Origin of the sequence: Rahnella sp. PD4, from assembly GCF_049199325.1 — a bacterium.
GTDB lineage: Bacteria > Pseudomonadota > Gammaproteobacteria > Enterobacterales > Enterobacteriaceae > Rahnella > Rahnella perminowiae.
This window is the reverse complement of sequence record NZ_JBLZQF010000002.1, coordinates 403,701-461,371: the sequence shown is the minus strand read 5'-3', so window position 1 is coordinate 461,371 and position 57,671 is coordinate 403,701. Positions and strand designations below refer to the sequence as shown.

Annotated in this window: 53 protein-coding genes (2 of these 53 cut by a window edge); 23 read left to right on the top strand and 30 right to left on the bottom strand. The window is 51.9% G+C overall.

Annotated features, from left to right (window positions below):
• From ACOZIO_RS06790 to ACOZIO_RS06755, 8 genes are all read right to left on the bottom strand, one after another.
• On the bottom strand, positions 1-992 hold the 5' portion of the coding sequence (locus tag ACOZIO_RS06790) for an ABC transporter permease (protein WP_165383709.1). It extends 58 nt beyond the left edge of the window; the window shows 992 of its 1,050 coding nt (coding positions 1-992); the start codon lies at positions 990-992; the stop codon falls past the left edge of the window.
• Positions 992-2,086 (bottom strand): microcin C ABC transporter permease YejB, encoded by a 1,095-nt coding sequence (gene yejB / locus ACOZIO_RS06785; protein WP_129952384.1) that lies wholly within the window; start codon positions 2,084-2,086, stop codon positions 992-994. The genes ACOZIO_RS06790 and yejB overlap by 1 nt, the downstream gene beginning before the upstream one ends.
• A 10-nt stretch (positions 2,087-2,096) precedes the next feature.
• On the bottom strand, positions 2,097-3,902 hold the full coding sequence (locus ACOZIO_RS06780; RefSeq protein ID WP_129952385.1) for an extracellular solute-binding protein: 1,806 nt from the start codon (positions 3,900-3,902) through the stop codon (positions 2,097-2,099).
• Positions 3,903-4,096: 194 nt separating this feature from the next.
• The gene (locus tag ACOZIO_RS06775; protein ID WP_240783458.1) at positions 4,097-5,680 is read right to left on the bottom strand and encodes a cyclic di-GMP phosphodiesterase; all 1,584 of its coding nucleotides are present in this window, start codon (positions 5,678-5,680) and stop codon (positions 4,097-4,099) included.
• Positions 5,681-5,845: 165 nt separating this feature from the next.
• Positions 5,846-6,421, bottom strand: a complete 576-nt coding sequence (gene mepS, locus ACOZIO_RS06770; protein WP_013574652.1) for a bifunctional murein DD-endopeptidase/murein LD-carboxypeptidase — start codon at positions 6,419-6,421, stop codon at positions 5,846-5,848.
• A gap of 428 nt (positions 6,422-6,849) precedes the next feature.
• Positions 6,850-7,563 carry a phosphatase PAP2 family protein gene (locus tag ACOZIO_RS06765; RefSeq protein ID WP_217139046.1) on the bottom strand — a complete coding sequence of 238 codons (714 nt, stop codon included), beginning with the start codon at positions 7,561-7,563 and terminating at the stop codon, positions 6,850-6,852.
• Positions 7,564-7,623: 60 nt separating this feature from the next.
• Positions 7,624-8,598, bottom strand: a complete 975-nt coding sequence (locus ACOZIO_RS06760; protein WP_421595120.1) for a CobW family GTP-binding protein — start codon at positions 8,596-8,598, stop codon at positions 7,624-7,626.
• A gap of 289 nt (positions 8,599-8,887) precedes the next feature.
• The gene (locus ACOZIO_RS06755; protein ID WP_255466707.1) at positions 8,888-9,022 is read right to left on the bottom strand and encodes a hypothetical protein; all 135 of its coding nucleotides are present in this window, start codon (positions 9,020-9,022) and stop codon (positions 8,888-8,890) included.
• A 351-nt stretch (positions 9,023-9,373) separates the two neighbouring features.
• Between ACOZIO_RS06755 and ACOZIO_RS06750 the strand changes: the two genes are divergently transcribed.
• Entirely contained in the window at positions 9,374-10,105 is a 732-nt protein-coding gene (locus ACOZIO_RS06750; RefSeq protein ID WP_129952389.1) for an FCD domain-containing protein, read from the top strand.
• Between the two features lie 59 nt (positions 10,106-10,164).
• Here ACOZIO_RS06750 and ACOZIO_RS06745 read toward each other — a convergent pair whose 3' ends face one another.
• A complete protein-coding gene (locus ACOZIO_RS06745) occupies positions 10,165-11,634 on the bottom strand; it encodes a mannitol dehydrogenase family protein (RefSeq protein WP_129991260.1) in 1,470 nt (489 codons plus the stop codon).
• Between the two features lie 270 nt (positions 11,635-11,904).
• The gene (gene yeiP / locus ACOZIO_RS06740; protein WP_015696520.1) at positions 11,905-12,477 is read right to left on the bottom strand and encodes an elongation factor P-like protein YeiP; all 573 of its coding nucleotides are present in this window, start codon (positions 12,475-12,477) and stop codon (positions 11,905-11,907) included.
• 244 nt (positions 12,478-12,721) lie between these two features.
• Between yeiP and ACOZIO_RS06735 the strand changes: the two genes are divergently transcribed.
• A complete protein-coding gene (locus ACOZIO_RS06735) occupies positions 12,722-12,976 on the top strand; it encodes a YkgJ family cysteine cluster protein (protein ID WP_129952391.1) in 255 nt (84 codons plus the stop codon).
• On the opposite strand, the gene ACOZIO_RS06730 is transcribed toward ACOZIO_RS06735, so the two are convergent.
• On the bottom strand, positions 12,973-14,187 hold the full coding sequence (locus ACOZIO_RS06730) for a sugar efflux transporter (protein ID WP_129952392.1): 1,215 nt from the start codon (positions 14,185-14,187) through the stop codon (positions 12,973-12,975). The genes ACOZIO_RS06735 and ACOZIO_RS06730 overlap by 4 nt on opposite strands.
• A gap of 460 nt (positions 14,188-14,647) precedes the next feature.
• Here ACOZIO_RS06730 and fruB point away from each other — a divergent pair, with 460 nt between their 5' ends.
• Genes fruB through fruA form a run of 3 tightly spaced genes read left to right on the top strand, consistent with a single transcriptional unit; the run spans position 14,648 to position 18,426 of the window.
• Positions 14,648-15,778 (top strand): fused PTS fructose transporter subunit IIA/HPr protein, encoded by a 1,131-nt coding sequence (gene fruB / locus ACOZIO_RS06725; RefSeq protein ID WP_129991259.1) that lies wholly within the window; start codon positions 14,648-14,650, stop codon positions 15,776-15,778.
• The gene (gene fruK, locus ACOZIO_RS06720; RefSeq protein ID WP_013574663.1) at positions 15,775-16,710 is read left to right on the top strand and encodes a 1-phosphofructokinase; all 936 of its coding nucleotides are present in this window, start codon (positions 15,775-15,777) and stop codon (positions 16,708-16,710) included. The genes fruB and fruK overlap by 4 nt, the downstream gene beginning before the upstream one ends.
• Before the next feature lie 15 nt (positions 16,711-16,725).
• Entirely contained in the window at positions 16,726-18,426 is a 1,701-nt protein-coding gene (gene fruA / locus ACOZIO_RS06715) for a PTS fructose transporter subunit IIBC (RefSeq protein WP_129991258.1), read from the top strand.
• A 159-nt stretch (positions 18,427-18,585) separates the two neighbouring features.
• Here fruA and nfo read toward each other — a convergent pair whose 3' ends face one another.
• Complete coding sequence (gene nfo, locus ACOZIO_RS06710; protein WP_129991257.1) at positions 18,586-19,452, bottom strand: deoxyribonuclease IV; 867 nt, start codon at positions 19,450-19,452, stop codon at positions 18,586-18,588.
• A 90-nt stretch (positions 19,453-19,542) separates the two neighbouring features.
• The gene (locus ACOZIO_RS06705; RefSeq protein WP_129991256.1) at positions 19,543-20,649 is read right to left on the bottom strand and encodes a YeiH family protein; all 1,107 of its coding nucleotides are present in this window, start codon (positions 20,647-20,649) and stop codon (positions 19,543-19,545) included.
• Positions 20,650-20,837: 188 nt separating this feature from the next.
• Between ACOZIO_RS06705 and yieE the strand changes: the two genes are divergently transcribed.
• From yieE to ACOZIO_RS06685, 4 genes are all read left to right on the top strand, one after another.
• Entirely contained in the window at positions 20,838-21,710 is an 873-nt protein-coding gene (gene yieE / locus ACOZIO_RS06700) for a DNA-binding transcriptional regulator YeiE (protein WP_129952397.1), read from the top strand.
• Positions 21,711-21,841: 131 nt separating this feature from the next.
• Positions 21,842-23,317, top strand: a complete 1,476-nt coding sequence (locus tag ACOZIO_RS06695; RefSeq protein ID WP_217139052.1) for an amino acid permease — start codon at positions 21,842-21,844, stop codon at positions 23,315-23,317.
• A gap of 233 nt (positions 23,318-23,550) precedes the next feature.
• Positions 23,551-24,633, top strand: coding sequence for a FecCD family ABC transporter permease (locus ACOZIO_RS06690; protein WP_129952399.1), 1,083 nt, complete (start codon positions 23,551-23,553; stop codon positions 24,631-24,633).
• The gene (locus ACOZIO_RS06685) at positions 24,633-25,469 is read left to right on the top strand and encodes an ABC transporter ATP-binding protein (protein WP_421595119.1); all 837 of its coding nucleotides are present in this window, start codon (positions 24,633-24,635) and stop codon (positions 25,467-25,469) included. Before ACOZIO_RS06690 ends, ACOZIO_RS06685 begins: the two co-directional genes overlap by 1 nt.
• An 89-nt stretch (positions 25,470-25,558) precedes the next feature.
• Here ACOZIO_RS06685 and ACOZIO_RS06680 read toward each other — a convergent pair whose 3' ends face one another.
• From ACOZIO_RS06680 to ACOZIO_RS06670, 3 genes are all read right to left on the bottom strand, one after another.
• The gene (locus ACOZIO_RS06680; RefSeq protein WP_129952401.1) at positions 25,559-26,365 is read right to left on the bottom strand and encodes a 5'-nucleotidase, lipoprotein e(P4) family; all 807 of its coding nucleotides are present in this window, start codon (positions 26,363-26,365) and stop codon (positions 25,559-25,561) included.
• Positions 26,366-26,568: 203 nt separating this feature from the next.
• Positions 26,569-27,678 (bottom strand): porin OmpC, encoded by a 1,110-nt coding sequence (gene ompC, locus ACOZIO_RS06675; RefSeq protein ID WP_047608711.1) that lies wholly within the window; start codon positions 27,676-27,678, stop codon positions 26,569-26,571.
• Between the two features lie 185 nt (positions 27,679-27,863).
• On the bottom strand, positions 27,864-28,004 hold the full coding sequence (locus tag ACOZIO_RS06670; protein ID WP_165383710.1) for a hypothetical protein: 141 nt from the start codon (positions 28,002-28,004) through the stop codon (positions 27,864-27,866).
• Between ACOZIO_RS06670 and dinG the strand changes: the two genes are divergently transcribed.
• The 4 genes from dinG (at position 28,003) to ACOZIO_RS06650 (ending at position 33,722) form a co-directional block, all read left to right on the top strand.
• On the top strand, positions 28,003-30,177 hold the full coding sequence (dinG, locus tag ACOZIO_RS06665) for an ATP-dependent DNA helicase DinG (RefSeq protein ID WP_217139054.1): 2,175 nt from the start codon (positions 28,003-28,005) through the stop codon (positions 30,175-30,177). The genes ACOZIO_RS06670 and dinG overlap by 2 nt on opposite strands.
• Before the next feature lie 46 nt (positions 30,178-30,223).
• Entirely contained in the window at positions 30,224-31,186 is a 963-nt protein-coding gene (gene ybiB / locus ACOZIO_RS06660; RefSeq protein WP_129991254.1) for a DNA-binding protein YbiB, read from the top strand.
• A 219-nt stretch (positions 31,187-31,405) separates the two neighbouring features.
• The gene (locus ACOZIO_RS06655; RefSeq protein ID WP_129952404.1) at positions 31,406-31,747 is read left to right on the top strand and encodes a zinc ribbon domain-containing protein YjdM; all 342 of its coding nucleotides are present in this window, start codon (positions 31,406-31,408) and stop codon (positions 31,745-31,747) included.
• A gap of 112 nt (positions 31,748-31,859) precedes the next feature.
• Positions 31,860-33,722 (top strand): M3 family metallopeptidase, encoded by a 1,863-nt coding sequence (locus ACOZIO_RS06650; RefSeq protein ID WP_217219006.1) that lies wholly within the window; start codon positions 31,860-31,862, stop codon positions 33,720-33,722.
• A gap of 83 nt (positions 33,723-33,805) precedes the next feature.
• Here the strand turns inward: ACOZIO_RS06650 and ACOZIO_RS06645 are convergent, their stop codons facing one another.
• Positions 33,806-34,435: a flavin reductase family protein gene (locus ACOZIO_RS06645; protein WP_129952406.1), complete on the bottom strand. Its 630-nt coding sequence runs from the start codon at positions 34,433-34,435 to the stop codon at positions 33,806-33,808.
• 206 nt (positions 34,436-34,641) lie between these two features.
• On the opposite strand from ACOZIO_RS06645, the gene rlmF reads away from it, so the two are divergent.
• From rlmF to ACOZIO_RS06630, 3 genes are all read left to right on the top strand, one after another.
• Complete coding sequence (gene rlmF, locus ACOZIO_RS06640) at positions 34,642-35,610, top strand: 23S rRNA (adenine(1618)-N(6))-methyltransferase RlmF (RefSeq protein ID WP_421595118.1); 969 nt, start codon at positions 34,642-34,644, stop codon at positions 35,608-35,610.
• 344 nt (positions 35,611-35,954) lie between these two features.
• Positions 35,955-37,265, top strand: a complete 1,311-nt coding sequence (locus ACOZIO_RS06635) for a methyl-accepting chemotaxis protein (protein WP_129991251.1) — start codon at positions 35,955-35,957, stop codon at positions 37,263-37,265.
• 513 nt (positions 37,266-37,778) lie between these two features.
• Entirely contained in the window at positions 37,779-38,048 is a 270-nt protein-coding gene (locus ACOZIO_RS06630) for a helix-turn-helix domain-containing protein (protein WP_129952409.1), read from the top strand.
• A 373-nt stretch (positions 38,049-38,421) separates the two neighbouring features.
• Here ACOZIO_RS06630 and glnQ read toward each other — a convergent pair whose 3' ends face one another.
• The 9 genes from glnQ to rhtA form a co-directional block, all read right to left on the bottom strand.
• Positions 38,422-39,144 (bottom strand): glutamine ABC transporter ATP-binding protein GlnQ, encoded by a 723-nt coding sequence (glnQ, locus tag ACOZIO_RS06625; RefSeq protein WP_013574681.1) that lies wholly within the window; start codon positions 39,142-39,144, stop codon positions 38,422-38,424.
• Positions 39,141-39,800, bottom strand: a complete 660-nt coding sequence (gene glnP / locus ACOZIO_RS06620; RefSeq protein ID WP_013574682.1) for a glutamine ABC transporter permease GlnP — start codon at positions 39,798-39,800, stop codon at positions 39,141-39,143. The genes glnQ and glnP overlap by 4 nt, the downstream gene beginning before the upstream one ends.
• A 107-nt stretch (positions 39,801-39,907) precedes the next feature.
• A complete protein-coding gene (gene glnH, locus ACOZIO_RS06615) occupies positions 39,908-40,651 on the bottom strand; it encodes a glutamine ABC transporter substrate-binding protein GlnH (RefSeq protein ID WP_129952410.1) in 744 nt (247 codons plus the stop codon).
• 400 nt (positions 40,652-41,051) lie between these two features.
• On the bottom strand, positions 41,052-41,318 hold the full coding sequence (locus ACOZIO_RS06610) for a DksA/TraR family C4-type zinc finger protein (protein ID WP_129991250.1): 267 nt from the start codon (positions 41,316-41,318) through the stop codon (positions 41,052-41,054).
• 126 nt (positions 41,319-41,444) lie between these two features.
• The gene (gene dps / locus ACOZIO_RS06605; RefSeq protein WP_129952412.1) at positions 41,445-41,948 is read right to left on the bottom strand and encodes a DNA starvation/stationary phase protection protein Dps; all 504 of its coding nucleotides are present in this window, start codon (positions 41,946-41,948) and stop codon (positions 41,445-41,447) included.
• A 413-nt stretch (positions 41,949-42,361) separates the two neighbouring features.
• Positions 42,362-43,039 (bottom strand): anti-sigma factor, encoded by a 678-nt coding sequence (locus ACOZIO_RS06600; protein ID WP_129952413.1) that lies wholly within the window; start codon positions 43,037-43,039, stop codon positions 42,362-42,364.
• On the bottom strand, positions 43,036-43,617 hold the full coding sequence (locus ACOZIO_RS06595; protein WP_129952414.1) for a sigma-70 family RNA polymerase sigma factor: 582 nt from the start codon (positions 43,615-43,617) through the stop codon (positions 43,036-43,038). Before ACOZIO_RS06595 ends, ACOZIO_RS06600 begins: the two co-directional genes overlap by 4 nt.
• A 65-nt stretch (positions 43,618-43,682) precedes the next feature.
• Entirely contained in the window at positions 43,683-44,246 is a 564-nt protein-coding gene (locus ACOZIO_RS06590) for a fasciclin domain-containing protein (protein ID WP_421595117.1), read from the bottom strand.
• Between the two features lie 186 nt (positions 44,247-44,432).
• The gene (gene rhtA / locus ACOZIO_RS06585) at positions 44,433-45,419 is read right to left on the bottom strand and encodes a threonine/homoserine exporter RhtA (RefSeq protein WP_129952416.1); all 987 of its coding nucleotides are present in this window, start codon (positions 45,417-45,419) and stop codon (positions 44,433-44,435) included.
• A 397-nt stretch (positions 45,420-45,816) separates the two neighbouring features.
• Between rhtA and ompX the strand changes: the two genes are divergently transcribed.
• Positions 45,817-46,350, top strand: a complete 534-nt coding sequence (ompX, locus tag ACOZIO_RS06580) for an outer membrane protein OmpX (protein ID WP_013574702.1) — start codon at positions 45,817-45,819, stop codon at positions 46,348-46,350.
• Positions 46,351-46,444: 94 nt separating this feature from the next.
• Here ompX and ACOZIO_RS06575 read toward each other — a convergent pair whose 3' ends face one another.
• Genes ACOZIO_RS06575 through ACOZIO_RS06565 form a run of 3 tightly spaced genes read right to left on the bottom strand, consistent with a single transcriptional unit; the run spans position 46,445 to position 48,493 of the window.
• Complete coding sequence (locus tag ACOZIO_RS06575; protein WP_129991248.1) at positions 46,445-47,209, bottom strand: molybdopterin-dependent oxidoreductase; 765 nt, start codon at positions 47,207-47,209, stop codon at positions 46,445-46,447.
• A complete protein-coding gene (locus ACOZIO_RS06570) occupies positions 47,202-47,843 on the bottom strand; it encodes a cytochrome b/b6 domain-containing protein (protein WP_129952418.1) in 642 nt (213 codons plus the stop codon). The genes ACOZIO_RS06575 and ACOZIO_RS06570 overlap by 8 nt, the downstream gene beginning before the upstream one ends.
• 26 nt (positions 47,844-47,869) lie before the next feature.
• Positions 47,870-48,493, bottom strand: coding sequence for a hypothetical protein (locus tag ACOZIO_RS06565; RefSeq protein ID WP_129952419.1), 624 nt, complete (start codon positions 48,491-48,493; stop codon positions 47,870-47,872).
• 213 nt (positions 48,494-48,706) lie between these two features.
• Here ACOZIO_RS06565 and ACOZIO_RS06560 point away from each other — a divergent pair, with 213 nt between their 5' ends.
• The 4 genes from ACOZIO_RS06560 (at position 48,707) to ACOZIO_RS06545 (ending at position 53,971) form a co-directional block, all read left to right on the top strand.
• Positions 48,707-49,381 carry a heavy metal response regulator transcription factor gene (locus ACOZIO_RS06560; protein ID WP_129991247.1) on the top strand — a complete coding sequence of 225 codons (675 nt, stop codon included), beginning with the start codon at positions 48,707-48,709 and terminating at the stop codon, positions 49,379-49,381.
• Positions 49,374-50,810, top strand: a complete 1,437-nt coding sequence (locus tag ACOZIO_RS06555; protein WP_129952421.1) for a heavy metal sensor histidine kinase — start codon at positions 49,374-49,376, stop codon at positions 50,808-50,810. The genes ACOZIO_RS06560 and ACOZIO_RS06555 overlap by 8 nt, the downstream gene beginning before the upstream one ends.
• 232 nt (positions 50,811-51,042) lie before the next feature.
• Positions 51,043-52,719 carry a kdo(2)-lipid A phosphoethanolamine 7''-transferase gene (gene eptB, locus ACOZIO_RS06550; protein WP_129952422.1) on the top strand — a complete coding sequence of 559 codons (1,677 nt, stop codon included), beginning with the start codon at positions 51,043-51,045 and terminating at the stop codon, positions 52,717-52,719.
• Between the two features lie 139 nt (positions 52,720-52,858).
• Positions 52,859-53,971 (top strand): endonuclease/exonuclease/phosphatase family protein, encoded by a 1,113-nt coding sequence (locus ACOZIO_RS06545; protein ID WP_129952423.1) that lies wholly within the window; start codon positions 52,859-52,861, stop codon positions 53,969-53,971.
• Positions 53,972-54,080: 109 nt separating this feature from the next.
• Here the strand turns inward: ACOZIO_RS06545 and ACOZIO_RS06540 are convergent, their stop codons facing one another.
• On the bottom strand, positions 54,081-56,135 hold the full coding sequence (locus tag ACOZIO_RS06540; protein WP_129952424.1) for a choline transporter: 2,055 nt from the start codon (positions 56,133-56,135) through the stop codon (positions 54,081-54,083).
• 235 nt (positions 56,136-56,370) lie between these two features.
• Between ACOZIO_RS06540 and betI the strand changes: the two genes are divergently transcribed.
• Together betI and betB are read left to right on the top strand one after the other, a co-directional pair.
• Entirely contained in the window at positions 56,371-56,970 is a 600-nt protein-coding gene (gene betI / locus ACOZIO_RS06535) for a transcriptional regulator BetI (protein WP_421595116.1), read from the top strand.
• A gap of 44 nt (positions 56,971-57,014) precedes the next feature.
• Positions 57,015-57,671, top strand: partial view of a betaine-aldehyde dehydrogenase gene (betB, locus tag ACOZIO_RS06530; RefSeq protein WP_129952426.1) — the 5' end (the start) only. The gene runs 813 nt beyond the window's last position; the window shows 657 of its 1,470 coding nt (coding positions 1-657); it begins with the start codon at positions 57,015-57,017; the stop codon falls past the right edge of the window.

Genomic DNA, 57,671 nt, shown 5'->3' with positions numbered 1-57,671 from the left:
ATGAAAATCAATAATGACAGCAGCGCGGCCAGCACCACGAAAGCGCTGATCCCAAGCCAGGGTGCCTGCAAGTTATTCTTACCTTCCATCAGCAATGTGCCCAAAGATGGCGAGCCCAGCGGCAGGCCGAAACCGAGGAAATCCAGTGATGTCAGCGTGGTGATCGAGCCGCAAAGAATAAACGGCAAATAAGTCAGTGTGGCGACCATCGCATTAGGCAGCATGTGACGCCACATGATGGCACGGTCGCTGACGCCCATTGCCTGGGCAGCGCGGACGTAATCATAGTTTCGGGTGCGCAGGAATTCGGCACGCACCACGCTGACCAGCATCATCCAGCCGGAAAGCACGGTGATCAACAGCAGCCACCAAAAGTTGGGTTGAATCACGCTGGCCAGAATAATAATCAGGAACAGAGTCGGAATGCTCGACCATATTTCGATAAAGCGCTGCCCGAGCAAATCGATTAATCCGCCGTAATAACCCTGCGTGGCACCGACCATAATGCCAATTACGGAGGTTATCATCGTCAATAAAATGCCAAAGAACAGCGAAATCCGCAGCCCGTAGAGAATTTGCGCCAGTACATCGTGCCCGTTACTGTCGGTGCCCAGCCAGTTCTGCGCGGATGGCGGGGAAGGGAAGGGCTGTGCAGTGGAAAAATTAATGGAGCTATAACTGCTGCGAACCGGTGCCCAAAGCGCCCAGCCGTGATCTTCGATCTGGCGCACAACAAACGGATCCTGATAATCGGCTGGCGTTTCCAGCGCGCCGCCAAATGTCGTTTCGCTGTAACTGACCATAAAGGGCACATACCAGTGCCCCTGATAGCGCGCCAGCAGGGGTTTGTCATTCGCCAGCACATTGGATAACAGCACCAGAACCAGCATCACCATGAAAATCCACAGTGACCAGAAGCCGCGACGGTTCTGACAGAAACGTGCCCAACGTGCCTGGCTGATGGTGCCCAGCTTAAAGAGTTTTATATTCATCAGTGGCGGCCCTCAAAATCAATACGCGGGTCGACCAGGGTGTAAGTGATGTCGCTGACGATATTGAGCAGCAAACCAATCAGGGTGAAAACGTACAACGTGCCGAATATGACCGGAAAATCGCGTTGCACAATGGCATCGTAGCCCAGCATTCCGAGCCCCTGTAATGAAAACATGACTTCAATCAGCAACGAACCGGTGAAAAACATACTGATAAAGGTGGCCGGGAAACCGGCGATCACCAGCAGCATCGCATTACGAAAAACGTGCCGGTATAAAATTTGCTTTTCGTTCAGCCCTTTCGCACGGGCGGTCACCACATATTGTTTTTCGATTTCATCCATAAACGCGTTTTTGGTCAGCATCGTCAGGGTTGCGAACCCGCCAATCACGGTCGCCAGCACCGGCAAGGTGATGTGCCAGAGATAATCGGTCACTTTACCGTACCAGGGTAAGGTGTCGAAATTCGGCGATGTCAGGCCACGTAGCGGGAACCAGTCGAGATAGCTGCCGCCGGTGAATAACACAATCAATAAGATTGCGAATAAAAAAGAAGGAACGGCATAACCGATGATGATGAACGAACTGCTCCAGGTATCGAATTTCGTGCCGTTGCGCACGGCTTTGCGGATACCCAGCGGGATCGACACCAGATAGATGATCAGTGTGCTCCACAGGCCGAGGCTAACGGATACGGGCAATGCACTTTTCACCAGTCCCATAACGGATGCGCCACGAAACAGACTGTCCCCGAAATTGAAGCGAACATAATTGGATAACATCTCGAAATAGCGCACATGCAGGGGTTTGTCGAAGCCGAACCGATGCGTTATTTCGGCAATGACTTCCGGGTCCAGGCCACGCGCACCACGGTACTGCCCCTCACCAAACTGCGCTAAGCCCGGTGACGCTTTGCCATTTCCGCTGCCACCGCCGGCACCCGGCAAACCGCTGGATTGACCCATCTCAATGGTGGCAATGGCCTGATCAACCGGGCCGCCGGGGGCAATCTGCACAATAAAAAAGTTAATCGTGATGATTGCCCACAACGTCGGGATCACCAGAAGCAGTCGTCTTAACAAATAGGCGGCCACAATATGCTCCTCAGCGGCGTTGCGCAGGTAAACGGGCTGCGCGGTTAACGTCGTACCACCATGTATCAAGTTCCATTCCGTTGGACGGGGTGACAGCTGGCATAGAGAACTTATCCCAGTATGCGTAGCGCTCGTGGTTGGTGTACCACATCGGGATCATGAGCATATTCCATGTCAGCACCCGGTCGAGCGCATGGCCCAGCGACAATAAAGCGTCGGGTTTTCCCTGATTGGCGGCGATGTCATCGGTCAGCTGGTCAATGGCCGGATCGCTGACGCCTGATTTGTTGTAGCTCGAATCGAGATATTGGGTGTTCCAGTAAATCTGTAAATCACTGCTCGGATAAGACGTGGCGGGGTAAACCGTCGGGATCATATCGTAATCACGCTGGCGCATACGGCGTACAAACTGTGAGTTATCCACTTCACGGATAGACATATTGATACCCAGCCGTTGTAAATTATGCTGGAACGGCAAGACGTATTGCGAGTTCCCGCCCCCCGGCAACAACAGTTCGAAAGTAAACGGCTTGCCGGTTTTGCTGTTTACCAGCACCTGGTTTTTCACTTCCCAGCCCGCTTCTTTCAGCAGTGCGGTGGCTTTGAGCAAATTCGTCCGGTCATTGCCGGAACCGTCAGAATGCGGGGGGTGATACAGCGTGGTGAAGACCTCTGCGGGGATCTTATCTTTCAGCGGCCCAAGCCAGGCCAGCTCTGCAGAGTTTGGATAATCTTTCGCCGCGTAGTCGGTATTTTGAAAATAGCTGTTCACCCGCTGGTATGCGCCGAAATACAGCGCCTTGTTCATCCAGTCAAAATCAAAAGCCAGTGTGATGGCTTCGCGAACCTTGCGGTCTGCAAATTGCGGGCGATGAATATTGAATGCCAGCCAGCGCGTATCCTGTGCCGCCTGGTTTATCACATCAGCTTTAATGATAAAGTTTTTACTGAAATTACCGCCCTGATATTGTGATGCCCATTTTTTGGGTGAAGTTTCCATACGTAAATCGAATGCACCTGACTTAAACGCCTCCAGCGCGACGTTGTCGTCGAGGTAATAGTCGTAGCGGATGGTATCGAAATTATAGCGGCCCCGGTTAACGGGCAAATTGGCAGCCCAGTAATCCGGCACGCGGGAATAGGTAATGTACTGTCCGAGTTTGTAATCGCTGATGCGGTAAGGGCCGCTGCCCGGCGGTGGTGTACTCAGCGGTTCATTGAATTTATGTTTTTCCCAGAATGCCTGCGGCAGAACAGGCAGGCCCAGCAGACCGAGCATCATGTCTTTATCCGCTTTCGGCAACACCATACGCACCGTCAGGCGCGAAATAGCTTTCACTTCCACGCCTTTATACACCACGCGAAACTGCGGAACGCCTTCGGTCATGAACTTGCGAAAGCTGAAGGCCACGTCGCTGGCGGTAATTGGCGTATTGTCGTTAAAACGTGCACGCGGATTGATATCGACTTCGACCCAGCGGTACTGACTGTCATAACGGGCTGAGTCGGCAATCAGCGGATAATAGCTACCGATTTCGTCGCTTGACGTCGTGAACAGGCTGTCGTAAAGCGATCCGCTGCGTACCGCCGGATTACCGCGTGATGCGAAGCGGTTAAAGTTGTCGTAGGTACCAATAGCCGCCAGGGTAATCTGACCGCCTTTCGGGGCGGCAGGATTGACGTAGTCAAAACTGGTGAAGTTTGAGACATACTTGGGTTCGCCTAATATGGCGAATGCGTAGCTGTCCTGTATGACTTCGGCTTGTGCGCTGAGACTCAGCAGGCACAGCACACTGGCAAAAACGCGAGAAAACATCCTGAATATGCACTCCTGTGACGACGACGGCATGATGCGGCAGTACCGCAGGCTATTTCGAGAGTAATCAATTGAAAGCTATGATTTTGTCACCCACTACTTTTCGCTTTCTTCCCTGATTTTGGCCTTTTTATCACAACCGGATGCAGACGCCTAAAAGAAAAATGGGACAAAAGATGCAGGACTGATGCAGGTCAAATCTGCCAGGTGGCTTCTTTCTCGTTGAAATCACGTATAAAGGCCACAAGTTCCGCAACACCTAACGACTTGCTGTACAGGAATCCCTGTAAATAGGTCACGCCGTGGTTACGCAGATATTCAGCCTGCATCGGGGTTTCGACACCTTCTGCCACGGTTTTGATCTTCAGTTCTTCCGTGAGCCGGAGAACGGTATCCAATACTGGCGCGATAAGGGTTTTCTGATCAATTGACATGACAAATCCGCGGTCGATTTTCAGATAATCCAGCGTAAACTTCTCAAGATAAATCAGTGCGCTATGTCCGGTACCAAAATCATCAATGGCTATTTCAATCTTGTGGCGGCGCAGCCAGTTAAATTCCCGTAATGCGCCTTGCGTATCAATCATTCCGCGTTCTGTAATCTCGAAAATCACCTGGAAAGCATTTTCAGGGAGTGCTTCAATAAAATTCATCACATCGTCATGAAAGCTGATTTTATTCATGTGGTGAGGGGAAATATTGATACTGAGTTTACCCGGAGCTGCAAACACGTGCTGCAGGGTATGAGCATCCGCCGCCACCAGTGCCATCATGTGTTGCGTCAGTTCGACGATAAGCCCCTGATTTTCAGCGTAGCTGATAAAAATATCGGGCGGAATGCGTCCCTCAATCGGATGCTGCCAGCGCAGCAGGGCTTCAACGCCGGTCACTTTCAGGCTTTTAGCGTCGATAACTGGCTGATATTCCACAAAGAATTCTTTATTTTTCAACCCGCGGAGGATCTCCCGCTCTACGTTATGGCGGTTCAGCAAGCTGTGATAAATCAGTGCACACACCAGCAGGCTAAGCAGCAGGCCGCCTGAGATCGTAAAAAGAATATTATCGCGGGTCAGTACAGGGGAATAGAGGCGAATACTGAAAGGATAATGGTCAACGTTGACTTGAGTAAAGTGGCTGCGAGGCAAATCACTGACAGGGATCAGCCCCGCCATGGAAGAAATCAATGCGCTATCTCCCACCAGGAGTGCAAAACCCCGGTAGCCGGATCCTGGCTGCGCAAAAAGCATATAAGGTGAAAGTGTCAGTTCCAGTGTGGCTATCACGCCATCATCCGCTGCCCCGGCATTACGCTGCCATATAAGGATCACCGCGCGGTTCGGAACGGCAGGCGTTCCCATCTGCAAGCTGATACTCATGTTTTTATCAAAATCGATGTCATGCAGGGCACTGTTTGCCGGAACGTGTTGATTGCCGGAAGCCGAGGAACAAAAAACTATGCCATTACGCACCAGTTGAAAATCACGAACGCCCACGCTGAATGCGGCGTCACGGTTTAATTCCCCTGCAATGGAAGGGCAGGGTTCCGCCGTAAGCAACCCGATTCTGAGCATTGTGTCGGTTAACTGGCGCAGGTAGTCAGACGTGAATGTTGCTGTTCTCTGCGCGATTTGATGTTGTTCACGCAGCGCGTTAGCTTTAATCACGGTGAGGGTGACGGCAGTAAATAAAATGAAAAACAGGGCTGAAAAAAACAGACTTCTCTTTAAATACAGATGCTTGGGCAATACGGTGTGTGCTAACGCCGTTTTTAAACCCATATGTTTTGCCCTTTTGCGCGGAAAGAATAAAAGTATAACGTTGTCAAAAAAAACAATAGATATTTAATACACTTTATTACAGGCATAAAAAAACGCCATCCAAAGATGACGTTTTTTTATTCGCTTGGCATAGGACAACAAGAACTAAATCATCAGGTAACGGCATTAACCGTTAGCTAAAACTCGTCTTGCTTCACGATAACGTGCATTCCAGTAGGACTCTTTCAGATTGGAAATCATCACACCGTTGCTGGTGGATGCATGCACAAACTGATCGTTACCTAAATAAATACCGACGTGACGGCCTGTAGAACCCGCGCGGAACAGAACCAGATCACCCGGACGCAGTTTCGTGCGCTGGATTTTCTTGCCTTTCTCTTCCTGTTCATAGGTTGAACGAGGTAAATCCATACCAAATTGTTCGCGGAATGTTACCTGTACGAACGCTGAGCAATCGATACCACGCTTGCTGTCACCGCCTAACCGATAACGAACGCCTTTCCAGCCAGCGTACTGATCCATAATTTTGGATTTAACGTTGACGTTGCGAACCATTGCTTCGAATTCATCCTGAGAGGCTTGCAGTAGAAGGCCATCATTGCCATTTACTGCACGCATATCAGTTTGTGCGTTTTCTGTGTTCGAAGAATGTGTACCACTACATGCAGAGAGAATAATTGCTGCACCAATCGCGGGAATTATCCGCGTGATATATCTCAGAAACGGTTGAGACTTGACCATTATTGTTGTTATCCCTTGGTGTCCTTAACGATTAAATCGTTATTAAAATTGCCAAACGAAGCGAGACTACCTGCCGTACATCTGTGGGACAAATGCCTTGAAGGGAAAATGTGTGTCAGAGCACGTTTTTTTCCTGAACCGGGGCGTTTTTAGCACAATTCTATGCAGGCGAATTGGAGATTACCGTAATGAACAGGTGATTGCGAGAGGTATTATGAGATTTCTTATAAGAAATTGTGATGTAAGGTGATGTAAGTAAACATGTTAAAAGTGATGGGTGATATTTATACAAATTTGGGTTAAAGCCGCATCATTAGTGCGTTCCTGGCACATAATACGAGAGAGAAGTGCTGAAAAGTTTCTTATAAAAAGGCCCGGCAGATCATAAACATCTGTCGGGCCATAATTATTATGTATGTAATTTGAAATTATGCCTGTGACTTAGGATTTTTTTTACCGGGTAACTTTTTCTCAAGCCAGTTAATCAGCATATCGCTCGCAGGCGTCATTAGCCACCAGCTGGCACCGACCAGCACGACGGACATTGAGCCGACCGCGATATCCGTAAACCAGTGTGCACCAATCATCACCCGGGGCAGGGAGAAGATGAAGGTGATGATCAAAGCGATAGCGAATGCTGACCTGCCCAGGTAGCGCAGCATGAAGCATGAGAAAATAATCAGCATCATGCCATGATCGCCCGGGAAACTGTCTCCGGAAGCATCTTTGGTAGGAATGCCAGTCAGCTCGCTCACCCGGTTTACACCCGGGAAGCTGAGCGACGGACTCTTGTGGCTGACAGGCAATAAATGCCCTATCTGGTTGAGCACCACCGCGGTCAGCAGCATCACAATACCAATAATGATGTAACGCCGACGCCCGTTGCCATCCTGCTTGAGGAAGTAGCTCAGATACAATATTCCCATCGCCAGGAGTGAAATAACATCAAAGGCACGGTTATTGGTCACGGCGACCAGGTGCAGGAACCACGCATCGGTTGCCAGATGTTGGTTAAAAAAGAAGAAAATCGATTTATCAATCGGGAACCAGAAACCATGGTTTGCTGGCAGATAGAAAGATAAAAATAAGGCAACGCCTAATACATTGAGTATCAGGATTGCCGGGATATTGCGGCGCCACATAAAGGAAAACCTATTCTTAGCAGGGTAAGGAATAACGTAGTAAGCGTTAACTTAATCCGATCAACTTAAACGAATCTTCAACAAAGATGATTGTAATGTATTCCATTGCACTTCGTTTTGCGTAATAAGCTCAATTCTGCTGTCTGAAGGCAGCGCCGGTCTGGTTTCGATATGTAAGTCATTGCCCTGCCGGTTAATCATTAAGGTGCCTTCTTTAATGCGCATAATCCCTTTGACACGTTCAACCGGTACTGCACGCGCCCAGTCGAGAATGTCCGCCGCCTCAAACTGTGTTTCGCCATCAAATATCCATCCGCAACTGGTATAACCGTCTGCCTGATTCAGTGCGCGACGCCAGCGTTGTTTCGCCGGCAGGCTCAGCGCGGCCAGCCCAGATTTTTCGGCATGAGCATGATGATGTTTAGCTTGCGGTAACTCAGCCCGATTCTGGCGCGGTAAATCCAGTAAAGCCGGGTCTATCTTACCTTGCGAAGCGGTGATCAGAAGGCGCTGGCGGCCACTGTGTTGATACCATTCGTCCAGCTTCTGTTTGTCCTGTGCCTGCGTCACATCAGACTTATTCGCCACAATGATGTCTGCCGAGGCCAGCTGATCGCGAAAGTTTTCATTCTCAATGACGCGCTGATCGCTTAACTGACGTGGATCCAACAGACAAAGCGTGGCATTGAGTGTCAGCCAGTTGCTGTAAACGGCGGACGTCAGTAAAGAGAGGATCTGCTTCGGATGCCCCAGCCCGGTGGGTTCGATCAGCAAGCGGTCAGGTTTTGCCTGCTGCAATAACATATTCAGGCCCACCTGCATGGGCAAACCGTTCACGCAGCACATGCAACCACCGGGAATTTCCTTCAGGACCGCACCACTGTCAGCCAGTAACGCACCATCAATGCCGACTTCGCCGAATTCATTTACCAGCACGGCCCACTTCTCACCTTCAGGCTTCTGAGCCAGCAGATGGCGCAGCGTGGTGGTTTTGCCGCTTCCCAGAAAACCGGTGATCAGGTTGGTTTTGGTCATGGTTGCACATCCTTTTTGAAAAATTTCCCGTCAATGTGCAGCGACTTCTTAAGAAAATCCAGCGTTGTGCCGATGTAAGACATGGATTGCTTATTTTTAGCGGCAGGCGGGCACGGTTTATTTTGTATTCAGGCGTGTGAATTCAATGAGATGTATTAATGTTAAATTGCAGTTATGGGAACTTTAAAATTTATAATTATGATGAGGTGTCACCATGAACAGAATGACCTGTGTACTGTTTTTGGGAGTCATGGCCTCAGGGACGACTCAGTTTGCCACTGCCGCTGCATCAGGCGGAATCATTCACTTTACGGGCGCGATTGTTGACGGAGGATGCCAGTTTAACGCTGAACAGAACCGGGTGATCAGTCATTGTGAGCGTGACGGCCGGCAGATAAGACAGGTTCATACGGTAAATGTCCATACTCCATCCTCTTTCGCACTACCTTTGTCTCTCGGAAAGGTCACAACGCAGCATATTAATAATGATCCTCGTCTTGCTGTAATGACGGTGAATTATAATTAAATGCCGGAAATGAATTAACACAGCTAATGATTTGTAACCCGGTCATTGAGCGCGTCAGTATGATACCACCGAGTTTGGCCGGACAACTTTGTAAAGTGGCTGGCCCGGTTTTGATCGGACCGTCAGTTTTCCATTCCTGTCCTTTCCCTTTTTGCCGACATGTTATAATTTTCCCTCTTATTTCAGGCATCAGAACGATTTATCAGATGTCAGACCAATTAAGACTGTGGCAGAGAAAAGAGGCAAAACATGCGACTTTATCAGGAGATAGGCGGTCATCTGCGCCGCGATATCCATGCCGGGAAGTATGCCCCTGGTGATCGCCTTCCTCCGGAGCGTGACATTGCTGAATCTTATTCCGTCAGCCGGAGTGTGGTGCGTGAAGCGCTGATCATGCTGGAACTCGAAAAAGTGGTAGAAGTGCGTAAAGGTTCCGGCGTCTATGTGTTGCATCAGCCGCAAGACGGCCAGCCGGAAGATGCTGACAGCGGATATGGCCCGTTTGAGCTATTACAGGCGCGGCAATTGCTGGAAAGTGAAGTCGCGGCTTTTGCGGCGATGCAGGCCACTAAGACGGATATTCTGCAAATGCGCGATGCCATTGATGCACAACGTGAATGCATTGCCCGTGGCGTATCCGATGATGCTGAAGATCAACGGTTTCATGCCTTGCTGGCGCAGGCTTCCCAGAACAGCGTGCTGGTTAAACTGGTGGATGATTTGTGGCTGATCCGCCAGCGCAGCCCAATGTGGCAGGGGATCCATCAGCATGTCGGCAATAAAAATTACGGCCAGATTTGGTTGCAGGACCATCAGAGAATTTTGCAGGCGGTACTGCGCAGGGATCCGAAAGCCGCCAAACAGGCGATGTGGCAGCATCTGGAAAATGTAAAAGATATGCTGTTACAGGTTTCGGATGCTGATGATCCGTCTTTTGACGGATTCCTGTTCTCTTCGGTCCCCTCCGGGCTGAACGATTAATCGCGCAAAACAAATAAAAACGGCTGCCGCAGCAGCCGTTTTCTGTGTCAGTGTCGGGCTTAACGCATGTATTTTGCGACAGTCTTCTTCGCGCCGATTCTTTGGAGATCGGCATATGCGCTCAGGATGGCGTTTACGACTTTCTCTTCATGAGGCAACTGTTCACCGAATACACCTGTCAAGGTCAGCAGGGCTTTCACACGCGGTTCGCCATCTTCAGTTGACGCCACAATTTCAGCGACTGTTTCAGCCATCGGATCTTTAATCTCGATCGGTTGTCCGGCATCATCAGTCCCGCCCACATAACGCATCCAGCCTGCTACGCCCAGCGCCAGCAATTCATAGGAACCGCCATTTTTAACATGCCAGCGGATTGAGTCGAGCATACGCTGTGGCAGCTTCTGTGTACCATCCATCGCGATTTGCCAGGTCCGGTGTTTCAGCGCCGGATTGCTGTAACGCGCAATCAGGCTGTCAGCATAGGCGTTAAGATCAACCCCCCCGACGCTGAGTGTCGGGGCCTGTTCATGCAGCATCAGATGATGGGCAGCGGCTTTGTAGTTGGCGTCTTCCATGCAATCATTGATGTGCTGATAGCCGGCCAGATAGCCAAGGTATGCGAGGAAAGAATGGCTGCCGTTCAGCATGCGCAACTTCATTTGTTCAAAAGGCAGAACGTCGTCAACCATCTGCGCACCGGCTTTCTCCCAGTCAGGGCGGCCTGCCACGAAATGGTCTTCCACCACCCACTGAATGAACGGTTCGCAGGCGATACCACAAGGATCGGTCACGCCACCGAGTGCTTCGGTGATTTCTTCCAGCGTGTTCTCTGTTGCCGCAGGAACGATGCGGTCAACCATAGTGCTTGGGAAAGAGACGTTTTCAGTGATCCATTTCGCCAGCGCCGGGGAACGGGCTTTCGCCATGCCCAGGACGGCTTTTTTTACGACCAGACCGTTTTCAGGAATGTTATCGCAGCATAAAACGGTGAAGCCCGGCAGGCCGCGTTCATGACGCAGGCGCAGCGCTTCAACGAGTACACCTGGCGCAGTACTGGGTGCCTGATCACCGGCCAGATCCTGCTGAATTTTTGGATTTTGCAGATCCAGTTCGCCAGTGCCTGGCTCAATGCAATAGCCTTTTTCGGTAATGGTCAGGGAAACAATCGCTATCTGAGGTTCGGTGAGTTTTTCAAGTACCGCTGTCAGCCCGTCAATCCCGCCATGCACTGATTCATGCGCGGAGCCGATGATAATCGCCTGGTTGCCGTCCGCGCCTTTTTCCAGCACGGTAAACAGATGATTTTGCTGACGTAAGCTTTTGATCAGGGTTTCATTGCCAAACAGGCTGATTTCGCAAATGCCCCAGTCGCCCCCCTGAAGGTTCAGTACGCGGTTGGTCAGCAGTGCCTGGTGAGCGCGATGGAAGGCGCCAAATCCGAGATGAACAATACGGCTTTTTAACGCATCGCGATCATAAGCAGGCAATGACACTGCTGCAGGCAGGGACGCTGTGGCAATAGTTTTCATGCAATACTCCAGACAAGTCAGAAATAAATAATTGGTCAGGCCAAATTGGGGCTGTTTACCCGTCAGTTCAATTTTATGCTGGATAAAGCGACGATTTAAGCCGAAATCAGGGTGTAGAGTGTAAAGTCATATGATAGAAAGGGGAATTGGTAAGTCCAGACAGCCACTCATTTTGTGATACAGATCCATTGTCTGAGAGATGAATTGCAAAATGCAGACAATAAAAAAGGAACGCCGGAGCGTTCCTTTTACCGAAGGGCAGGGCGCTGATTAATCCGCGCGGCCCATATAACGGCGTTCTGCAATATGAATACGGATTTTGTCGCCAGAACTCAGGTACTCAGGAACCTGAATGTTCAGTCCGGTGCTCATTACCGCAGGTTTGGTGCGGGAACTGGCGGATGCGCCTTTGATGCCCGGAGCTGTTTCCACGATTTCCAGATCCACAGTCTGTGGCATTTCGAGCGCCAGCAGCTGGCTGTCCAGCGTCAGAACCTGCATGCCCTGCAAGCCTTCTTCAGGGATGAACAGCAGTTCATCTTCGATCTGTGCCTTATTAAAGGTGTAGGGCGTGAAGTCTTCGTCATCCATAAAGATATATTCGTCACCATCCACGTAAGAGAAGTTAACTTTACGACGGGTCAGGGTAACGGTATCCAGGATATCGTCGCCTTTAAAGCGCTCTTCCACTTTGCCACCCGTACGGACGTCAGCGAAACGCATTTTATACAAGGTGCTGGCACCACGGGCGCTCGGGCTCTGAACATCAATATCTTTTACCAGCAGCAATTTGCCGTCGTAGTTCACAACGAAGCCGCGTTTAATTTCGTTAGCACGTGCCATATAAATAACCTGTCAGCAGAGAGATAAATAATTTGCGACACGTTACTCGCGCCGCTGATTTCAGGCAAGCAGATAGCGTAAAAAGAGTCGCGAAACTCCGCGTTACGGCGCATTTTTTGCGCTCCGCCTGCCGGTATGAAAAATGTTCGGGTAATGATGTTAAAAAGTCGTCAATATTTCGCTGGTGGCGCATTACCTCGCCTGCTATTGTCGCGGCTCAAAATGAGGCCTGAGGAGGCTGTTGATGGACTGTCGTACTGATTGCGGAGCCTGTTGCATAGCGCCCTCAATTTCAAGCCCGATCCCGGGGATGCCAGACGGCAAGCCGGCGAATACACGCTGTGTTCAGCTGGCCGATAATTTCCTGTGTAAAATTTTCGCCTCACCGCTGCGCCCGAAAGTGTGCGCAAGTCTGCAGGCCAGCCGCGAAATGTGTTTTACACATCGCGACCAGGCACTGACTTATCTGATTAAGCTGGAAGCGGATACGGCGCCTTAAACCGCCGCCGCTGGCATACTTTCAGCCGGCTTATCGACGTTTTTCACTTTCCAGATACACAACACTGAACCGATCACCATCACCAGTGCGGCGTAAAATACCGCATGGTATGTCCAGAACTGCGCGATCACTCCGGCCAGCGAACCGGCGAGGATCCAGCCCGCCCGTGTTGAGTTGGTGAAAAGCGTGGTGGCGGCCCCTGCCTGACCCGGCATCAGATCCTGAAAATACAGCATGCCGATCCCGGCCAGAATGCCGATGAAAATCGCGTTCAGCAACTGTAAAGCAATCAGCATGGCTGCACCGGTTGTAAACAGAAGGCAGCCGTAGAAAATCACCCCCGCCAGCACGGCAAAACGCATCAGGAAGCGTTTCCCTAACTGCTTAGCCAGATACCCGGCAATCAGCATGGTCGGAATTTCCAGACAGGCGGCACTGCCCATCAGCACGCCCGCCAGTTTTTCCGGCAGTCCCAGTTCACGCACCACATACAGCGGCATATTAATCAGATAAATGCTATTTGCTGCCCACATCAGCGAACAGGCAATGAACAGCATCAGTGTATCGCGGCGGTTACGGCGGGGTGCTTCCAGCGTGGCGGTGGTTTTGATGTGCGCTTTAGGCATTGAAGGCAGGAACATCCACACCATTACACCGCACAATAAGAAGGCCAGCGCGGCAGCGCAGTACATAAAGGTAAAACCAAATCCCATCGACAGGGCGAAGGCCAGCGGCGGGCCGACCACCCATGCCAGCGAAACCTGTGCGCGCAAAATTGAGCTGAACATCACGGCTTCACGGCCGGTTTTTTCGGAATGCTCCCGGGCTAACGCGAACATCTGCGGGTTTGCCGTAGAACCGAAACTCGACAGCAAAACGCCGATGAACAGCAGAATAAAGTAATTACGGTTGAAGGCGAAAAGCACACAAGCCAGCGCACCCAGTATGCAGCAATACAAAATCAGCGTTTTGCGGTCACCGCGTTTATCAGACCACGTCGCCAGCAACTGGCTGACGAAAATACCGATCACGGCGCTGCCGGTAAAGAAGATACCGACCATAAACGGGCTGACGTGCACCTGAGACGTCAGGAACAGGCTGAGGGTTGGCGTCTGTAATGCGCCCGCAATGCCCGTGAGAAAGGCGATGATCAGAAAAGCAGTCGACGTCATGTCGGGTAAACGGCGGGCTGACGTTGTAGAAATTCGCATTAGGTAAATGAACCGGATGTAGGGGAGGGGACAAAATTTGCGCGAATGTTACGTCAGTTTAAAAAAAACAAAAACAGGTTTTGATCATCAAAAATGTAAACCGGCGTGAATTTGCCATACTGAAGAATAAAACCGCACTTTGTGTCAAAAACCGCCAGATCAGGGGGGCTTTTTTTACGGCATCATGCCTGACCACCACCGGTCAGCTTGTGTCAGCATTTTACGTCAGCCTGCTTCAGCATTTGCGTTAAGTAATCTGTTTCGGAAAGCTCTCAGAAAGGAAACTGTGCGTAACATCAAAAAATTGTTATGCAAAATCAGGGAAAGCTTGATTTAAAAACAGGCCGGATTGAGACTCCTTGAAACGTTTCAGCGTTGTCATTTTTCTCCTGAGATCTGATGGCGCTCCTTTTTTCTCAGTAAAGCTGAAACGATTCAATTTCAGCAGGAGAGGAGAATTATGTTCCAACTGTCACAGCAAGATATTCATCTCGGTGCGGCTGCCAGCGATAAGCAGGACGCTATTCGCCAGGTTGCAGCAGCACTGACTCAGGCCGGTCGCGTCAGCGAAGGTTATGTTGACGGCATGCTGGCGCGTGAGTTGCAAACCTCGACTTACCTTGGCAACGGCATCGCAATCCCGCACGGCACCACGGATACCCGTGACCTGGTACTTGATACCGGCGTGCAGGTTTTCCAGTTCCCGCAGGGGATTACCTGGGGTGAAGGTCAGACGGCATATGTCGTGATCGGCATCGCAGCCCGTTCTGATGAACACCTCGGTTTGCTTCGCCAGCTGACGCACGTATTAAGTGATGACAGTGTGGCCGATCGCCTGGCAAAAACAGATTCTGCTGAAGAATTACGCAGCCTGCTGATGGGCGAAAAAAATGCGGCTGAATTTCTGTTTGATACCCAGCTTATCGCGGTCGATGTGGCCGCTGAAAACCTGATCACATTACAGGCGCTGAACGCAGGCCGCCTGAAAGAGATTGGTGCGGTCGATAACGCTTTTGTCAGCGATGTCATCAGCCGAAAACCGCTGAACCTCGGGCAGGGCATCTGGCTGAGCGACAGCACCGAAGGCAACCTGAAAAGTGCGGCAACAGTAAGCCGTGCGCAGCAGGCGTTTGATCTGGATGGCGAAAAAGTCTCCATGCTGCTGACGATTTCCGTTGCCGACGATCAGCCGCTCGATGTGCTGAACTACCTCAGCGATTTGCTGATTGCCAACAAAGCTGAACGCTTGCTGACGGCAGATTCCGTCGGTGTGCTGGCCTTGCTGACCAGCGAAGTCGAAGAACAAGCCAATGTGCTGACCGCTGAATACGTTATCCGTAACGAACACGGCTTGCATGCACGTCCGGGTACCGCACTGGTGAACGTAATCAAACAGTTCAGCAGTGAAATCACGGTAACGAATCTTGATGGCAGCGGTAAACCTGCCAACGGTCGCAGCCTGATGAAAGTCGTGGCGCTGGGTGTTAAAAAAGGTCACCACCTGCGCTTTACCGCCAGCGGTGAAGATGCAGAACTGGCATTAAAAACCATCGGTGAAGCGATTGCTGAAGGTCTTGGGGAGGGCGCATGAGCCGTCGGGTCGCCACAATTACTTTAAATCCGGCCTACGATCTGGTCGGTTACTGCCCTGAAATCGAACGGGGTGAAGTCAATCTGGTACAAACCACCGGCCTGCACGCGGCGGGTAAAGGGATTAATGTTGCCAAAGTGCTGAAAGATCTCGGCATTGACGTCACCGTTGGCGGTTTCCTGGGAAAAGAAAACCAGGATGGCTTCCAGCTGTTATTCAGCGATCTGGGCATCGCGAACCGCTTCCAGGTCGTCAACGGCCGTACCCGCATCAATGTAAAACTGACTGAAAAAGACGGCGAAGTCAGCGACTTCAACTTCTCAGGCTTCAATGTCACGCCTGCAGACTGGGAACGTTTCGTGACGGATTCGCTGTCATGGCTGGGTCAGTTCGACATGGTGGCTGTCAGTGGCAGTCTGCCAGCGGGTGTTGATCCTGATGCCTTCACCGACTGGATGAAACGTTTGCGCGCACAGTGCCCGTGCATCATCTTCGACAGCAGTCGTGAAGCGCTGGTTGCCGGTCTGAAAGCTGCTCCGTGGCTGGTTAAACCTAACCGTCGTGAGCTGGAAATCTGGGCTGGCCGTAAATTACCGGAACTGAGTGACGTAGTAGAAGCCGCACACGCCTTGCGTGATCAGGGGATCGCCCATGTGGTGATTTCTCTGGGGGCTGAAGGTGCATTGTGGGTTAACGCATCCGGTGCCTGGATCGCCAAACCACCAGCCTGTGAAGTTGTCAGCACCGTAGGTGCCGGCGATTCCATGGTCGGTGGCCTGATCTACGGTTTGCTGATGCGTGAATCCAGTGAACATACGTTACGGCTGGCAACCGCAGTTGCTGCCCTGGCTGTCAGCCAGAGTAATGTTGGTGTCACCGATCGTCCGCAACTTGCGGCGATGATGGCCCGTGTTGATCTGAAACCCTTTTAACCCGCAGGAGGCAGAATGAAAATGCTGCTGATGATAGACAGTTCGCTGGGACAGGCTCGCAGCCAACTGGCGAAAAATTTGCTCGCTGCTGCTGCGGCGAAAGCAGGCCACCAGCTGACTGAACAGGCCGCTGAGGCTGATGTGGTGGTTGTGGCCGGTGAAAACGTACCTAATGAGCCCGCCCTGGCTGGCAAAAATATTTATACCGGTGACGTGTCTGACGCAGTCCGTGATCCGGAGACTTTCCTGCAACGCGCGCTGGCTGAAGCGAAACCGTATGTCGCCCCGGTTGCGGCAGCTGTGCCGGCTCCGGCCGCCAGCGGCCCGAAACGTATCGTTGCTATCACAGCCTGCCCGACGGGTGTTGCACACACCTTTATGGCGGCTGAAGCCATTGAAACCGAAGCAAAAAAACGCGGCTGGTGGGTAAAAGTCGAAACCCGCGGTTCTGTCGGTGCCGGTAATGCTATTACGCCGGAAGAAGTTGCAGCGGCTGATCTGGTGATCGTCGCGGCTGATATAGAGGTGGATCTGGCGAAGTTTGCCGGTAAGCCGATGTATCGTACATCTACCGGTCTGGCCCTGAAAAAGACCAAACAGGAACTGGACAAAGCGCTGGTTGAAGCTGATGTGTTTGAGCCGAAATCTCAGGGCAAAGCAACGGGCACAGGGAAAAAAGAAGCGGGTGGCGCAGGCCCGTACCGCCATCTGCTGACCGGGGTGTCTTACATGCTGCCAATGGTGGTAGCGGGTGGTTTGTGTATCGCGCTGTCATTTGTCTTCGGTATCAAAGCCTTTGAAGTGAAAGGCACGTTGGCTGCTGCGCTGATGCAAATCGGGGGGGCTTCAGCCTTCGCGCTGATGGTGCCGGTTCTGGCCGGTTTCATTGCCTTCTCTATTGCTGACCGTCCGGGTCTGACGCCGGGTCTTATCGGCGGCATGCTGGCTGTCAGCACCGGTGCTGGTTTCCTCGGCGGTATCATTGCAGGTTTCCTGGCGGGTTATGTGGCGAAAGCCATCAGCGGCAAGCTGAAATTACCGCAAAGTATGGAAGCGCTGAAACCTATCCTGATTATTCCGCTGGTGGCGAGTCTGATTACCGGTCTGGTAATGATTTACGTGGTCGGTACGCCGGTTGCCAAAATCATGGCGGGTCTGACTGCATGGCTGCAATCTTTGGGTACAGCCAATGCGGTACTGCTTGGAGCAATTCTCGGTGCGATGATGTGTACCGATATGGGTGGCCCGGTGAACAAAGCCGCTTACGCGTTCGGCGTGGCATTGCTGAGTTCTTCCGTCTACGCCCCTATGGCCGCCATCATGGCTGCCGGTATGGTACCTCCTCTGGCGATGGGACTGGCAACATTGCTGGCGCGTCATAAGTTTGAGCAAAGCGAACGTGAAGGGGGTAAAGCGGCGCTGGTATTAGGTCTGTGCTTTATCTCTGAAGGTGCGATTCCGTTCGCAGCCCGTGACCCGATGCGTGTTCTGCCATGCTGTATCGCAGGTGGTGCACTGACCGGTGCTTTATCGATGGCATTCCATGCGCAACTGATGGCACCACACGGTGGTCTGTTCGTGCTGCTGATCCCTGGCGCAATCACACCGGTACTCGGTTATCTGGTGGCGATTATCGCCGGTACGGTTCTGGCGGGTGGTGCATACGCGATTCTGAAACGTTCAGATGCTGCGGTAGCCGCGAAAGCTGCTGCATAACGGTAAATTGTTAAAAGCCAAAAGGCGCGACATGTGAATGTCGCGCCTTTTTTATTGCGCCTTCTCTGCGAAAGAAAAGAGAGTATGGAGCTGAGTCATTCTCTTTTTTACTCATCTCCTTCGCAGGGGGAGGGAGCCGACCGGAATTTACTGTAAAAACTAAGCTGCCGCTTCGCCACTTTCAGACGTTTGCTGTGCTTTCAGCCAGGCGATTTCATCTTTCCAGATGTCCGGATTGACTGTTTCGAGGATCATCGGGATACCGTCGAAACGTGCATCTTTCATGATCCAGCTAAAGGCGGTATTGCCGATATTACCTTCGCCGAGGCTATGGTGGCGGTCAACGCGGCTGTTGAATGCGCTTTTCGCATCATTGAGATGCATACCACGCAGGTATTGAAAACCTACCACATCGTCAAAGTGCTTAAAGGTTTTCTCGCATTCTTCCACCGTACGCAGATCGTAACCCGCCGCAAAGGCGTGACAGGTATCGATGCAGACACCCACGCGGCTTTTATCTTCCACACCTTCAATAATTTTGGCCAGATGCTCGAAACGGAAGCCGAGATTACTGCCCTGACCGGCGGTGTTTTCGATAACCGCTGTCACGCCTTTGGTTTTATCCAACGCAATGTTCAGAGATTCAGAAATCAGCGCCAGGCATTTATCTTCTGCGATTTGCATCAGGTGGCTGCCCGGATGGAAATTTAGCAGTGAAAGGCCCAGTTGTTCGCAGCGTTGCAACTCATCAAGAAACGCCTCGCGTGATTTCTCCAGCGCTTCGGCGACCGGATGACCGAGGTTAATCAGGTAGCTGTCGTGCGGCAAAATCTGACTGCTTTGGTAGCCGTATGTTTCACAAGCCACTTTGAATTTTCCGATGACGTCTTCCGGCAACGGTGCGGCTTTCCACTGACGCTGATTCTTGGTGAAAAGCGCAAAAGCCGTGGCTTCCAGCTCGTGTGCCCTCAGAACCGCCTGATCGACCCCCCCGGCTGCACTCACGTGTGCTCCCACAAACTTCATTTTTGCTCCTCAGTTATTCATCGCGTTTATGGGCAAATGATAGCGCCTCCTGGCAGGAGGCGCAGCACTGAAGTGTTAAAAGCAGCAACATCAGCCCAAAAGCTGCTGAACCAGCTGGTTGATACCGGCACCGCCGACAATCAGCCAGATGAACAATACCGCCGCCAGCAGCATCGGTTTAAGGCCCGCCTGACGTAATGCGCTGATGTGGGTGGTCAGCCCGAGCGCTGCCATCGCCATCGCCAGCAGCACGGTATCGAACGTAATCAGCATCGGGATCCAGCTGTGGGGCAGAATATTGAGTGAATTAACTGCCGCTACCAGAATAAACAGCAGGGCAAACCACGGGATAGTAATGTTACGCATGCCCGTCATCTGACCGCCTTGTTGCCCGGCTTTCCGTGACGTCCAGCCAGAGAGCAGCAACAGGAACGGCGCCAGCATCATGACGCGGATCATCTTGGCGATCACTGCCGCGTTTTCCGCATCCGGGCTGATACCCTGACCGGCTGCCACGACCTGCGCAACTTCATGCACCGTCGAACCGGTATAGATGCCGAACTGGGCAGCGGTAAAGCTCAGCCAGTGATACTGAGCATTCAGATGCCATAACCACGGATACAAAAAGATGGCTGCTGTTCCGAAGATCACGACAGTTGCCACCGCAACCGTCACTTTCTCGGCTTTGGCATTAAGCACCGGTTCCGTCGCCATCACCGCCGCTGCGCCACAGATGCTGCTACCCGCGCCAATCAGCATCGAGGTATCGCGGTCCAGTTTAAAGACCCGCTGTCCAAGCCAGCAGGCGAGGGCGAAAGTGGAACACAGCATCAGCGCGTCAGTCAGAATACCGGTCGCGCCGACATCCGCAATTTGCGCAAACGTGAGTCGTAAACCGTAAAGGATAATGCCCAGACGCAGAAGACGTTGCTTCGCCAGCGTCACACCTTCCTCACACCAGGGTTTTGCCGCCGGATACACCGTGTTACCGATTACCATGCCGATGACAATCGCCAGCGTCAGTGCGCTCAGGCCGAGATGATTTAGCGCAGGAATATCACTTAGCCAGATCGCCAGTGCAGTGATCATACCCGTCAGCGCCAGGCCGGGTAACACGCGGCGAAAGCCCGAAAAATGAGGGAGATGCGGGTTATCCGCCGCTTTTTTATTTTCGTTTTTAAGCGCAAGTGTATTCATTGTCCGTTCCTCATTCAGGAGTGATGAGATAAGGCTACGCCGCGCTTATATAAAAATGAAATAGATTATTACTTTATAACCTATCTATAAAAGTGGTATAGAGTATCCATTCAAAAGAGGCCTGCAAGGCAAGGGTCTATACTAAAAGCACAGCGTGCTATAGGGCGCATGAGAATAGCGGGACATTTATGCACATAACATTGCGACAACTTGAGGTTTTCGCCGAGGTGCTGAAAAGCGGTTCGACCACGCAGGCGTCAGTTGTGCTTTCATTATCACAATCTGCGGTCAGTGCGGCGCTGGCCGATATTGAAGGGCAACTGGGCGTGCAGTTATTTGACCGTGTCGGTAAGCGGCTGGTCATTAATGAGCATGGGCGTTTGTTGTATCCGAAAGCGCTGGCATTGCTCGAACAGGCTGGCGAAATCGAGCATCTGTTTAATCACGACAACGGTTCGCTGCGCATCGGCGCGAGCAGCACTATTGGCAACTATATGCTGCCGGCGATGATTGCGGATTATCGTCTGGATTTCCCCCACACACCGCTGGAACTGAACGTGGGTAACACCAACGATGTCATTAATGCAGTGTCGGACTTTCGTGTCGATCTCGGTTTGATTGAAGGCCCGTGTCAGTTGCCTGAACTGATCACACAGCCCTGGCTGGATGACGAACTGGTGGTGTTTGTCGCACCGGAAAACCCGCTGGCGGGGCGGGTGGTTTCGCTGGAGTCGCTGGCGCGTGAACCCTGGATCCTGCGCGAGCGCGGTTCCGGTACCCGTGAAGTGTTAGATCACCTGCTGTTGCCGCAGCTACCGGATTTTAATCTGGTCATGGAGCTGGGGAATTCCGAGGCAATTAAGCATGCTGTCAGGCATGGCATCGGGATCAGTTGCCTTTCACGTCGGGTGATTTCTGAGCAGCTAAGCAGTGGTTCTCTGGTAGAGATCCGGTTGCCGGTCGCGCCGATGGTGCGCAAACTTTACCTGATCCATCATCGGCAAAAACATATCTCCGGCGCATTATCACGGTTTCTGACCTATTGTCGCGAAGCCCAATAACGGTCTTTCACTAATGATCTGCAGCCAGTTATGAAGGTGTCTTATAACAGGTCGTTCCTGCTATTCAGAGCGGCAGGTTTTGCTACAATCCGCGCTTAAATTTCCACATGACGAGCGGATATAGGGAAAAAATGGCTCAACAACCTACAAAAAATACGCAGGTGGCTCCCACACTGCGTCGCGAGCTTAAGGCACGTCACCTAACGATGATCGCCATCGGCGGTTCAATTGGTACGGGATTATTTGTTGCTTCAGGTGCGACAGTTTCCCAGGCGGGCCCGGGTGGGGCACTGCTTTCCTACGCATTAATCGGCATCATGGTTTACTTCCTGATGACCAGTCTGGGTGAACTGGCGGCGTTCATGCCGGTTTCAGGTTCGTTCTCTACCTACGGCTCCCGCTATGTTGAAGAAGGCTTCGGTTTCGCCCTGGGCTGGAACTACTGGTACAACTGGGCTGTCACCATCGCGGTTGACCTGGTGGCCTCACAACTGGTGATGAATTACTGGTTCCCGGACACGCCTGGCTGGATCTGGAGCGCTTTGTTCCTCGGTCTGATCTTCCTGCTCAACTACATTTCCGTGCGTGGTTTTGGCGAGGCGGAATACTGGTTCTCGCTGATCAAAGTGGTCACTGTCATCATCTTTATTGCCGTCGGCGTACTGATGATCACCGGTATCATGCGTGGTGCTGAAACAGCGGGCTGGCATAACTGGGCCATCGGTGATGCGCCATTTGCGGGCGGTTTTGCCTCGATGATAGGTGTGGCAATGATTGTCGGCTTCTCCTTCCAGGGTACAGAACTGATCGGTGTGGCAGCGGGTGAATCGGAGAACCCGGGCAAGAATATTCCGCGTGCCGTGCGTCAGGTTTTCTGGCGTATCCTGCTGTTCTATATTCTGGCGATTCTGGTCATCAGCCTGATCATTCCTTATACCGATCCAAGCCTGCTGCGTAACGAAGTTGGCGATATCTCCGTCAGCCCGTTCACACTGGTGTTCCGTAATGCCGGTCTGTTGTCAGCAGCGGCAGTGATGAATGCCGTGATCCTGACCGCGGTACTGTCTGCCGGTAACTCTGGTATGTACGCCTCAACCCGTATGCTGTTTACACTGGCAAGTGAAGGTAAAGCGCCACGCATTTTCGCCAAATTGTCAAAAGGCGGTGTGCCGCGTAACGCGCTGTATGCCACCACCATCGTGGCTGCGCTGTGCTTCCTGAGTTCAATGTTTGGTAATCAGACGGTTTATCTGTGGCTGCTTAACACCTCGGGCATGACGGGGTTCATCGCCTGGCTGGGGATTGCAGTCAGCCATTACCGCTTCCGTCGTGGTTATGTCCTGCAGGGACGTGACCTGAAGAAATTGCCTTATCTGTCAGGTTTCTTCCCGTTCGGTCCGGTTTTTGCCTTTGTACTCTGTCTGATCATTACGTTGGGCCAGAACTATCAGGCGTTCCTCAAGGACACCATTGACTGGGGCGGTGTTGCGGCAACTTACATCGGCCTGCCGCTGTTCCTGATCATCTGGTTCGGCTACAAGTTGAGCAAAGGCACCAAAGTGGTGAAATACAGCGACATGGAATTCCCGGATCACGTCGATAAGTAACAGACCCGGATTTTCATATTCTGGAAACGCGGAGCTCAGGCTCCGCTTTTTTTTGCCTGCGATCCATGCCGGGAGACTTATAACGTCATGCTTTGTTACCCCTTGTTTAATCTGCATGCCTGATAGGTTTTGCAAAACACATTGATAATTATTATCATTTATTGCCTTCCTACGGGAACCGCAGAACAGGTTCTTCCGCCGTAAGTTTTTAACTTAATGAGATTGTAGCGAAAATGAGTGCAACTACCGAACCCGCCCTGGCGGTGAAAGGCAACGCAGAAGACAGCGTTATGGGGCGATACCAGAATATCGTACGTCGCCGTTTGTTTATTATGCTGATCCTGGTACTGGCGATTGTCGTCTCACTGGTGATTGATTTCATTATGGGGCCTTCGGGGTTATCACTTGGCACGCTGTGGAAAACGCTGTTTGATGCTGCGGCGGCGGATCCGGGTACGCGGGTCATTGTCTGGGACATTCGTCTGCCTTACGCGCTGATGGCGGTGGCGGTCGGGATGTCACTGGGCCTGGCCGGTGCTGAAATGCAGACCATCCTCAATAATCCGCTGGCCAGTCCGTTTACGCTGGGCGTGTCTTCTGCTGCGGCATTCGGTGCCGCGCTGGCGATTGTGCTTGGCATCGGTATTCCGGGGGTACCGGATCAATGGTTTATCTCCGCCAACGCCTTCATTTTTGCCTTATTTGCCGCACTGATGCTCGACGGCATCACCCGCTGGACGCGCGTTGCCAGCTCCGGCGTCGTGCTGTTTGGTATTGCGCTGGTCTTTACTTTCAACGCATTGGTTTCGCTGATGCAATTTATCGCCACCGAAGATACCTTACAGGGGCTGGTTTTCTGGACGATGGGCAGCCTGGCGAGGGCGTCCTGGGTCAAACTCGGTGTGATGGTTCTGGCTTTCCTGATCCTGCTGCCGTGGTCGATGATGAGCGCGTGGAAACTCACGGCGCTGCGGCTGGGTGAAGATCGCGCTGTCAGCTTTGGTATTGATGTACGCCGTCTGCGTCTGGGGACGCTGCTGCGCATCAGTATTCTTTCCGCGCTGGCGGTGGCATTCGTCGGGCCGATCGGTTTCATCGGGCTGGTGGCACCGCATATCGCCCGCCTGATGTTTGGCGAAGATCACCGTTTCTACCTGCCCGCCAGTGCACTGATTGGCGCACTGGTGTTATCGATGGCTTCGGTGGCCTCTAAAAATCTGGTGCCGGGCGTCATTATTCCTGTCGGCATCGTAACGTCTCTGGTTGGCGTGCCGTTCTTCCTGAGTATTATTCTTCGTCACCGGGGGAATGTCTGATGTCTGAGATGTTAGAAATGCGTCCTGAAAATTTACTGAATGTCGCTACGCAGGGGTTGCAAATCCGCGATTTTAACGCGGGATACCCGAAGCGCCACGTGATCCGCCATCTGAATGTGCCAATGTTACCCCGAGGGAAAATTACGGTACTGCTCGGGCCAAACGGTAGCGGTAAATCGACGTTGCTGCGCGCCCTCGCCGGGCTTAACCGGGCAGAAGGGCAGCTGATGCTTGACGGACATGATTTAATGCCGATGCCGTTTGCGCGACGTGCAGAGCAGGTAGTTTATCTGCCGCAAACTCTGCCTGCGGGTGTGCATCTGCATGTGCTGGAGTCGATCATCGTGGCACAGCGCGCCTCCGGTGGGAAAGGCAGGAATGCGCAAGGCACGGAGAAAGTGATGGCGCTTTTGCGCCAGCTGGGTATCGAGCATCTGGCGCTGAGTTATCTTGATCAGCTTTCCGGTGGCCAGAAGCAACTGGTCGGCCTGGCACAATCCCTGATCCGTCAGCCTTCGTTACTTTTGCTCGACGAACCGCTCAGCGCACTGGATCTCAACTACCAGTTCCATGTCATGGATCTGGTGCGTAAGGAAACCCGGAAACGCAATATCGTGACGGTGGTTGTCGTGCATGACATCAATATCGCCCTGCGTCACGGCGACCGTATACTGATGCTTAAAGATGGCAATCTGATTGCCGATGGCGAACCGGAAGAGGTGATCACCGCCGACAGTCTGGCGCGGGTCTACGGGGTGCGCGGCAGAATTGAGCGCTGCTCGCAAGGGACTCCGCAGATACTGATTGACGGGTTAGTGGGGGATCCGGAGATTTAACGTTATGTCCTGACAAAAGGCAGACATTACTCAGGCGTTCACCGATCCGCTTCCTCCCCTGCGAAGGGGAGGAGCAAACCGCAACGGGCTTATTTCCCGTTCCACGCTTTCAGATTCTGCTCGCGTGCTGACAATTTCTGCTCAGGCGTTAACTTGTTGTAATCCTTCGCCAGACCGCTTTCCCAGTCGCCGTACAGCGGGTTCGGTAGCACGATATATTGTGTGCCGAAGTGCTGATGGTTCTGATTCACAAACGCGCGGCGCTGCTCGTTACCCTGATGGTAGGTTGCAGAACCAAAATCATTCAGGTTGTCGCCGATGTAAATCACCACGTGATAGCCCGCAGCCTTGATGGAATCAAAACGTGGCTGTTTGTTGGAGGTATCAGAACTCAGCAACAAGGTTTTTTCGTTGGCGCCGGTAAAGCCCAGACGGTTCATGTTATCCAGTGTTGCGGCGTATTCGCTGGTTTTGCGGTTAGACACATAGAACATCGTGCCACCGTGGGTGTTGACGTAATTGGCGAATTCAACAGCGCCCGGAACGGCCATTGCCTGGCGGGCTGCGGTCCACTGAGCCCAGGTTTTGCTGTCGAATGGCTTGTTCGCTTTGACCTGCCACGCACTGTATGCGCTGTTATCGAGCATAGTTTCATCGAGGTCAACGACAACCGCTTTCTTCTGACCGGCCAGAGGCTGCGCCTGGTCATAGGCCATTTTTGCCGTATTAAATGCCTGATAAGCCAGTGCCTGATATTCACCAGATTGCTGGAACCAGTTCAGCGCCATGACGGACTGATCGTTCAGCTTCTGTTGGGCATCTGGTTTTTGCTGCGCACAGCCGCTGAGGGCCAGCATGATTAAAGCACTGGTGGTGCAAAGCGAAATTTTATTCATTGGTTGTCCCTATGCTTGTTAAGAAAGATTCGCATTCATGAAAATCGTTAAAACTGTAGCAGATTCAGCGGGGTGTGGAAGAATAAATGACGCGTTACGCGAGATATAGCGGGAAAATGGCAGAAATGAAAAGGGCCGGAGGGTGAGTCCGGCCAAAAAAATCAAAGACAGAGAAATAACAATGAGGGGGTTAACGCTTAAATTTAGAACTGATAAACCAGGCCAACGGCAGTGACATCGTCGTTGTTCAGAGCCAGTTTATTGTCGTCAGACAGCTGGTTGATTTTATAATCAACATAAGCGGACATATTTTTGTTGAAATAATAGGTCGCTGCGACGTCAACGTATTTAACCAGGTCGGCATCACCGATGTTTTCAATATCTTTCGCTTTAGTCTGGACATAACCCAGTGAAGGGCGCAGGCCATTTTCAAACTGATACTGTGCAACAGCTTCGAAGGTTTGTGTTTTATTCGCAAAACCGCTGCCAGCCGGTGCGCCAGCGATTCCGCCAGGCACAGTAATAGCCAGCATATTACGGGTTTCAGCATACATGGCGGCTAAATAAACGCCATTAGCGTCATATTTCATGCCGCCTGTCCATGCGTCCGCTTTATCACCTTTGCCGTAAGTGGAATTACTCTGAGCCGTGGTGCGGTCTGAAGACGCATACGCGCCGCCGAAGCTCACGCCGGTGTCACCCAGTGCGTACGTGGTAGAAAGTGCATAACCGTCGCCGTTCGCTGTGCTGCTGCCGCGACCGTCGTTTTCATTTTTGCCCTGGTACTGAACGGCAACGTTCAGACCGTCAACCAGGCCGAAGAAGCCACGGTTACGGTAAGTGGCTACGCCGTTGGTACGGCCGGTCATGAAGCGGTCAGCTTTGGTATAACCGTCGCCGCCGAACTCAGGGAACATATCGGTCCAGGCTTCAACGTCGTACAGTGCGCCGTAGTTACGGCCATAATCGACGGAACCGTACTGACCGAATTTCAGACCTGCAAAGGCCAAACGGGTTTTCGTGCCGGTGGTGCTTGGCGTTTTGCTGTCAGATTCAGCATGGTTAGCCATGACGTTGTATTCCCACTGGCCGTAGCCGGTGATCAGGTCATTAATTTGTGTCTGGCCTTTAAAACCGAAACGAATATAACTCTGGTCACCGTCATTGCTGGCCGAGTCAGAGAAGTAATGCAGACCTTTTACTTTACCGTACAGATCCAGTTTATTACCGTCTTTATTATAAACTTCCGCTGCGTGAGCTCCTGATGCAATCAGTAAACCAGGAATTAAAAGTGCCAGAATATTACGTTTCATGAATTTTTACCCTGCATTTTCTATTAAAAGCTTTTCGGGAAAGCTTTATATGAAGTCTTATGGAAAGACGTTAATCATCATTTTTTGCTGTGCATTCCGTGTGGGCTCGGATTTTTCTCAGCGAGAGTTTTTTACCGTATATTTGTGATCAATTTATGACAGTCAGAAATGAACTTTTTCTTTTTTTACACGTCCTCCCTTTTTTCTCCATAAAATTCGACCACGTCAAATGCCCGGATCCGCGATTTCGGGCTGCGCCAGCCGCCGGTCTGTGTGACAATAGCCGCTGACACTCCGGTCTTACTTTCAACTAAAAAGAGATGCATGGCGCTTTCCCCCGCAGTAAAAAATCAGATAAGCCAGTGGTACAAAGCCCTGCAACAGCAAATCCCGGACTTTATTTCCCGCGCTCCGCAACGTCAGATGATTGCAGAGGTGGCTAAAGCGTTCTCGGGTGACTCGGCACGGCATCTGGCCATCGAAGCGCCAACCGGCGTCGGGAAAACGCTGTCCTACCTGATCCCCGGCATTGCCGTCAGCCGTGAGGAAGAAAAACCGCTGATCGTCAGCACCGCGAATGTGGCGTTGCAGGATCAGATTTTCAGTAAGGATTTACCCCTGCTGAAAAAAATCATCCCTGACCTGAAATTCACGGGCGCGTTCGGGCGTGGTCGTTATGTCTGTCCGCGCAACCTGGCGGCAATGAGTAATGAGAATGCGCAGGGCGATCTCGGGTTATTCCTCGGCGATGAGCTGGCGCCTTCCAGCGGAGAGGAGCAGAAATTCTGTAAAACGCTGGAAACCGCACTCTCCCGGTACGAGTGGGACGGATTGCGCGATCATTACCAGAAAACGATTGACGATCCGCTGTGGATAAAAATCAGCACGGACAAAGCCAACTGCCTCAGCCGTAACTGTCATTATTTCCGCGAATGTCCGTACTTTGTGGCGCGTAAAGAAATTGAAAGCGCCGATGTAGTAGTGACCAACCATGCACTGGTGATGGCCGCGCTGGAATCTGAATCGGTATTGCCGCCAGCGAAAGATTTGCTGCTGGTGCTGGATGAAGGCCACCATTTACCGGACGTGGCGCGGGATGCACTGGAAGTCGATGCCGAAATTACGGCGGTGTGGAATAACCTGCAACTGGATAACTTTGTGCGCCAGATTGAGCAATGTCTGGCGCTGTTCACCCCGAAAAATCCGCCACCGCTGACCAATGCGGAACGCCTGCATAATCACTGTGCTGAAATGCGCGAACTGTTGGTGCTGGTCGAGCAATCGGTCAGCCAGTCTCTGCCGCCTGCTGAACCGGAAGCGGAGTACCGCTTTGAACTGGGCATTTTGCCGCCGGAACTGACTGAACAATGCAGCCGCCTGTTTAAACTCACCGATGGTTTGCGCAGCCTGGCAGAATACATGGTCAACGATCTGAGCGAGAAAACCGGCAAGCACGATATTTTGCGTTTACACCGCGCGATTTTACATATGAGCCGCATGCAGGGTTATCTCGAAACCATGAGTAAACTGTGGCGACTGGCGGCGCTGGATAAAGCCTCGAATGCACCGATTGGTAAATGGGTAACGCGTTCCTATTTCGATAACCAGACACATCTGGTATTTCATTGCGCGGGGATCCGTGTCAGTGAACAACTGGAAAAAATGCTGTGGCGAAAGGTGCCGCATGTCGTCATCACTTCCGCGACACTGCGCTCACTGAACAGTTTTTCCCGGCTTCAGGAAATGAGCGGACTGACGGAAAAGGCCGGTGACCGCTTTGTCAGTCTGGATTCGCCGTTCAGCCATGTTACGCAGGGCAAGCTGGTCATTCCGCAAATGACGCTGGAGCCGGTGATGGCGAATGAAGCCGCGCACATCGGGGAAATGGCGGATTTTTTCCGCGCTGAACTGGCGAAAGGGTTGCATACCGGCCAGCTGGTGTTATTTGCCAGCAACCGTGCGTTACAACAATTTGTAGCCCTGTTACCGGACTTACGTCTGATGTTACTGGTTCAGGGCGATCAGCCGCGTTACCGGCTGGTTGAGGAACACCGTAAACGGGTTGCGGCCGGCACCACCAGCGTGTTGGTCGGCCTGCAATCGTTCGCGGAAGGCTTAGATCTCAAAGGGGAACTGCTGACGCAGGTGCACATCCATAAGATCGCTTTCCCCCCTGTCGACAGTCCGGTTATTCTGACGGAAGGCGAGTGGCTGAAAACGCTGAAACGTTATCCGTTTGAAGTGCAGAGTTTACCCAGCGCATCATTCAATCTGATTCAGCAGGTCGGGCGACTGATCCGCAGCCATGAATGTACGGGCGAAATCGTGATTTACGATAAGCGCCTGCTGACCAAAAATTATGGTGCACGCCTGCTGGCTGCTTTGCCGGTATTCCCGATTGAACACCGTGAAATGCCCGCGCCCGGTTCAGTGAAGCGCCCGGATATTCTCAAGGCTGCGAAGAAAGACCCGGTTCGCCGCCGCACGCGCAGACGGTAGCGTCTTTGCACCCCTATATGCTTGCACAGATTAAGGTAAGGCTACGATGGATTACACCAGACTCATCAAAGAAGTAGGACGGGGTAAAAATCACGCCCGCGATTTGGATCGTGAGCAGTCGTATGCGTTATATCGCGACATGCTGGCGGGCAAGGTGGCGGATCTGCAACTCGGTGCGCTGCTGATTGCGTTACGTATTAAAGGCGAAGCGGAAGAGGAAATGCTCGGTTTTTATCAGGCGATGGAGGAGCGCGTAATGCGCCTTCAGGCACCTGCTGAGCGCCCGCTGCCGGTGGTGATCCCCTCCTATAACGGTGCCCGCAAACAGGCAAATCTGACGCCGCTGCTGGCGATCCTGCTCAGCCGTCTTGGTTTGCCGGTGCTGGTGCATGGCGTGGATGAAGATCCGACCCGCATCACCAGCGCTGAGATTTTCCGCGCGCTGGGTATCCGCGCAGCGCAAAGCCAGCAGGACGCGCAACAACTGACAGATGCCGCTAACGCGCCGGTATTTGTGCCGGTTTCCGTACTTTGCCCGCCGGTCAGTCAACAACTCGCGTTGCGCTGGCAGTTGGGGGTGCGAAACAGCAGCCATACACTGGCGAAACTTATCACACCCTTTACCGGCCAGGACTCCCTGCGTTTATCAAGCGTTTCGCACCCTGAATATGTGCAGCGTGTTTCGTCGTTCTTCCGCCAGATTGATGGCCGTGCACTTCTGACACAGGGCACCGAAGGTGAAGTCTATGCTAACCCTTCACGCTTCCCGCAGACACACTTTATCGCCGGTGGTGAACAGCGTGTACTGGCAGAAAAGGAAGAGATTTTCAGCGCGGACGTACCGGCAACCAAAGACGTGGAGACCACCGTCGCGTACATCACTCAGTGTCTGAATGGCGAGCGCGCTATCCCGCAGGCAATTCTGACTCAACTGATGTGCTGCCTGGTGGCGACCGGCGTTTGTGCCGATATGGCCGAAGCGAAAATGATTGTGGATCAGATTTTCTGATTACGTTCTGGCGAACTCGATCCGCTCCCTCCCCTGCGAAGGGGAGGAGTTAAAAAACAGCCCTTATTACTCTATAAATCCTGCGTTTAGGTTTGTCTCAGCTCCCCAAAAACTCCGTTACCCTGTTCAAAAGGGGGGTTAAACGTTAAAATAAAGGAACTACGAAATTTATTTTATGATTTCATTCGTTTTTTTATAAATATTTATGGAGACTTAACTATGGAAACATTGCCCGCTTGCCCGACTTGTAAATCCGAATTCACCTGGCAGGACGGTGAAATGCTTAACTGCCCTGAATGTGGACATGTGTGGTCCATGAACGGCGATGCCGCTGCGGATGATGATGTGCTGAAAGTGGTAGATGCCAATGGTAATTTGCTGGCGGATGGCGATTCTGTCACCGTGATCAAAGACCTTAAGGTGAAAGGCAGTTCTTCAATGCTGAAAATCGGCACTAAAGTGAAAGGCATCCGCTTAGTCGAGGGCGATCATAACATCGACTGCAAAATTGACGGTTTCGGTCAGATGAAACTCAAATCAGAATTTGTTAAGAAAAACTGATCTCCGCACACCCCAGCCTGACAATCAAAAGCGGTTCTGCCATATCGACATAACCGCTTTGCGAACATACACTCAATGCATAATCTCGTTAACTTTCAGCAGAGACGAATGCATGACACAGGCTCAGGACTACTTTAACGCCCTCAATCGCGATTACCTCAAAGTCCATCAGGATAAAGAAAATTTATTCTGGCAATACTATATGGGCACCGGTGATGATAGCGTTTCCGCCGCTTTCTCCGCTGCCGAAACGGCTTACAAACGTTTTATCGCTGAACCTTCCCGCCCGCAGGAATTACGTGATGCAATTACCCGCGTCGAAAAAGAACCTGCCAGTGAGACGCGTGATGTCTTGCTGCATGGCCTGCATGGCTGGCTGAATTTCTTTGACTGCAATGTGATTGAAGACCCCAAAGCGCAGGCGCTGCTTGATGAAATTATTCAGGCGGAATCCGTACTGTTCGGCAAACGTAAGCAGTACCGTATGACGCACATCAACAGCAAAGGCGAGCGTGTTAATGCCTCCCTCGGTGAGCTGCTGACTAATCAGGCGAATAACGAAAACGAAGCTTATCGCCGGAGCTCGCAAAACGCATTGCGCGAACTGGAGGACTGGCTGCTGCATAACGGTTTACCTGAGTTGATTGGCTTGCGTAACCGCTTTGCGCGTCAGCTTGGTTACCGCAATTACTTCGACTACAAAGTGAATAAAACCGAGCGTATGTCGCCGGAACAGTTATTCACCATCCTTGATCGTTTCGAAGAACAAACCCGTGAAAGCAACACCCGCAGCCTCAATGAACTGGTGGCGCGTGAAGGCGACGCCGCGCTGCTGCCATGGAATATTCGCTTTGCCAGCGCCGGTGACGTCACCCGTCAGCTCGATCCTTACTTTCCGTTCGCCGATTCCCTGCGTCGCTGGATAGACAGTTTCAAACGCCTGAATATCGGTTTTAACGGTGCAGAGATGCAGCTGGATTTACTGGTGCGCGAAGGCAAGTTTGAAAATGGTTTTATGCACGGGCCGGTACCGCCGTTCTACGACAACGGTAAATGGGTGCCGGCGGTGATCAATTTCACCAGCCTGGCGAAACCTGATCAGATTGGGAGTGGTGCGAATGGTTTGAATACGTTGTTCCATGAAGGTGGACATGCGGCGCACTTCGCCAATATCCGCCAGAATGCGCCATGCTTCTCGCAGGAATTTCCGCCGACGTCGATGGCCTATGCGGAAACGCAGTCCATGTTCTGCGACAGCCTGCTGGAAGATGCAGACTGGCTGAAGCGTTACGCGAAAAATACTGCGGGTGAACCGGTGCCGGATGAACTGATCCGTGCAAGCATTGAAGCCCGTCAGCCGATGCGTTCCTTCAATGAACGCCACATTCTGCTGGTGCCGTATTTCGAGTGGCAGCTTTATCAGTGGCCGGATGAGAAGCGCACACCGGAAGCCATGACAGCGCTGGCGCGTGATGTCGAAACCCATATTCTGGGCGTAACCGGCAGTCCGCGTCCGACGCTTGCCATTCCGCACTTACTTTCTATGGAATCTGCCTGTTCCTATCAGGGCTATCTGCTGGCGATGATGGCCGTTGAACAGACGCGTGCCTTCTTCCTTAAACGTGATGGCTATCTGACCGATAATCCGGCCATTGGCCCGGATCTGGCCAGACACTACTGGACGCCGGGGAACAGCGTCAGTCACGACGATACGTTGCGCAGTCTGACCGGTGAAGGATTTAATCCGGATTATCTGGCGCAGGCCTGTAATCAGACGGTGGATGCGGCCTGGCAGGACGCGCAGCGGACGATTGAAAAAGCATCTGAACGTGAGCAGCCTGCAGCGGACTTTGACCTGAATGTACATATCCGCGTAGTGGATGGCACGCTGATCCTGGCAGACAGCGCGGACGGCGATGATGCTATGTGTCAGGACTTTGCCGATTTTGTTGAGCAGAATTACGGCCGTAAATAGTTACGCCAGCACGTTATAATACGCCTGTAAAAGCCACCGCCGGTATCCATCGTGCGGTGGCTTTTTTTGGGCTGAATCTGAACTCAGCGGGCGTCCGGGCGGATAAGATCGAAGCGCAAATCTTCGGAAATACCATAGTAAGCGGAAGGGCCACCCGCGCGTAATACCGGTTCAGCGAGGGCCGTCTGATACACACCATCAACCAGTAAATGCCGGGCAATATGAACACCCACGACTTCGCCCAGGACCAGCCAGGTATCAATATCGCCGCCGGCTGCCGTTTTCAGCTGAATGCATTGCGTGAGCCGGCATTCAAAATTCACCGGACTTTCCAGTACGCGGTCGGCGGCAACGAGGCTGCCGGGTTGTGGCGTCAGGCCCGCGAATTCAAACTCATCCGCGCCGTGTTCCAGCGAAGCCGAACTCTCATTCATTTTAACGGCAAGCCCGCGGGTGGTCAGGTTCCAGACAAATTCACCGGTTTCGACAATGTTTGCCACGCTGTCTTTCCAGCCACTGCTGGCGAAACCGATGATCGGCGGGCGGTAATTGAAGCAGTTGAAAAAGCTGTAGGGTGCGAGATTGCGCTGTCCGGCGGCATTACGTGATGAGATCCAACCAATCGGACGCGGGCCGACAATGGCATTTAACGGGTCATGGGGCAGGCCGTGGCCTTTAGCGGGTTCATAGTAATAGCGATCATCAGTGCTCATGATTTTCCTCAGCAAATAATTCATAAAGACTATGATTTGTACATTACCCGATTTAACCGGGGGGTGACCGTTTTTATGTGCCCGTCTCAGTCTGTATGCATCCGGCAGGCGGCGGCACTTTGTGGTATCTTGTGCGCCATTGATGAATATCTAACGCCCCATCGCATATCTTATGCGTCGCGCACACCTTTCGGAGAGTCACTCAGGTGGAAAAAAAGAAAGTCTTCCCTCAGGAAAAAAGCGGTCTTCACCCGCGAAATCGTCATCGCAGCCGCTATGATTTCCCGGCCCTGATTGCCAGCAGCCCGGAACTTGCACCGTTCGTGGTCGAAAATAAATGGGGCGATTTGTCGGTTGATTTTGCCAATGCTCAGGCGGTAAAAGCCCTGAACCGTGCTTTACTGCGCGATTGCTATCAGATTGAAAACTGGGATATCCCGGCGGACTATCTGTGCCCGCCAATCCCGGGGCGTGCGGATTATATCCATCATCTGGCTGACTTACTGGCTGGCAGCAATAATGGCAATATCCCACAGGGAAAAGACATTTCTGTGCTGGATATCGGTGTTGGCGCGAACTGTATTTATCCGATTATTGGCTTGCGCGAATATGGCTGGCGCTTTACCGCCAGTGAGATCGATCCGGTATCGATGGCGGCGGCTAAAAAAATCGTCGCCACCAACCCGCAACTGACCAACCAGGTGCGTTTCCGTTTACAGGCGAAACCGCAGCGTATTCTCGACACCATTATCCGCCACGATGAGCGTTACGATGCAGTGTTATGTAATCCGCCATTCCACGCGTCGGCGGCAGATGCGGCATCCGGTAGCCAGCGCAAACGCCAGAATCTCGGTCTGGACAGACGTGCGGGTACGGCGGAGCTTAACTTCGGTGGTCAGCACAACGAATTATGGTGTGAGGGCGGGGAAGAAGCCTTTGTTGTCCGCATGGCAGAAGAAAGTGCCGGTAAGGCGCAGAACTGCTTCTGGTATACCGTGCTGGTTTCCAAAAAAACCACGCTGCCGTTATTGTATGATGCACTTCGCGAAGAAGGCTCGACAGATGTCCGCACGGTCGAAATGGTGCATGGCAACAAGATCAGCCGTTTTGTCGCCTGGACCTTCCTGACACCTTCGCAGCAAAAAAGTTGGGCAATCAAACGCTGGTCAGCCTGATCACGTTGTGAATTCCTGTATCCCAGCGTGTTCATCTGACGATGTATGCGCTGGAAAAAATACTGCTGCCAGCCCCTTTCTTTTTCGGTAAATTAAATTAAGCTTAATTCACTATAATAAAATTGATTAATTATCAGAGTAATGATTTTGCGGGTGAGTTTGTTTATTACCGCAATATTTATATTTTGTACACGCCTGCCTAAAACCCACCCAGGGGTCAGACTAATCTTTCGCAGAGTATGAGTAACTTTACTTATCACCTGTGGAAATTAGCACGTGCATTTTTTATCAATTAATTGCGTTTACGCATTAATTCACGTTATCAGCCACAGGGTGTCTGTCCTATGCAATTATTTTCTCATCAGTTTAGTGCGGCATGGCGTGATAAATTCGCTGCGATCCAGCTGGCGGTTCCGATGATTGCCTTTACGCCGGAAGGCGTGGTGCTTGAGGTCAATGATCTGTTTCTCAGCAGCATGGGGTACAGCAGAGGCGAGGTGATGGGCCAGCCTCATCGGATTTTTTGCACCCCGGAATTTGTTGCCAGTGATGCGTACCGTCTCCATTGGGAAGGTTTACGGCAGGGAAAGTCGGTCAGCGGGAATATTAAACGTGTACAGAAGAATGGAAATATCATCTGGCTCGAAGCGACGTATGTTCCGGTAAAAAACAAACAAGGAAAAGTGACTGAGATAATTAAAATTGCCAGCGATGTATCCGAAAGAATTAACGAATCGCACGAACACCAGGGAATTTTACAAGCGCTAGACCGGTCGATGGCACTGATTACCTTTACACCTGAGGGGAGTGTGATTTCTGCGAACAATAACTTCCTGAAACTCATGGGATATTCTTTACAGCAAATTAAGGGCCATTCCCACACGATGTTTTGTCTCCCGCAATACCGTGATTCCCTCGATTACCGCCATCACTGGCAGCGTCTGCGAAGCGGTGAGTTTATTCTCGGGCGTTTTGAGCGCATCAATGGCCGCGGCCAGCCTGTCTGGCTGGAAGCGAGTTATAATCCGGTGATAGATGATGACGGCAAAGTGATAAAGATCGTTAAAATTGCGCATGACATTACGGATCAGATGCATCAGCAGCGTCAGCAGGAAAGCATGATGACACATGTGCATGAACTGTCGCTGACCACTGATAAAACGGCGGCAGAGGGGGTAACCATCGTCCGGCAAGCCGTGGAAGATATGCAGGAAGTGGAAGCGCTGGCACGGCGGACTTCCGATATCATCGGACAACTGGGTCAGACTTCGGAACGCATTGGCGAAATGGTTGACACCATCCGCCGTATTTCCTCACAGACCAATTTGCTGGCCATCAACGCGACTATTGAAGCTGCGCACGCGGGTGAGCAAGGGAGGGGGTTTGCTGTGGTGGCGGGGGAAGTCCGGTCACTGGCCGATCAGTCCCGCAAAGCGGCTGTTGAGATAGATCAGCTCACACAAAACATCCGCGACGGTGTGATGGCTGCGATTGACGGCATGGGGAATTGTGTCAGCCGCGCGGGCGGCGGCGTTGCACTGAGCCGCAATGCGGGTGATGTGATCAATCAGGTAAATCTCGGCATGCAAGATCTGGTGCGAATGATGGCGGAGTTTTCTGTCGTCGCGAGGGAAAAGGAACAGACGAGGCATTAGTGGCAGGAGGCCGCTCCGTTCAGCAAGATTTCTGAATCGCCCTTGGGCAAAAAACCTGTATCTGATGTAACTCCATGTAACGGCTAAAATTTACTCTGAATCAAGTTCTCAACTTCTTGATTTCGCAATTGGCACGCGGTAAGTCATTACGGTATGATCACTTCGCTGCGGCTCATCCGCAGTTGGGAGTTGCGGCCCAGATTACTGGAGGTAAGGAACGTTCAACGCGTTCGTTTCTTACTGATGCCTTGTCACATCCATCGAAAATGATCGCATCATGCGTGAATATAGATGTTCTATGGTGGCTCAGGTGGGGCTGACTTCGGTCAGGCCGGTTTCCAGTAATCCGGTACCGCAATCCCTGTCTGGGCTACCACCCAAGAGTATTGCGGCTCTCCGGTGGTGGCGTAATTCCATCAAAACTGGAAATGCGAATATGCGAACTCTCCACAATCCCACTTTCCTGCCATTTATACCCAACCTTCACTTTGTCCTCTGGCATGGAGGATACCAATGAAAACCTATACAGACTGGCATCAGGCCGACATTATTGCCGCACTGCGTAAGCAAGGAACAACGCTTGCCGCCGTTTCACGCGCAGCGGGTTTGTCCTCTTCGACTCTTTCAAATGCGTTGTCACGTTCGTGGCCGAAAGGCGAAATGCTGATTGCTTCTGCACTCAATATTGCACCAGCACAAATCTGGCCAAGCCGTTATTTTGATGCGCAAGGCCAACTCATAAGCAAGACATTAAGAAATAGCCACGATAAATCAAGAGACTAGTTTTTTGAATTTGTCGAATGGCGCGCTCAAAAATGGCACCGAATGAATGGTTCGAGACCCAAGGCTCGAAACCTGAAATGAGGGAATCGCGGAGCGATGACATTTTGCGCCACTTGCCGATGCAACAGAACATGTCCGTCGTTCCAGCGATAGCACGCAGTAAAAAAGCGAGGGGAAATCCAAAAGGGGAAAAGCACTTTCCCCTTTTGGGCGGTTTCGGCGCAGCGCGTTAAGCGATCACCGCACTTGAGAAACCGAAACTTACTCAATCCAACTTTCACGGTGAGTGAAAAAACCGAAATATTCTCGATCAAGCCTTCACGGCGAGTGAGAAAGCGTTCGGTTAGCCGCCCCGTTGCAGCGGCCTTCTGCATCACGAAACGTGTTGCAGGAACTCACGCAGACGTTCACTCGGCGGATTGTTCACCAGATCTGCCGGTTTGCCGTCTTCTGCAATGCGACCTTTGTCGATAAAGATTAAGCGTGATGCCACTTTCTCGGCGAAGCCGACTTCATGGGTCACGATAACCATCGTCATGCCTTCTTCCGCCAGTTGTTTCATGACGGTCAGCACTTCGTGACGCAGTTCAGGATCGAGCGCAGAGGTTGGCTCATCAAACAGCATCAGTTTAGGTTTCACCGCCAGAGCACGGGCAATTGCCACACGCTGCTGCTGGCCACCGGAAAGCTCTGACGGATAGTGGTTGGCGCGTTCAGACAGGCCCACTTTTGCCAGCAACTCTTTCGCCAGTTTATTGGCTTCATCCTTCGACGCACCACGAACGCGGATCGGGCCGAAAGCCACGTTTTCCAGCGCCGTCATGTGCGGAAACAGATAGAACTGCTGGAACACCATACCGGCTTCCTGGCGGATCAGACGTTCATCCACTTTCGGATCATTCACTTTCAGGCCATCGACAATCAGTTCACCGGACGTGATTTCTTCCAGCTTATTGATGCAACGCAACAGCGTGGATTTACCGGAGCCGGATGGCCCGATGATAACCACGACTTCTCCCTGAGAAATGTTCAGATCGATGTCGTGGAGCACCTGGGTTTTACCAAAGTGTTTTGAGACGTTCTTGAATTCAATCATATAATTTTCAGTTTGCGTTCTAAGCGGCGCAGAACAAAGCTCAGAGCCAGCGTGATGATCAGATAGATAACAGCAACCGCACTCCAGATTTCCATAGCGCGGAAGTTACCGGCAATAATTTCCTGGCCCTGACGGGTCAGTTCGGCCACACCGATAACGATAAACAGCGACGTATCCTTGATACTCACAATCCACTGGTTACCTAACGGTGGCAGCATACGGCGCAATGCCAGCGGCATGATGATGTAACGTAGCGTCGCACGGCGCGACAGGCCCAGCGCCAGACCGGCTTCACGGAAACCGTTGTGAATCGACAACACCGCGCCTCGTGTAATTTCAGCGATATAAGCACCGGAGTTGATGATGATCGTCACCACCGCCGCGCTGAAAGGGTCGATCCGCAGATCGGGCACCATCATCGGCAGTGCGAAATAAATGAACATCACCTGTACGACGATAGGCGTGCCGCGAATAAGCTCGATAAACACCAGTGCGACGTTGCTGCTAAACCAGCCACCGAACGCGCGGGCAAAGCCCGCAATCACACCAATAATCAGGCCGCCAACCAGACCGAGGACCGAAATCCACAATGTCATTTTGGCGCCTTCGAGCAGGATAGGCAGAGCGGGCCAAATTACGCTCCAGTCAAACTGCATGGATTATCTCCTGGTATAACAACAAACTGCGCCTGGTCAGCATCACTGGCAGGCGCTTCTTATCAAGTGCTCTTTCTGAAAAAGGAACGACTTAAATGAAAAAGGGCTTATTTAGGTTCGCTATCAAACCATTTTTTGTAGATCGCCGCGTAAGTCCCATTCTCTTTGATGGTTTTGAGCGCCGCGTTGGCTTTTTCACGCAGGTCACTGCCTTGCGGGAAAGCAATACCGTACTGCTGTCCAGCCAGTGAATCACCGACTGCTTTGAACTGACCTTTACCGGCCGTTTTGATGAAGTACAGGATATTTGGCGTGTCGTGCATTACCGCATCAGCGCGGCCAGTGCCCAGTTCCATATAAGCGCTGTCGATGTTCGGGAACTGACGCAGATCTTTGGTCTGTACGTTAGCTTTCATGTAATCAACGGAGCTGGTGCCGCTTTTCACTGCAACGGTTTTGCCTTTCAGATCAGCCACGCTTTTGATGCTGTCGTTATTGCTCTTAACCATCACCATCAGGCCGCTGTTGTAATAGCCGTCAGAGAAGTCGATGGCTTTTTTACGTTCAGGTGTGATGGTGATCCCCGCCAGCGCCAGATCGATGTTGTGTGTCTGCAGGGCAGGAATGATGCCGCCGAAGTCCATCGGTTTCAGTTCATAGGAGACTTTCATCTCTTTTGCGACCGCGTCCCACAGGTCAATGTCGAAGCCGACGTACTTGTCGCCTTGTTTGAATTCAAACGGTACAAACGCAGTGTCGGTAGCTACGATCAATTTTTTGTCTGCTGCGTGTGAGCTAACGGCAAAGGCCAGGGTTAACGCGGCCAGGGAAACTTTTAAGAGTGACTTCATCAGGGAATTTCCTTTGTACATATTATGGGAACGACTTTATGTTACGGCGCTATAATGCAATATTTATGCCAAATTTTATATTTATTAAAATTCAATGTCTTATCGCGTTGCTGAACCGTTTAAGCAGTGATTGAAAGCCGGTTAGCACCAAATGAGTGCATTGTTACATGTGGCAATGTTCTTTTATGGTGCGTGGTTTTATCATTAACCATATCTTGTATTTTAAACAATCATTAATTAACAACTACGCTGCTCAAATGATAACTTGCTCTAACTTTATTGATACATGAGTAAAATGTGTGCTCAATTTTGAAGCAAACATATCAATGAGGGGGAGATAATAACGGGGGGGAGGACTTTCATTGAACCATAATGGTGCAGTCTGACATATGACAAAATATTAGCGTAGCTGACTGTCTTTGCTGCCGCGTCGGTTGTAGCCAGCGTGATCCTGCTGCTTTTTATCCAGCACTGCCTGACAGGTGACGCAGTACTGCACGCCCTGAAGCGCTTTACGGCGTGCCTCCGGGATCGGGTCACCACACTCTTTACAGTAATGCGCACTTTCGCCATGCCCGAGAGACTGACGTGCGCGATCGACCGCATCATTTACCGTAGAATCAATCTGTTCCTGCACGGCGCCATCTTGCGCCCATCCGCTTGCCATTATGACCTCCCCGCAAGGGTTCGTAAAAAGGTGAAACGGGCAGATGATTATCATCTGCCCGTTTTGTACTGAACTTGAAGAAGTAGGGTAGCTGCGGTTACATGCCTTCAGCTACCGGGGCGCTGATTACTCGATATTTGATTCAATGAACCACAGGAATTTATCCAGGTCGCGCGATGCGGCAGTGAAAATATCAGCGGTGTCTTCATCTTCGACTTCGCTTATGGCTTTGCGCGTGTCATTAGCGACGACGCCATAACGTTCTGCCAGGGCTTTCAGGTGTTCCTGCACGCTATGGATATTGGTCGGATAGCTCTTCAGGGGAGTTTTATCGTTAACAACCTGAACGGTACCCAACGCCACGCCGCCTAACTGCACAATACGTTCTGCAATGGTGTCCTGATGATCGATGATCGCGGTACGGAAGCCATCAAGCATTTCGTGTACGGCAATAAAGTTTGCACCACGCATATTCCAGTGTGCCTGCTTGGTGATCAGTGACAGGTCGATGTATTCGGTCACCAGACGGTTCAGCACCTTGATAGTATTGAGTTTGACGCTTTCATCTAAATCATTGCGTGTATAGATAAGCTCAGAAGATTTCGTTTTGACCAGTTTAGCGGTACTCATATACATATCTCCTTGTTTCATTAAAATTAATTGCTATTAATGTATTTCATAACTGTATTCAGTATAGCAATAAATTGAAAAATTGCAGGGCGACCATTCCTATCGTTCTGATAGTGTATGACTTATAAGCTCTGCAACAGGTTCGCTTTTAAATTATCATGCTGATTTATAAGGTAGATAGGATTCATCCGGAACTTCATCTACTATTACCCGGATAAAATAAATCAGGACTGATAATTATTTTCATTACGGGAGTCAGGATATTTTTAAGTGTAAGTGACAGTATGCGGATATATCTTTATCAGGTTTTTTCCGGCAGGGCATAGGAATAATAAAAGGTAACAACCTGAAGTATTCATTAGGGGAAATATAACGGCGGGATAATCCCCGCCGTTAATCAGCGCGTGTTGCCTTCAAAGCGCCATCGCACCGCTATACAATACGGCACCTGTGGGTTGCCCCGTCGGAGAACCGCCGCGAGGCTCAAGGCTTATCGCCAGCGTAAAGCCCGCATCCGGCATGTTCGTTGCCAGCGCCAGTTGTGTCGGTTGCTGCGTATTCAGTAACCCGAGAGAATGCGGCTTTCCGCCCGGCGCGATGGCCCACAGTTCGAGGCTGTGGTCTGCGGCGATATTCTGCGCATTAATCGGTGTCAGCAACAAACTGCGGGTGCTCCTGTCAGCACTGACCACCCATTGCCCGGCCTGCGGCGCGTTGCTGCTGGCCAGTATTGCCACCGGCATCGGCGCTTGCGGTTGAACCAGTAAGCGTGGGATCAACAATAAGGCGGCCAGCCCGGCGGCCAGTGCCCAGCCCATATAAGCCCGCACCGGTCGTCGTGCCGTTACCGGAACTCTTGTCGGTTGTAGCGCAAGGTTATGCTGAATGCGTTTCCACACCGAGGCTGGCGGGATGACCGGGGTTATCTGATTATCCAGTTGCGTGAAGGCTTCCTGCCAGCGGGCCACTTCGGCCGCCAGTTCAGGGTCGGCCTGCATTTTTTGCTCAAACTGAATCCGTGCCGCGCCGCGCAAGGTGCCGAGCGCATATTCAGCCGCGAGGGCGGCATGATAATGGCTTCTGCTTTTCATAATCCTACGCAGCTCTTTAAGTGATCCAGGGCGCGACGGATCCAGCTTTTGATCGTCCCCAGAGGTTGTTGAAGATGCGATGAGACCTCGCCGTGCGACAGGCCCTGATAATAGGCAAGGATCAGGCTTTGTCTTTGTTCGGCAGGCAGGTGTGCAAGGCAGGCGGCCAAAATTTTGGCATCACTGTCCTGTTGCAGCCGTTGCAAGGGTTCATCATGGTCGCTGGCATCACCGTCACTCATTGTCTCATCCAGTTCATCTAACTGGTTGTCGCTTCCGCGCATCCAGTCGATAGCGCGGTTGCGGACAATATGGGTGAGCCAGGTCATCGGGGAACTGAGTGCCGGATTGTACGAGGCAGCGCGATTCCACGCGGTGATATAGCTGTCGTGCAATACTTCTTCTGCCCAGGCATGTCGCCGCAACATACGTAATGCAACGGCGAACAGCCGGGGTGACGTCAGACGGTATAATTGTTCAAATGCCTGTCGGTCACCAACGGCCATCGCGTTCATCAGTTCCCGCTGGATTTCCAGCGCTTTCTCTGGTGTTGGCTTTATTAAAAGATTGTCATGCATTCGCCCGTCCTGACTTGCTGAGATGCTGTTTCATAAGAGAAATCATGCACTCAGTATAGCCGGTATTATTTTGGCATCAGCACGGTATCAATGACGTCGATCACACCGTTCTTCTGCTGGACGTCATAAGTACTGATATTGGCGATATTCCCTTTGGCGTCTTTGAGCTGAATATTGTGCGGGCCGTTGTTGAGGATCCACAGCGGCTGGCCGTTAACGGTTTTCAGTTCCGCTGTGCCGTTACCTTTTTTCAGCAGTTTTTCGAGATCCTTCATCTCATATTTACCGGCCACGACGTGATAGGTCAGGATGCTGGTCAGGGTGGCTTTATTTTCAGGTTTCACCAGATTATCCACGGTGCCTGCCGGTAATTTTTCGAAGGCGGCATTGGTCGGGGCGAATACGGTGAACGGACCTTTACCTTGCAAGGTATCTACCAGACCGGCGGCTTTCACGGCAGCGACAAGCGTGGTGTGGTCTTTCGAGTTAAGGGCGTTTTCTACGATATTTTTGGACGGGTACATTTCTGCACCACCGACCATGGTGGTGCTTTGGGACATCATTGCAGCCATTGACGCGGTGCTCAGCAGAAGAGAAGCACAGATAGCGGTACGGATTAATGTTTTCATGATGGTGTCCTTGGGAGTTGAGTAGGTAAGGTCTTGCCTCACATCTATACATACGAATCACCCCCCGCTTTTGGATGCAGGAAAAACGATAAAAAAACGAATTACATGAAAAATATTTTCAACCTGTTGATTGAAAAGAAAAAGCCACGTCGGTAAAACGTGGCTTTATGGGTTGCAGGGGCAGGATTATTTGCCAGAAGGATGGTTGCCGGGAATATCGACTGTCTCGATTTTGGTCTTCCGCTGGATAGTGAGTGTGGAACCTGCCGACGCCGCGATAATCGCTGCCAGACCCATCCACTGGGTCGCGGTCAGGAATTCACCGAGGAAGATAATGCCCGAAAGTGCCGCCATTGCCGGTTCCATGCTCATCAGCGTGCCGAAGGTTTTGGCTGGCAATTTGGTCAGCGCCATCATTTCCAGGGAATAAGGAATGGCAGAAGTGAGCAGGGCGATCAGCAAACCGAGCGGTAAAATCTCCCAACTAAAAATAGAGGTGTGAGCCTGTACTGCCCCAATCGGGAAGAAAATTAACGCGGCAATCAGTGACCCCATCGCCGCGGTACCCGGCCCGTAACTGCTGCCTGCGCGTTGTCCTGCGAGGATATAAACGGCCCAGCAGGCACCGGCGATCAGCGCAAAGCACGCGCCTTTGAGATCAACACCGCCAGCACTTTGCCCGAGAGGCAACAGCAACAGCAACCCCGTCACAGCCAGTACTACCCAGATGAAATCTACCGGGCGTCGCGAGGAGAACATCGCGACTGCCAGCGGGCCGGTAAATTCCAGCGCAACGGCAATGCCCAGCGGGACCGTTTGCAGGGCCAGATAGAACGAATAGTTCATACAGCCCAGCGCCAGTCCATACATCAGCAGCGCACGCAAATTACCGCCGCGCATTTTCAGACGCCACGGACGAAAATAGAGAAGTAATAAAACAGAGCCGAGCCCAAGACGTAATGCCGTGACACCTTGCGGACCGACTACCGGGAAAAGCGTTTTGGCCAGCGACGCCCCGCCTTGTAATGACAACATGGCGATCAGTAACAATAAAATCGCTATCAGCGGTGAGGTTTTTTTTGCTAACACTGGAACCGGCGGGCTGTTGTTATGCGTCGCCGTCTGCAGCGTGTTCTGCGGTTCCTGCGGCTGATGTTGTCCTGACTGTGTCATCCTTTGCGCCTTTTGAGGTGATCCATGAATCCGCAAACTCAAGATTTATAGTTTTGAAAAGAAAGGTAAAGTGCTGTCAGTGTAGAGGGAAATGTGGTGAGAAAAAATCCTCAAAGAAAAGTTTTTTCCGGAACGTTTCTGTTAAAAAGACGCAAAAAGCGGTGTTTTTTTAAGCATAATTTTAGGAATTATCTGCTAATCTCAAAAAGTTCAATAAGTTTACCTTATAGTTTATGGGGCTAAAATATCAATAAAATTAAAAGGATAGGGCTTACTGGAAACTTCCTGTTACACCATATGATGCTTTGGACACCTTAATTGAGGCAGAGTTTCACACTGGTTTTTGTTATATTTTCAAACGTGAAGGTTACTTTGGTTTCTCTTTTTGAGGTGGTTTATGAAAAAAATTGCATGTCTTTCCGCATTAGCTTGCGTAGTTGCTCTGGGCGTTTCTTCCAGCGCTTTCGCTGACACCAGCACCGTAACTGCTGGCTACGCTCAGGGTGACGCACAAGGCGTTGCTAACAAAGCAAACGGCTTCAACTTAAAATACCGTTGGGAACAAGATAGCAACCCACTGGGCGCTATCGGTTCTTTCACTTACATCGAAGATGACAGCTCCCCGGCATCTGGCGACTACCGTAAAGCACAATACTACGGTCTGACTGCGGGTCCTGCTTACCGTCTGGCTGACTGGGTTTCCATCTACGGTGTTGTGGGTGTTGGCTACGGTAAATTCCAGTACAACGAAGCAGCAGCATCTACTGCTAACCGTGAAAAAAATGACACCAGCGATTACGGCTTCTCTTACGGTGCTGGTCTGCAGTTCAACCCAATCCAGAACGTTGCTCTGGACGTGTCCTACGAACAGTCCCGTATCCGCAGTGTGGATGTGGGTACCTGGATCGCAGGCGTGGGTTACAGCTTCTAATTCTTCGCCGCAGCGTAACGCTTTGCCGTTACCCTCCCGCGAAAACGAAAACCGCTCAGCTGAGCGGTTTTTTTATGCCTGTTTTTTATACCTGTCAAATTCCGCTGTACCAGTTATAGCCCTGATCTTCCCAGTAGCCGCCGGGGTATTCATTGGTGACGAAAATCGCGCCGATATGCTTGGCGTTTTTAAAGCCGAGTTTGGTGGGCATACGCAGACGTAACGGATAACCAAAATCGGGCGGTAAGGGTTTACCACCAAAATCCAGCGCCAGAATGGTTTGCGGATGTAGCGCCGTTGCCATATCGATACTGGAATAATAGCGGTCATCGCATTTGAAGCCGACATATTTGGCCGTCAGATCCGCGCCAACCTGTTGCAGGAAGGTTTTCAGCGGCACACCTTTCCACTGACCAATTGCGCTCCAGCCTTCAATGCAAATCAGCCGGGTGATCTGGCTTTCCTGTGGCAGGCGCTGCAATTGTTCCAGCGTCCACGCAGCTTTCTTTTGTACCAGACCCGAAACCTCCAGCCGGTAATTAGGGATGTCGATTTCCGGTACGTTGTATTCGGGGTAATAAGCGTTGAAACGAAATGGCGTGGTGATCTGATCCGCGCGGTAGGTTTGCGCCAGTTTCTGGCCGCCGAACAGCCAGCTTTGAACCCGGTCATTCCAGCGGGACATTGCCCATAGCACCTTATCGACCTGATCACCGTCCTGCAAATTGCAGCCCGTCAGCATCGAAACGGCACCGAGCGTCAGCCCTGACCGCAGTAATAAACGGCGCTGGACATTGACCAGTTGTTTGCGCTGATCGGGCTCAAGAATAATTTTTGGCCGTTGTGGTTTTTCACTCATCGGCGTGGTCCTCCGTGCTTATTTTTTTGCCGCCGGTCAGCATTGCCACGAAGGTTTCAGGCACCAGCAGGACCATCAGTACGTGAATAATGACAAACAGCAGCACGCCGCTCATCGCAAAGAAATGCACATAACGCGCGATATCAAAACCGCCAAACAGCCAGACCAGCCCGCTGAACTGCACCGGTTTCCAGATGGACAAACCCGACAGCACCAGCAGTGCGCCCAGCAATAAAACTCCGCTGTACATCAGCTTTTGCACGGCGTTGTACTGACCGAGCTTGTGAGGGAGCCTGAATGTCAGTGCACGAACGGTATCGCGCCAGACAGAGCGGGGCGAAAAGGGGAAAAAGTCATGCCTGAAATGATCGCTGAAAATACCCCACACCAGATAGAGCAGGGCATTAGCCGCCAGCAGCCACATCACCGCCAGATGCCAGGCTATATTGCCGCCCAGCCAGCCGCCGAGGGTAGTGTTTTGCGGAAAAGTGAAAGCGAAAAGCGGATCGGCGTTATAAATCCCCCAGCCGCTCATCACCATGCCGATCATTGCCAGCACATTGATCCAATGACAGATACGAACCGGCCAGGAATGGATCCGGCGTTTTCGGGGTAATGAGAGCTGAGGTTTCACGCTTAATCTCCTGTTGACTGGCCGGATTACATCGGAGGCGCGATGCCGTCTTTACCGGCAGCAATACCACGGGCAACCAGCGCACCTTTGTCATCTTTCATGGCAAACAATACGATTTTAGTGCCGGGTTTCAGCAGGCTGCGGTCGCCCGGTGCCAGCAGAACAACCGGCACATCGTCAGGCACGACGACAGTTTTCTCAGCATCGTGATATTTCACGGTCAGGGTGCGGCCGTTGCTGTTCACCAGCTTGCCGACGGTGCCGTTGGTCATGGTATTGATTTTGCCATCGGCGGATTCAAACGGATTGAAGCCTTCACCGCTGCCGCGCAGGCTGGGTGCGAAGACGTGGACCTCCAGTGCTTTCAGCGTGCCGTTAGCCTGCGGAACGGCTGCCGTCCCGATAAAGCTGTCCGCTTTGATATCGCTGATGTTGCCTTTGGTGACGGCATTGATTTTGGTCTGATCGGTCAGTTTAACGTCAAGTTTTTCACCCTGACGGGTGGTGATTTGTACCGATGAGTCATTAACTGAATCAATGGTTCCGCGTGTGGGTTTAATCACATTATCGGCGGCAAAAGCGGATGTCATCCCGCTGCACATCAGCAGGGAACCCAGTAACAGACCAGCGATACGTGTTGGTGCATTCATAATTAACTCTCCATTTTCCAGCGTTATTTCATTCTGTTAGATGAATCACTGAACCTGCCAGTGATGGATAACTTCCTTAAGAGTGGACGATAAACCGGTATTGGCTGATGACAAATTGATGACAAAATTGTCATCAAAGATGACTGACGAAACTGATAAACTTTCAGATGAATCATTCTTTAGGTGAATGGTCATACGGCGCTGGGGGCCTGAATGCGAATACTGGTGATTGAAGACGATGTCAGTACAGGCGACTACCTGAAAAAAGGACTGACAGAAGCAGGTTACAGCGTGGATCTGGCGCGTAACGGTGCTGATGGCCTGTTTCTGGCGCTGGAAGACGGTTACGATGCGGTGATCCTCGATGTTATGCTGCCGGGGCTGGACGGCTGGCAGGTGATGGAAGTCCTGCGCAAAAAAAGCGACGTGCCGGTGCTGTTTCTCACCGCCCGCGATGAGGTGCAGGATCGCATTCACGGGCTGGAACTGGGCGCTGACGATTATCTCATCAAGCCGTTCTCCTTCACCGAACTGGTGTTGCGTATCCGTACATTACTGCGCCGCCCGGCCACCCGCGAACCCGATATCTATTCGGTGGCAGACCTGAATCTTGATGTGTTGCGCCGTCGTGTCACCCGTCAGGATCAGGCCATTGCGCTGACCAACAAGGAATTCATGTTGCTGCAGTTGCTGATGCGTCGCGAGGGGGAAGTGCTGTCGCGGACGATGATCGCCTCACAGGTCTGGGACATGAATTTCGACAGCGATACCAACGTGGTGGATGTTGCCATTAAGCGCCTGCGTGGCAAAGTTGACCGCACCTTTGAGGTGAAACTTATCCATACCGTGCGCGGGATTGGTTATGTGTGCGAAGTGCGACATGACTGATCGGCAATTTACTCCACTCCCTGAGCGCGGCATGTCGCTGACGCTTCGCGCCACCTTACTGTTTGCGCTGATCGCCTCACTGGTCGTTAGCGCTGTTGGTTTTTATCTTTATTACTCGATGGATAAAGAACTGGTACGCCGTGCAGATTATCAGGTCAGCGGCCGCGTTCAGTATTTCCGTCATCTGCTTGCCAACGAATTTCCGCTGTCGCAGCTCAGCCGTAATCCCGGCCTGTTTGAAAATATGCTCGGTAACGAGCGCGATATCCTGACGTTTCGTTTGTCCGGTGAGAAGCCGCTGATCAACGTCAATCCATCCCGGCTGGAATTGCCGCCGGTGGTGGCCGTGCCGGACGGTTATCCGCTGACGCTGAATACAGTGCATCACCTCACCGCACCGGATGGCACGCCGGTACGCTTTGCCCGTGCGGCGGTACAAATCCAGGACGGGCGGACGGTTGAAATCACCGGCGCGCATTTCATGACCGAGGAGTCGCATCTGTTACAGACTTTTCGTTGGGAAATTACCGGGGCGGTGCTATTCGCTTATTTGCTGATTGCCGTTCTGGGTTATCTGGTGATCCGCCGCGGATTACGGCCGCTGCGCAATATGGCGCATGAGGCGGCGCAGATCCATCCGGCCAGTTTGTCTACGCGACTGTCTTCTGAAAATGCACCGCAGGAATTGCAGCAATTAATTTATTCTTTCAACGATATGCTCGACCGGCTCGCCGGAGGATATCAGCGACTGACGCAATTTTCCGCCGATCTGGCGCATGAAATACGCACGCCGGTAGGGGCGCTGATGGGTCATTGTCAGGTGGCGTTATACCAGCCGCGTACGGTGGAAGAATATGAAACACTGCTGGCGAACAATATGGAAGAGCTGGAACGTATTTCCCGTATGGTGGAAAACATCCTGTTTCTGGCGCGGGCTTCAGATGCGCGCTCCGTCCTGACCATCACCACCATTGATGTTTCTTCTGAAATGACCCGTATTCAGGAATATTTTGAGGGTCTGGCGGAAGAACGCGGTATGACGCTGAACGGTAAAGGTACAGGCGTGCTGTATGCCGATGCCATGTTGTTCCAGCGTGCACTCAGCAATCTGGTTGCCAATGCAGTGCGTTATGGCCGGGAGGGAAGTCCGATTGAGCTGCGCGCTGAACCGCACGCCCGGGGCATGGATATTCATGTGATCAGTCAGGGCGATCAGGTTCCGCCGGAAAAATGTGCAAAACTCTTTGATCGTTTTTATCGGGCAGATGCCTCACGCAGTGAAGGCGGCAGTTCCAGCGGTCTTGGATTATCGATTGTTCAGGCCATCATGGCATTGCATCGCGGAAGTGTAAGCATGACCAGCTCAGCACAGGGAGAAACATGCTTCACGCTGTCTTTTCCCGGGGCCAATCATAAGTTTCCTCAATAGTGACTCAATAAATGAGAAAAATTGTGTAAAATAGAGGGGAATCCTTCATTTTCATGTTATTGAAACATAAGGAATTCGTTAAGTTTGTTACATTATCACATTGGAACTCGTCATTCAGTTTGAACGAAAATGCCCAGCCCGGAGTCTGAATGTCCTAAGGAGTGGGGTCCCACCTCCGGTACGAGCGGTCAGTACGACGCAACCAGACTCACAAAAGAGCCAGTTATTTCTAATGCATAAAATTCGTTCACTTTCGCAACAGAGCATTTCTTTGTTCATTGCACTTTATCTCGGGCTTCTGCTAAACCTTCCGATTTTTATCCGTCGTTATCAGCAATTGCAGTATGACAATGCCTTGTCGATTGCTGTTGAAATGGTGGCCTGTTTTGCGCTGGTCTACTTCCTGTGTATGTTGCTGTCATATACCGGAAAAACGGTTTTCCGTGTGTTGATGAGCGCCATCGTGATTTCTTCTGCCGCCGCCAGTTACTACATGATTCTGTTTAACGTCGATATCGGCTACGGAATTTTAGCGGCGGCGCTGGCGTCTGATTCCATTGATTTATCAAAAGAATCCATCGGGACACATTTCATCGCCTGGACAGTACTGGTGAGTTTGTTGCCGGTACTGCTGCTGTGGCTGAGCAAAATGCCGGGCGCGGCACTGAAACAAACGACCTTTAAAAAACTGGCGGTCAGAACCTTGCTGCTCGCGGTCTCCGGCCTGCTTTGTTACATGCCGCTGCAACTGATGGGCAAAGTGCAGGATCGCCACGACATCGTGAACAACCGCATGATGGCGAGTTACGGCGGTGTGGTGGCCGGAACCTATTCGCCATCCAACTGGCTTTCAGCACTGGGTTTATATTCTTACAGCAGCTACAGTCAGGCGGAAGACACCAAAAATCTGTTCGATCCGGCCAGACACTTCACGTATACCGCACCAGCGGATGCCAAAGATATGTATGTGGTGTTTGTGATCGGTGAGAGCGCCCGCCGCGACCACATGGGGCTGTACGGCTACGATCGTGACAACACGCCCAATCTCGACAAAGAGAAAAATCTGGTCGCCCTGCAGGGTTATTCCTGTGACACCGCCACCAAGCTTTCCCTGCGCTGTATGTTTGTGCGTGAAGGCGGGGCCTCTGAAGAACCCCAGCGTACCCTGAAAGAAATGAACGTATTTTCCGTGCTGAAAAGCAATGGCTGGAGTTCAGAGCTGTATTCCATGCAGAGCGAAGCCTGGTTCTATAACAAAACCCGTGCGGATGATTATTCGCTGCGTGAAAACATTGCCTCTGAGAAACGCAACGCCGGTAAACCGGTGGATGACATGTTGCTCATCGATGAAATGAAAGACTCGATGAACAATCATCCCAAAGGTAAGCACCTGATTATCCTGCATACCAAGGGGTCGCATTACCTGTATTCCGACCGCTATCCGCGTTCTTTTGCCAAATATAAGCCGGAATGTATGGGCATCGATGATTCCTGTTCTACCGAGGAAATGATCAACGCTTACGATAATTCCCTGCTGTATACCGATTACTTCCTGTCACAAGTGTTTGATCAATTGCGCGACAAGAATGCGATTGTGTTCTATGCCTCCGATCACGGTGAGTCGATTTCCAAAAGCATGCACTTCCACGGTACACCGCGTGATCATGCGCCGGCTGAGCAACGTGCCGTGCCGATCATGGTCTGGGCATCAGACAAATTCCTGTCCAATGATCAGAACAAGGCCAGTTTCGAACAGCTGCAAAAACTGGCTGTCGCGAAAACGCCTGTTTTCCATGAAAAGCTGTATGACTCTATTCTGGGCTGTATCGGTTATACCTCGCCAAATGGCGGGATTGTCGAACAGCATAACTGGTGCCATGTGCCTGAACAGGCCGCCGCCACAAAATAATCCTGGCTAAATCTGTCGCCTTTTTCTGATCAGGGGAGAAGGCGGCGACATCTCCCTGTTTTTCAGTCACAATCGGTTAACAACAAATACCCGTCTATGGCGGGTATTATTTTTGCTTTTTTATCAGGGTTGATAACCGATGCAAGCGTTACGAATCATCATTTGCGGACTGACGGTCATTATGACTTTGCTGACGCTCCTTCCTCTTTCTAAAAATCAGCGCTGGTGGGTGCGGGTCTGGGATTTTCCGCGGTTACAGATGGCCTCCCTGTGTCTGTTTTTTTTGCTGACCGAACTGGCGATCATGCCGTTCGGTGATGCGATCACCACCACCGTTATCATCCTGACCGTGGGATGCATGGCGTATCAGAGCTGGTGGATTTTGCCTTATACCCGCCTGTATCCGGTTCAGGTGAAGAAAACGGTCCCCAACGGCCATTCGCGTATCAAGATCATGAACAGCAACGTGCTGACCACCAACCGTGATCCGGAAAAGTTACTGGCGCAGGTCAGGCATTATCAGCCGGATATTCTGGTGCTACTGGAAACTGATCAGTGGTGGGAAGATCAGATGGCAGAACTGGATGCCAGTTATCCGCACAGCCTGCGCTGCCCGCTTGATAATCTGTACGGTATGCATGTGTATTCGCGCCTGCCGATGCACGCAGCGAAGATTCAGTATCTGGTGGCTGATGACATTCCTTCTATGCATTTTCGCGCTGAACTGCCGTCGGGTGAGCGGGTGATTTTGCACTGTCTGCATCCGATGCCGCCCAGCCCGACCGAAGCGGATGAATCTACGTCGCGTGACGGTGAGCTTATCGCCGTCGGTCATACCGCCGCCAAAGCGCTTTACCCGACGATTGTCACCGGTGACCTGAACGATGTGGCGTGGTCGCGCACCACGCGCCTGTTTATGAAAATCAGCGGCCTGCTGGATCCGCGTCGCGGTCGCGGCATGTACAACACGTTCCACGCCAGTTATCCGTTCCTGCGCTGGCCGTTGGATCATGTTTTCCACAGCAAAGATTTCACACTGGTTGATCTTAAACGTCTTGAATTTATGGGCTCAGATCACTTTCCTATCCTGGTCGAACTGGCACTGACGCCTGCTCAGGGAATCGATCAGGAATCACTGGAAATCGACAGTGAAGATATTGAGGAAGTGGAAGAAAAACTCTCCAGTGCCGGGGTGAAAAGTCATGATGTGCACAAAGCTGAAAAGCTTAACCAGCCGGTTTACGCACATTAATCACAATCCGCGAACGTGAGCGGCTGCCGCTGTTAATGCCGTTTCTTCGGGGAAAGGAGTCAACGCGTATAAAAAAACCCGCATTGCGCGGGTTTCTGGCGGGCTTGTATCAGACCGGTTGTTCGGGGAAGGTGAGGGTGTTTCCCGGCGCTTCGCGGTTGATATGCAGGAAGTTCAGATGACGTTCGTACTGATCCAGAATGTCATTGATGACCTGATGTTTGGTGAAGTCCATCAGGTCGTTGCCCTGTGTCCCTTCAAGGAGGAAAGTTTCCAGACGGTAATAATGTGATTTACCGGCGCGTGCGCGATAGGTAAAGGCAGGCACCGCATAGCGTACCGGCCAGATCTGATAGACAAAATTCTGCTCTTCGCCCAATGCGACCTGTAATTCCAATGGCCCGATTTTCTCGTCTTCCTGCGGCCCGTGCTCGGTAAACGTGACTTTTGCTCCGCGCAGTTCCAGTTCCAGCGCCACTTCCTGCATGGCAGGACGACATACGGTGTCCATCATTTTCTGCGTATGGCGTGTGCCCGGATAATTCATCACCCGTGACAGGCGCTGCTTCCAGTTCAGCGCCGCGTCGCTGGTGGCAGGCAGCGGTGCCAGAGTCTGCTGGGTACTGGCGCGGCGGTAATCTTCCAGGCGCAGTGATTTATACAATCCGGCCATGATGAAGAAAATCACAAAGCTGAACGGCAGACCCATAATCACCGTGGTGTTTTGCAGCGCGGAAACCCCGTCTGTCATCAGCATCCCCAACGTCAGCACACCGATGGTGACAGACCAGAAAATCCGCAGCCAGTTTGGGGCATCGTTGTTAATGTCTGCCAGTTTCGAGGTGAAGTTACCCAGCACCAGCGAGCCGGAATCGGCCGAGGTGACATAAAACAGCAGGCCGGTGATGGTCGCAACGGACGCGCTCAGCGTAAAGCCCGGATACTGCGCCAGCAGGCTGTAAACGCCGCGTTCAGGGTGTGAAATCACTTCGTTGGCGAAATCCAGATTGCCATGCAGGATCTGATACAGCGCACTGTTACCGAAAATTGACAGCCACAGCAGGGTGAAGACGAACGGAATGATCAGCGTGCCGAGCACGAACTGACGAATGGTGCGTCCGCGTGAGATACGCGCCAGGAACAGGCCGACAAACGGCGACCACGCTACCCACCAGGCCCAGAAAAACAGCGTCCAGCTGTTCATCCATTCCGTCGGGCGGTCAAAGGCAAAGGTGTTAAGCGTCATGCCCATAAAGCGGTTGATGTAATCGCCAATATTGAGCACCAGCGCATTGAGCAGGAATTCGGTATTGCCGAAGAACAGTAAAAACAGAATCAGCCCCAGCGCCAGCAGCACGTTAAGTTCCGACAGAATACGGATGCCTTTGTTAACACCGGATGTCACCGACACCGTCGCCATAATCACAGAAAGCAGGATCAGTGCGGCCTGCACGGTCAGGTTTTCCGGAATGTGGAACAGCACTTTCAGGCCATAGTTAAGCTGTACCACACCAATGCCGAGCGTCGTGGCGATACCGAAAATAGTGCCGACCACGGCAGCGATATCCACACTGTGGCCGATCGGGCCGTTAATGCGCTTACCGAAAATCGGGTACAGCGCCGAACGTATCGTCAGCGGCAGATTATAGCGGTAGCTGAAATATCCCAGTGCAATCCCCATCAGCGCATACATCGCCCAGCCGGTCAGACCGTAGTGGAACAGCGTCCAGGTCATGGCCTGTCGCGCGGCTTCCAGCGTTTGCCCGTTTCCTTCCGGTGGCAACATGTATTGCGTCACCGGTTCAGCAACGGAAAAGAACATCAGGTCGATACCGATACCCGCAGCAAACAGCATTGCGGCCCAGCTCATCATGCTGAATTCGGGTTTGGATTGTTCAGGGCCCAGTTTGATCGAACCAAAACGTGAACAGGCTATGAACACTACAAACACGATGTACAGCGTAGCCGCCAGCATGTAATACCAGCCGAAGGTGGCCGACACCCAGTTAAGGGTCAGGCTGATCCATTTTCCCGATAAACCGGTGAAGAAAATGGTCATTAATGTGAAGGCTAAAATCAGCCCGGCGGAGGTGAAAAACACCACCTTGTTCAGCTGGTCGCGCGGTTTTTCGCTCTTTTTCTCTGTCGTATTGGCAATCGCCATCTTTTCCCCTGTTATGTTAATTAATCACTATTTTTCAATAAATTGGATGCTTTAAGGTTCCAGAATTCATACAAATTACTAACGTATTGGTAATAAAATATATGCATTTTTAATTGAACGTTCAATCAAAAAAAAGTTAAATAGAGGGCGTCAGAGCGTTGAAACAAGGTTGAGCAGGAGCGCAAAAAAAGGCTGTTAAGCGCGTTCAACCCGCTCATTTTCAGGAGCCGGAACCATGCCCAAAGTAGGAATGCAGCCCATCAGGCGGCAGCAATTAATTGAGGCAACACTGGCCGCAGTGAACGAAGTCGGGATGCACGATGCGTCGATTTCGCAAATTGCCCGCCGTGCTGGCGTCTCAAATGGCATCATCAGTCACTACTTTCGTGACAAGAACGGTCTGCTGGAAGCGACCATGCGTTATTTACTCAGTCACCTGGGGGAAGGCGTACAGTTGCGGCTGTCGCAACTGACGGATACCGCACCGACGGCGCGGTTGCATGCGATTGCCGAAGCCAACTTTGATGACAGTCAGACCAACAGCGCGGCGATGAAAACCTGGCTGGCCTTCTGGGCGAGCAGCATGCATCACCCGCAGTTGTACCGGCTGCAACAGGTTAACAGCCGCCGGCTCTATTCAAATTTATGTGCTGAATTCAGACGTTTTCTGCCAAAAAATGAGGCGCGTCTCGCGGCGCAAAGCACCGCTGCATTGATTGATGGCTTGTGGCTGCGCGGGGCCCTCAGCGGTAAAGCGTTCAACCACGCTGAGGCGATGCAAATTACACACCGCCATATTGAATCGCAGATCGCACCGCATGCCATTGGGCAGTAAACCGGGCTGAAAAATTTCAGACCGCACAGACCGAGGAGAGATATATGTCCCGCTACGGCAAGCAAAAACTTTATATCGACGGGCGTTTTCAGGACAGCACCGGGGATGAAACCTTCGACGCAGTCAATCCGGCCAACGGCGAAGTGATTGCGACCGTGCAATCCGCCACGCACGCGGATGTCGATCTGGCCGTGAAATCCGCGCAGAAAGGCCAGAAAGTCTGGGCTGCGATGACTGCCATGAGCCGCGCCCGTATTCTGCGCCGCGCCGTGGATATTCTGCGCGAGCGCAACGACGAACTGGCGGCCATTGAAACAGCCGACACCGGTAAGCCGCTTTCTGAAACACTGGCCGTGGATATCGTCACCGGTGCGGATGTGCTGGAGTATTACGCCGGGTTAATTCCGGCAATTGAGGGGCAGCAAATTCCGCTGCGTGATTCGTCATTCGTCTATACCCGCCGCGAGCCGCTGGGCGTGGTCGCCGGTATCGGTGCATGGAACTACCCGATTCAGATTGCCTTGTGGAAATCGGCCCCTGCGCTGGCAGCCGGTAACGCGATGGTGTTCAAACCGAGTGAAAACACGTCACTGACGGCCCTGAAACTGGCTGAAATCTACACCGAAGCCGGTGTGCCGGATGGTGTGTTCAGTGTGGTGACGGGTGCGGCCAGTGTCGGCCAGGCGTTAACGGAGCATCCG

Excerpts from the sequence above, each read along its gene's own strand:
- ACOZIO_RS06555 (WP_129952421.1), top strand. The coding sequence starts at position 49,374 with ATGACTGATCGGCAATTTACTCCACTCCCTGAGCGCGGCATGTCGCTG.
- ACOZIO_RS06690 (WP_129952399.1), top strand. The coding sequence starts at position 23,551 with ATGAGTGCAACTACCGAACCCGCCCTGGCGGTGAAAGGCAACGCAGAA.
- ACOZIO_RS06735 (WP_129952391.1), top strand. The coding sequence starts at position 12,722 with ATGGACTGTCGTACTGATTGCGGAGCCTGTTGCATAGCGCCCTCAATT.
- eptB (WP_129952422.1), top strand. The coding sequence starts at position 51,043 with ATGCATAAAATTCGTTCACTTTCGCAACAGAGCATTTCTTTGTTCATT.
- ACOZIO_RS06650 (WP_217219006.1), top strand. The coding sequence starts at position 31,860 with ATGACACAGGCTCAGGACTACTTTAACGCCCTCAATCGCGATTACCTC.
- ACOZIO_RS06595 (WP_129952414.1), bottom strand. The coding sequence starts at position 43,617 with ATGCATGACAATCTTTTAATAAAGCCAACACCAGAGAAAGCGCTGGAA.
- yeiP (WP_015696520.1), bottom strand. The coding sequence starts at position 12,477 with ATGGCACGTGCTAACGAAATTAAACGCGGCTTCGTTGTGAACTACGAC.
- ACOZIO_RS06565 (WP_129952419.1), bottom strand. The coding sequence starts at position 48,493 with ATGAATGCACCAACACGTATCGCTGGTCTGTTACTGGGTTCCCTGCTG.
- ACOZIO_RS06775 (WP_240783458.1), bottom strand. The coding sequence starts at position 5,680 with ATGGGTTTAAAAACGGCGTTAGCACACACCGTATTGCCCAAGCATCTG.
- ACOZIO_RS06635 (WP_129991251.1), top strand. The coding sequence starts at position 35,955 with ATGCAATTATTTTCTCATCAGTTTAGTGCGGCATGGCGTGATAAATTC.
- ACOZIO_RS06590 (WP_421595117.1), bottom strand. The coding sequence starts at position 44,246 with ATGAAAACATTAATCCGTACCGCTATCTGTGCTTCTCTTCTGCTGAGC.
- ACOZIO_RS06755 (WP_255466707.1), bottom strand. The coding sequence starts at position 9,022 with ATGGACATTTACCGTATGAACCTGTCTTATCTGCCGGCCGTCACGCTC.
- betI (WP_421595116.1), top strand. The coding sequence starts at position 56,371 with ATGCCCAAAGTAGGAATGCAGCCCATCAGGCGGCAGCAATTAATTGAG.
- ACOZIO_RS06695 (WP_217139052.1), top strand. The coding sequence starts at position 21,842 with ATGGCTCAACAACCTACAAAAAATACGCAGGTGGCTCCCACACTGCGT.
- ACOZIO_RS06765 (WP_217139046.1), bottom strand. The coding sequence starts at position 7,563 with ATGTGGCGCCGCAATATCCCGGCAATCCTGATACTCAATGTATTAGGC.
- ACOZIO_RS06750 (WP_129952389.1), top strand. The coding sequence starts at position 9,374 with ATGCGACTTTATCAGGAGATAGGCGGTCATCTGCGCCGCGATATCCAT.
- ACOZIO_RS06560 (WP_129991247.1), top strand. The coding sequence starts at position 48,707 with ATGCGAATACTGGTGATTGAAGACGATGTCAGTACAGGCGACTACCTG.
- ACOZIO_RS06685 (WP_421595119.1), top strand. The coding sequence starts at position 24,633 with ATGTCTGAGATGTTAGAAATGCGTCCTGAAAATTTACTGAATGTCGCT.
- ACOZIO_RS06680 (WP_129952401.1), bottom strand. The coding sequence starts at position 26,365 with ATGAATAAAATTTCGCTTTGCACCACCAGTGCTTTAATCATGCTGGCC.
- dinG (WP_217139054.1), top strand. The coding sequence starts at position 28,003 with ATGGCGCTTTCCCCCGCAGTAAAAAATCAGATAAGCCAGTGGTACAAA.
- ACOZIO_RS06655 (WP_129952404.1), top strand. The coding sequence starts at position 31,406 with ATGGAAACATTGCCCGCTTGCCCGACTTGTAAATCCGAATTCACCTGG.
- ACOZIO_RS06645 (WP_129952406.1), bottom strand. The coding sequence starts at position 34,435 with ATGAGCACTGATGATCGCTATTACTATGAACCCGCTAAAGGCCACGGC.
- ACOZIO_RS06760 (WP_421595120.1), bottom strand. The coding sequence starts at position 8,598 with ATGACCAAAACCAACCTGATCACCGGTTTTCTGGGAAGCGGCAAAACC.
- glnP (WP_013574682.1), bottom strand. The coding sequence starts at position 39,800 with ATGCAGTTTGACTGGAGCGTAATTTGGCCCGCTCTGCCTATCCTGCTC.
- rhtA (WP_129952416.1), bottom strand. The coding sequence starts at position 45,419 with ATGACACAGTCAGGACAACATCAGCCGCAGGAACCGCAGAACACGCTG.
- ybiB (WP_129991254.1), top strand. The coding sequence starts at position 30,224 with ATGGATTACACCAGACTCATCAAAGAAGTAGGACGGGGTAAAAATCAC.
- ompX (WP_013574702.1), top strand. The coding sequence starts at position 45,817 with ATGAAAAAAATTGCATGTCTTTCCGCATTAGCTTGCGTAGTTGCTCTG.
- nfo (WP_129991257.1), bottom strand. The coding sequence starts at position 19,452 with ATGAAGTTTGTGGGAGCACACGTGAGTGCAGCCGGGGGGGTCGATCAG.
- fruB (WP_129991259.1), top strand. The coding sequence starts at position 14,648 with ATGTTCCAACTGTCACAGCAAGATATTCATCTCGGTGCGGCTGCCAGC.
- ACOZIO_RS06745 (WP_129991260.1), bottom strand. The coding sequence starts at position 11,634 with ATGAAAACTATTGCCACAGCGTCCCTGCCTGCAGCAGTGTCATTGCCT.
- ACOZIO_RS06630 (WP_129952409.1), top strand. The coding sequence starts at position 37,779 with ATGAAAACCTATACAGACTGGCATCAGGCCGACATTATTGCCGCACTG.
- ACOZIO_RS06730 (WP_129952392.1), bottom strand. The coding sequence starts at position 14,187 with ATGCGAATTTCTACAACGTCAGCCCGCCGTTTACCCGACATGACGTCG.
- fruA (WP_129991258.1), top strand. The coding sequence starts at position 16,726 with ATGAAAATGCTGCTGATGATAGACAGTTCGCTGGGACAGGCTCGCAGC.
- ACOZIO_RS06670 (WP_165383710.1), bottom strand. The coding sequence starts at position 28,004 with ATGCATCTCTTTTTAGTTGAAAGTAAGACCGGAGTGTCAGCGGCTATT.
- fruK (WP_013574663.1), top strand. The coding sequence starts at position 15,775 with ATGAGCCGTCGGGTCGCCACAATTACTTTAAATCCGGCCTACGATCTG.
- ompC (WP_047608711.1), bottom strand. The coding sequence starts at position 27,678 with ATGAAACGTAATATTCTGGCACTTTTAATTCCTGGTTTACTGATTGCA.
- ACOZIO_RS06610 (WP_129991250.1), bottom strand. The coding sequence starts at position 41,318 with ATGGCAAGCGGATGGGCGCAAGATGGCGCCGTGCAGGAACAGATTGAT.
- yieE (WP_129952397.1), top strand. The coding sequence starts at position 20,838 with ATGCACATAACATTGCGACAACTTGAGGTTTTCGCCGAGGTGCTGAAA.
- ACOZIO_RS06600 (WP_129952413.1), bottom strand. The coding sequence starts at position 43,039 with ATGAAAAGCAGAAGCCATTATCATGCCGCCCTCGCGGCTGAATATGCG.
- glnH (WP_129952410.1), bottom strand. The coding sequence starts at position 40,651 with ATGAAGTCACTCTTAAAAGTTTCCCTGGCCGCGTTAACCCTGGCCTTT.
- ACOZIO_RS06705 (WP_129991256.1), bottom strand. The coding sequence starts at position 20,649 with ATGAATACACTTGCGCTTAAAAACGAAAATAAAAAAGCGGCGGATAAC.
- mepS (WP_013574652.1), bottom strand. The coding sequence starts at position 6,421 with ATGGTCAAGTCTCAACCGTTTCTGAGATATATCACGCGGATAATTCCC.
- ACOZIO_RS06540 (WP_129952424.1), bottom strand. The coding sequence starts at position 56,135 with ATGGCGATTGCCAATACGACAGAGAAAAAGAGCGAAAAACCGCGCGAC.
- ACOZIO_RS06545 (WP_129952423.1), top strand. The coding sequence starts at position 52,859 with ATGCAAGCGTTACGAATCATCATTTGCGGACTGACGGTCATTATGACT.
- dps (WP_129952412.1), bottom strand. The coding sequence starts at position 41,948 with ATGAGTACCGCTAAACTGGTCAAAACGAAATCTTCTGAGCTTATCTAT.
- glnQ (WP_013574681.1), bottom strand. The coding sequence starts at position 39,144 with ATGATTGAATTCAAGAACGTCTCAAAACACTTTGGTAAAACCCAGGTG.
- ACOZIO_RS06780 (WP_129952385.1), bottom strand. The coding sequence starts at position 3,902 with ATGTTTTCTCGCGTTTTTGCCAGTGTGCTGTGCCTGCTGAGTCTCAGC.
- ACOZIO_RS06575 (WP_129991248.1), bottom strand. The coding sequence starts at position 47,209 with ATGAGTGAAAAACCACAACGGCCAAAAATTATTCTTGAGCCCGATCAG.